This is a genomic window from Flavobacterium sp. LAR06 (genome assembly GCF_041946075.1).
Classification (GTDB): domain Bacteria; phylum Bacteroidota; class Bacteroidia; order Flavobacteriales; family Flavobacteriaceae; genus Flavobacterium.
The window spans coordinates 173,014-230,684 of the sequence record NZ_JAUTYT010000005.1; the positions used below are offsets into that span (position 1 = coordinate 173,014).

Sequence of the window (57,671 nt, forward strand, 5' to 3'; positions counted from 1 at the left end):
AAACAATTTAATTTTATAAATCCGGAAAATATAGTCTGGAATTCATTTCCAGCTTTTCCTGAAAAAGTAAAACTGGCAATTTTAGTGGGTAATCCAACTAAAGCAGAACCCTTTATTGTTCGGGTAAAAGTACCCAACGGCGAAAAGATAATGCCACATCTACATCCGGAAGACAGGATTTATACGGTAGTTTCAGGTATTTTTTATATTGGAATAGGCGACAAGTATGATGAAAATAATTTAAAAGCCTATCCGCCTGGTTCAGTAGTGGTATTACCGGGAAATACTCCTCATTATCATCTTGCTAAATCGGGCGAATATATTACTCAGGTATATGCCATAGGTCCTCTTGGTTTAGACTATCTGGATAAGCAATTTGACCCGAGAATAAAATCTAAATAGTATATTTAAGTGATGTAGATCACGTAGTCTTCTCGCTGTTTCTTTTGAAATTTGTAGTGTAATTATAAACTTTAAAATCATGAAACTGCAAAAATCAAAATTGTTAGTATCAAAAGTAATTTTAGTAATCACCTTAGTGCTCTATAGTGTACAGAGTATAAAAGCACAAAACAATAACACAATGAAAAATCATAATTCAGACACAGAAGCCATTACAGATGCAATAGAAAATTATTATTTTAAAGGCATTTACGAAGGAGATGCCATACTGTTGGAAAGTATTTTTTATCCTGGAACATTAGTTTATGGAGATGTAAACGGACAGCCATACTTTAAAACAGCGGACCTTTACTTAAATGGCGTAAAAAACAGACAAAGTCCGAAAGATTCAGGCAAACCTTATAAAGGCGAAATTCTGAATATCAAAGTCGTAAATTCAATTGCGATGGCAGAGATTAATTTAAAAATGTACGAGTTTAATTATCGGGATTTTTTATCTTTCCATAAGATTAATGGCAAATGGTTTATTGTCAATAAAATGCTGACCAATGTAAGTGAATAACTTTAAAAAGTAAAGTCATGTGGTACAATACAAAAGCAACAGAATTACTTGGAATTCAATATCCAATATTACAAGGACCATTTGGAGGTAACTTATCCTCCGTAGCCCTGACCGCAGCGGTTTCAAACGCGGGCGGACTTGGTGGCTACGGCGCTTATACAATGACACCTCATGAAATTTTTGAAGTTGATAAACAAATAAAAGCAGCAACTGATAAACCGTACAATATTAATCTGTGGGTTTCTGATCATGATGTTCCAGAAGCTGGTTTATCAGATGAACAATTCAATAAAGCAGCAGCATTATTTAAACCTTATTTTGATGAAGTTGGAATCCCGTTACCGGAGAAACCAGCTTCCTTTCAATCCAGATTCGAAAATCAGTTGGACGTTATTTTAGGTGTTCGTCCAAAAGTATTCAGCTTTATGTTTGGTGCATTACCGGCTGATGTTTTAGAAGAAGCCCGAAAATTACGAATTGTAACGGTTGGGGCAGCAACAACTTTAGACGAAGCTATTTTTTTAGAAAATTCAGGTGTAGATATGATTATCGCTTCCGGTTTTGAGGCTGGTGGACACCGACCTTCCTTTTTAGCTTCGGCCGAATCATCAGTAACAGGAACTTTTGTTTTATTACAGTTGATTAAGGAAAAAGTGAAAATTCCGGTTATAGCAGCTGGTGGAATCGCTAACGGAAAAGGAGTTGCAGCGGCATTAGCTTTAGGAGCAAGTGCAGCTCAAATCGGAACTGCCTTTTTAGCCGTCGATGAATCAAATGCATTACCTATTCATAAGGAGATGTTATTCTCAGATGCCGCAAAATATACCACATTATCACGCGCTTATACAGGAAGATTGGGCCGTGGAATAACCAGTAGAATTGCAAAAGAAATTATAGGGAAAGAAGCGAGTGTTTTGCCATTCCCATTGCAAACGACTTTCATGTCACCCTTGCGTAAAGCAGCCCTGGATCAGGAAAAATGGGATATGATTTTATTTTGGGGAGGACAAATTGCACCTATTTTAAAACATACAAAAGCCACTGAATTAATGCATTCTTTAATTGAAGAAACCACGGCTTATTTTGATGACTTAAAAGGGTAACATTATTTTTTTCAAAAATTAAAGTTAAATTAATTGTGAAATAAAGACCGTTCGGTCTATATTTGCAACATAGAATTTGGAAATCATGAGTAAAGCAGAAAGAACCAGACAATTTATAATTGAAACGTCGGCGCCTCTTATTAATAAGAAAGGCATGGCCGGTACGTCTTTGAGTGATATTATGGAGGCTACAAAACTGGCTAAAGGGGGTATCTATGGTAATTTTGAGAATAAAGAAGAGATCTGTATTGAGTCTTTCTTATATTTAAGATTACAATTAGCTTCCAAATTAGATGTAGCAGCTTCCAAAGGCAAATCCGCTAGAGAAAAACTATTTAATTTACTGGATGTTTATAGCAATGCTAAAAATATGACAGAAGGTTGTCCGATTTTGAATTTTGGAACAGAAGCGGATGACACAAATCCGGTCATGAGAGAACACGTAAAAAAAGCCATTCTTTCTGCCCAGAAAAGATTTTTTACTATAGTGGAAGACGGAATTCAGAATAAAGAATTATCAGCAGAACTAAATCCGGAACATTTTAGTGTCAGAACTTTTGCTATGATAGAAGGCGCTATTTTGTGCAGAAAAGTATTTGGGAATGACAATCAAATGAATATTGTTCTGGACAGCATCAAAAATGAACTTGAAAAGTATGTATTATGACATATTTTTTTTAAACAATTTTAGACCGATTGGTCTATTTTTTAATTAATTATAATTTTACAAAATGAGAAATTTAGAAGAAAACCATAAAGGTTTTAGCACCCTTTTAGCCCTGGCACTTATACCGTTATCGGGGTTTGCAACAGATATTTATTTACCATCACTTCCCGCCATGGCAAAAGATTTAAATGTAACAGCCGGCGTTATTCAGCTTTCATTAGTCTTTTTTATGTTCAGTTTGGGAGTAAGCCAGATTTTTATAGGCAGTATATTGGATAGTTTTGGGCGTTTTAAAATTAGTATTGCGTCATTAGCTGTCTTTTCAGTGACAAGTTTTGTTATCGCTTTTGTACCTAATATCTATGTCATATATGCCATGCGTGTCATTCAGGGAATTGCAATTGCATTTATTGTGGTCTCAAAACGGGCCTATTTTGTTGATCTCTACTCAGGAGACAAATTAAAAAGCTATATCAGTTTATTTTCTATCATTTGGGCCTGCGCACCAATTATGGCCCCCTTTTTGGGAGGTTATTTGCAAAGTCTGTTTGGTTGGAGATCCAACTTTTATTTCCTTGGCGGATTATCATTACTTTTTTTGGTTTTGGAACTACTATACAGTGGAGAATCGTTAAAATATTTCCATCCCTTTAAATTGAAGTCTATAGCACAAACCTATTCTGGTATGTTAAAAACAGCTGACTTTACATTAGGAATTGTAATTCTGGGTATCTGTTTTGGATTGGTGGTAATTTATAATTTGGTTAGCCCTTTTATCATAGAACGTGTATTTGGGTATTCAGCCATTACAACAGGCTATAGCTCTTTATTATCTGGTTTAGCTGTGATGACCGGTGGTATCATTGCCAAATCTCTTATTCATAAACCCTTAGCAAAAAAGGTGTCAATTGCTGTTTCAGTACAACTTGCGTTAGTATTACTCATGATTTTTACCGCACAATTTGGAAGTAATATTTATACCGTAATTGGTTTTACAATGGGACTAAATCTCTGTGGAGGTTTTATATTTAATGTTATTTATGGCTATTGTTTAAGTCGTTTTTCAAAAAATGCTGGTATAGCAAGCGGTCTTACAGGAGGCGCTACATATATGGTGAGTTCTGTGTTCAGCTATGGATTTGTTAATTTATATGCTGTTAAAAGTCAGCTATTACTTGGAGCAGCAAACATTTCGTTACTATTTATTATGGGATTTATTTTTATAGTTTTTAATAGATATAGATCGAGAAGTGTTATGGCAGCTACTATTAGAGCATAAAAAAGGAAAGAGTTTGTTCAGGCAGGCTCTTTTATAGACTAATTGTGAAACATAAAAAGGGATTAATTCATTTATAAAAAAATAATCCCTTTTACTTTTAAATGCAACAACAATCTGATTTTTAGCTTTAATTACTACAAGATATTTTCTTTAAGTTTCCAATTGTGCTTTTTGCCGAAGCTTACAAGTCATCTGTCGAATTTTTAATTTTTTAGCACATGTATTATATAATTTTATGCTAATAAATTAAGACAACACACAAATGATTAAAGAAAGTATAAATTTTAAAGAAGCTGGAAAGTTTGAAGAAACGCGTTTTGAAAAGATTCATAATGTGATTTTTGATTCGTCTCAGGAAGCTTCCATTTTAGTTGCTCAGGAAATCGCGAACATCATTCAAAGAAAAGAAGAGTTGAACGAACCTTGTGTGTTAGGATTGGCAACCGGATCTTCTCCTGTAAAAGTATACGAAGAATTAGTGCGACTTCATAAAGAAGAAGGTTTGAGTTTTGCGAATGTCGTGACCTTCAATTTAGATGAATATTATCCGATGGATAAAAACAATATTCAGAGTTACTGGCACTTTATGCACGAACACCTTTTTGATCACGTAGATATATTACCTCAAAACATTAATATCCCTGACGGAAATGTCAGCAGTGAAGATCTTCAGCAATATTGTATTGACTATGAAATGAAGATTAAAGATTACGGAGGATTAGACTTTCAGCTTTTAGGAATTGGAAGAACCGGTCATATCGGATTCAATGAACCGGGATCGCACGTAAACTCAGGAACCAGAAGTATTACACTTGATCACTTAACCCGAGTTGATGCTGCTTCTTCGTTTTTAGGTATTGATAATGTACCCAGAAAAGCCATAACAATGGGAATTGGCACGGTAAAACATGCTAAAAGAATTGTATTGTTAGGATGGGGAATCAGCAAAGCAGAAATTATTAAAAAAACAATTGAAGGAGAAATTTCTTCGAGAGTACCAGCTACTTATCTACAACAACACAACAACACTACATTTGTTTTAGATACAGAAGCTTCATCAGAATTAACCAGAGTTAAAACACCCTGGTTAGTGAAATCTGTTATCTGGACAGAAGAATTAAAATTGAAAGCCGTAGCATGGTTGAGCGAATTGACTCAAAAGCCTTTCCTAAAACTTACAGACAAAGATTATAACGATAACGGAATGTCAAGTGTTTTGACCGAAGAAGGAACTGCTTACCATTTAAACATAAAAATGTTTAACAAAATGCAGCAAACAATCACTGGCTGGCCAGGTGGAAAACCAAATGCAGATGATACCTACAGACCAGAACGTGCGACTCCGGAGAGAAAACGAATTATCATTTTCAGTCCACATCCGGATGATGATGTTATTTCAATGGGTGGAACTTTTGACCGATTGGTAGAGCAGGGGCATGATGTTCATATTGCTTATCAGACTTCGGGGAATATTGCAGTTTCTAATGAAGAAGCTTTAAAATTTGCAGAGATTTCAAAAGCATTAAATGCTAATTCAGTTGAATCTGCAAATATTATCAACTTCCTTAGAAATAAAAAAAGCAATGATATTGATTCATTAGAAGTGCGAAAATTAAAAGGTTTGATTAGAAGAAGTGAATCTTTAGCCGCAACACGTTATTTAGGATTACCGGATTCAAATGTGAATTTCCTTGATCTTCCTTTTTATGAAACCGGAACAGTTAAGAAAAATAATCTTGGCGAAGCGGATATCAAAATTATGTGTGATATAATCGAAAGAATTAAACCACATCAAATTTACGCAGCAGGAGATTTAGCAGATCCGCATGGAACACACAAAGTGTGTCTGGATAGTTTGTTTGAAGCTTTAAAAAGATTGAAACACAATAGTTATATGGATGATTGTTGGGTTTGGTTATACAGAGGAGCGTGGCATGAATGGGAGTCGTACCAAATTGAAATGGCGGTTCCAATGAGTCCGGATCAGGTGCTTAAAAAGCGTCATGCAATTTTCTATCACCAATCTCAAAAAGACGGCGTTATGTTTCAGGGAGATGATAGCAGGGAATTCTGGGTAAGGGTAGAAGACAGAAACAGATTAACAGCAGAAAAATATCACGCTTTAGGATTAGCAGATTATTCCGCTATTGAAGCTTTTAAACGTTATTATTTCTAGATTGATTTAAAATATAATAAGCTATTTTCATGTAGTTTATTTTGGTTAGTTACCAACTTTGAAAATGCAGCCCTGGTTAGGCTGCATTTTTTTATGTGTTGCGAATTTAACCGCAAAGTTCGCAAAGTTTATTTTTTTATTTTTGTTAGTAAAGTAAAAGAACGCAAAGCTGTACCCCATAGTAAAACGCGAAAAATACCCACAATCCTGTAATGAAAATGGGTGTATTTTCTAAATTGAAGAATTCAAAATCCTTTGTTTTACATGCTCCATGTACGATCTTCCAATTACGTATCTAAGGCCTTCAATCTCAATGCTGTTTCCTTCAACGGCATCGATTTTATCAATGGCAATCGTGTACGATCTGTGGATTCTTAAAAAGTTTCTTTCAGGAAGTAAATCGGTGAAATCTTGTAATGTACTATGAATAATGTATTTGCCCGTAAGAGTATTTATTTTTAAATAATCCTTCAAACTTTCTATGACTAAAATCTCATTAAAGAAAATCTTCTTCATTCTTTTCTTGTCAATTTTTACAAAAATAAAAGGACTTTCTGTGTTGACTTCTAGTGGGTTACTGTTTTTGTTTTCAAGCCTTTTACTTACTTTATTTAAAGCTTTCATTAATCTTGGAAATTCGATTGGTTTTACCAGATAATCCAATACATCTAATTCATAAGTCTCGATTGCAAATTGGCTATAAGCACTGGTAATGATAAGTAAAGGAGGGTTTTCAAGACTTTTTATAAAATTGATACCATCAAGAACTGGCATGTTAATGTCTAAAAAAATGACATCAACATTATTGTTTTTTAAAAAGTTTAAACCTTCTATTGGGTTGCTAAAAGTGTTTATTACCTCAAAATTTTCGATTGGCTCTAAATAATTTTTAATGACATTAATAGCCAATGGTTCATCATCTATGATTAAACAACTTATTTTCATCTTTATAAATATTATTTTTTGAGCGAAATAATTTTAGTGGTATTTTTAAACCAGGCCGTTTTCAGCGACTTTAATTTTAAGCTTTACGACAAAAATATTCTTTTTATTTTTAAAAGAAAGTTTGTACTCATTTTTATTATAACCTAATTCGAGTCTTTTTTTAACATTTTCAATTCCTATACCACTTGACTGGTTAAAATTATCTGTATGCTGTGTAATTTCTGGCATTGGATTAGAGATTGTAAAATGCAGATAATCACCTTTTACTGTAAAGTTAATATTAATTACAACTTTCCCGGTGTTTCTGTTTACGCCATGTTTAAAAGAGTTTTCAATAAAGGTCAATAATATGATGGGAGCAATTTCCTTATCATGAATATCTCCGGAAATTGACATATTTACCTCTAACCGATCATCATTTCTAATTCTTTCAAGATCCAGATAATTTTGGATACAGAGTATTTCATTTTCTAAAGTTTGTCTTTTGCTCTTGGTGTCATACAGCATATAACGCATTAACTCAGATAGTTTTATAACGACTTTTGGCGTTTTGTTCGATTTTTCAACCGATAAAGAATAAATATTGTTCAACGTATTAAAAAAGAAATGTGGGGAAATTTGCGATTTCAAAAAAAGCAATTCAGTTTCTAATTGCGATTTTTCAAGATCCGTAACCCGCTTTTGCTCGTTCAGGAAATCGAAAGTTATTTTAATTGCAGTCACAAAAGTGATTACATACAATTCTCCCATCATCATCTCAATGGTGTAATTGAGTGTCAGTTTGGTGATGACTTCGGGACCTTCAGGCCAAACATTATGTGCGATTAATAAGTAGGTAAGATTGAATTTTAGAATTACCATTAAAAAAATAGAGGGCAGAATCGCAAGTACATACAGTATGTACTTTTTTCTATAAATGAGGTAAGGCATAAAAATCAAAATATTCAAATAACATAGCGTCATGTGAATTGGAAAACCAAGTAAATTTGTTTTTAACGAATACCAGTAATCATTGAAATAACTTCCCCATCGAAAAGTGTTAAATAAAAAGTAAGTAAGCCAAAAAAGGACGTGATAACGCAGCGGTATCCTAGAAAGTTTGCCGGAAGTGAAATTCATAATAAGAGTGTTTTTTGTGACTTTTTTTGATGTTTATCTTCGTTTATATGTCGTCCGTCTAAAATAGTTTTACTGAAAATCAAATTTGTTTAGATTTAGAGTTAAATTAAGACTGTTTTTATCTGAAGAAATTGATCTTTTGTTTTACTGCCTAATTCTGATTGCAAGTTGTAAAATAAAAGTGTACAAAAATAAAAGTCGGTGATTTTTTTTTAAACCGTGTTTTCTTCACTAAATCGATTTATATATAAAATAAAATAATCATGTTAACTAAGAAACAATATCGCATCATCAACAAGTTTTTCCTGAGGTTTCTAAAATCAATCTAGAGTTAACTTATTCCTGAGATTTACAAAAAAATAACCAATCAGACAAAAGGCTGAAACAACAATAAAAATTAACTAACCAAAAATAAATAATAAAATTAATGGATATCATTGACGTATCGATCATCGTAGCCTATATTCTGCTTTCAGTAGGAATAGGAATTTGGATTTCAAGAAAAGCATCAAAAGGATTAGATGATTATTTCCTTGGCGGAAAAACAATCAAATGGTATTTTTTAGGATTAAGTAACGGATCAGGAATGTTTGATGTTTCAGGAACTTCCTGGATGATTGGCGTTCTGTTTTTATATGGCGTAAAAAGTTTCATGTTTATGTGGCTTTGGCCTATTTGGAATCAGATTTTTGTGATGATGTTCCTCGCAGTCTGGATCAGAAGATCAAAGGTAATGACAGGTTCTGAATGGATTTTAACCCGATTTGGAAACGACAGAGCCGGAAAAGCATCTCATATTATTGTAGCTATTTTTGCTATCATTTCAACCATTGGTTTTATTGCTTATTTCTTTGAAGGAATCGGGAAATTTATTACCATTATTCTTCCTTGGGATCTAACGCTTCAATATGGAGATTTAATTCTATTGACATCAGAGCGCTCTTATGCTTTGATAATTATCTTCTTAACAACAATTTACACGGTTAAAGGAGGTATGTTTTCTGTAGTAGCTACAGAAGTAGTGCAATATCTAATTATGATTATTGCCAGTGTTTTGATTGCAGGTTATGCTTTTGTAAATTATACCGATATTCAGATTAACGCTGTAATTAGCCAAGAATGGAAAAATGTTTTCTTCGGATGGCAGTTTGAAACCCAATGGAGCGAAAAATTCCAGACTTTCAATAATTTAATTGATTCTGAAGGATATAAAATGTTTGGCGCTTTTATCGGAATGACATTATTCAAAGGCTTTTTTGCCAGTGTTGCCGGACCAACGCCAAGTTATGACTTACAAAGGATTCTGTCTACAAAATCAGTAAAAGAAGCGGCTTATATGAGTGGTTTTACAAACTTGATTTTGTTCATTCCAAGATACTTATTAATCACCGGAATTGTGGTAATTGCTTTGATAAACCTGGCACCGGAATTAAATGCAAATACAGGTTTAACAGGTGCCGATTTAGAATTATTAATGCCCAAAGTGGTTAATTTATATTTGCCTGTCGGAATAAAAGGGCTTTTACTTGCTGGTTTATTGGCGGCATTTATGTCTGGATTCTCTGCTTTTGTAAATGCAGGACCAGCTTATATTGTAAATGATATTTATAAAAAATACTTCAAACCCGTTGCAACCAATGCACACTATATTAAAGTAAGCCAAATTTCTTCTTTTATAGTGGTTGGTTTAGGAGTTTTCATGGGATTCTTTGCAGATTCTATTAATTCTCTGACCTTATGGATTACCAGCGCCTTGTATGGCGGTTATGTGGCAGCCAATTTCTTAAAATGGATTTGGTGGCGCTTTAACGGCTGGGGTTATTTCTGGGGAATGTTTGCTGGCTTAATTGTAGCTTCTTTACAATTTGTTTTAGGACAGTATAAAGGAACTTTTACAGAAGGATCATTTTTGTATGATTTGTCAGAAGTACAGGCGATTTACTTATTTCCCGTAATATTTGGTTTCTCCATTTTAGGTTGTCTCTTAGGAACTTTCTTTAGCAAACCAACCGACATGGATGTGTTGCGATCTTTTTACACCAATGTTAGGCCTTGGGGATGGTGGAGTCCAGTGTATAAAACATTAAAATCAGAAGATCAGACTTTCGAAAAGAATAATGATTTCTGGAAAGACATGCTGAATTGTGTTATCGGAATCGTATGGCAGTCAAGCATGATTTTACTTCCGATATACTTCGTTATCAGAGATTATCCAAAAGCCATTGCGGCATTGGTTGTATTTTTAGTGACGACAACAATTCTGAAATTTACCTGGCTGGATAAAGTTCGAAAAATAGCGGATTAATTAGAATATAGGAAAATATTAAACACATAGAAAAATAGGTTTTAATTCGTAAAAGGATATTAAAAGAAACTAGTTTCTCACACATAGCTATGTTTCTTTAAGTTGATGAAAGGCCTTTTTTAGGTTTCAAAAGCTATTTTTCTATGTGTTTAAAAGCTAAAAAATAAAATATTAAACGCATAGGACATAGAACTTCAATTGTGAAAAAGAAACAAGTTTCCCACACATAGCTATGTTTATTTTGAGCATCTATGTTTCTATGTGTTTTTAAAGAAAACAAAAACAACAAAACAATATAAAAAGATGAGTACTATTCCTTGGCAAGACAGACCCGAAAACAGCAATGATGTAATGTGGAGATATTCTGAAAATCCTATTATTGACAGATATGCTATACCATCGTCAAACAGTATTTTTAACAGTGCTGTTGTTCCATTTGGCGATGGGTTTGCGGGTGTTTTCAGATGTGATAATAAAGCAGTTCAAATGAATATTTTTGCTGGTTTCAGTAAAAACGGAATCGATTGGGACATAAATCATGAGCCAATTGTAATGCAGTCTGGTAATACTGAAATGATCGAATCGGCATACAAATATGATCCTCGTGTTGTTTTTATCGAAGATCGTTACTGGATTACCTGGTGTAATGGCTACAACGGACCAACAATCGGAATTGGATATACTTTTGACTTTAAAGAGTTTTTTCAATGTGAAAATGCCTTTTTGCCTTTCAACAGAAATGGGGTTTTGTTTCCACAAAAAATTAACGGAAAATACGCCATGTTAAGCCGTCCGAGTGATAATGGTCATACGCCTTTTGGAGATATTTGGATCAGCTACAGCCCGGATATGAAATATTGGGGAGAACATCGTTTGGTGATGAAACCAACTCCTTTTGAAGACAGTGCGTGGCAGTGTACAAAAGTAGGAGCAGGGCCAATCCCAATTCTTACTAGCGAAGGCTGGTTAATGATTTATCATGGCGTTATCAATACCTGCAACGGTTTCCGTTATGCAATGGGATCAGCACTTTTAGAGGTCAATTCTCCGGATAAAGTAAAATATAGAACACAACCTTACTTATTAGGACCGGCGGAACTATATGAAATGGTTGGCGATGTACCAAATGTGGTATTTCCTTGTGCTGCTTTGCATGATACTGAAGAAGATAAATTGGCTGTTTATTATGGTGCTGCTGATACAGTAGTGGCTATCGCATTTGGTAAATTAAGCGAAGTGGTACAGTTTACAAAAGATAACAGTTTATAGAAAAAATATGGTTTTAAAATCAAAATGTTTAATAGTTGCTTTAGGGATTCTTTCGATAAGTGGTTATTCACAATCGAAAAAAGCCGTTGTGCCAAAAACGTATATAGCTGCTAAAACTTCAACTGCAATTGCAATTGATGGGGAGGAAAATGATGCTTCGTGGAATAAAGTAGAGTGGACTGCTCTTTTTGAAGATATCTCAACTGATGTAAAACCAAAATATGCAACCAAAGTAAAAATGCTTTGGGACGAAACCAACTTTTACATACTGGCAAAAATGGAGGAACCACATGTTTGGGCTAATCTAAAACAACGTGATACCATTATTTTTTATAATAATGATTTTGAAGTTTTTATAGATCCCGACAGCGATACTTTTAACTATTATGAATTAGAGATAAATGCTTTAAATACCACTTGGGATCTATTTTTGACAAAACCATACAGAGAAGATGATAAGGTCGTTCTAAACGATTGGAACATTCCGGGTTTAAAATCGGCTGTAAAAATCAACGGTACGTTAAATAATCCAAATGATACTGATGAAGGCTGGGTATTGGAAATGGCGATTCCGTGGGCTTCTTACAAGACAACTTTCTTTGATCAAAATGTTCCTGTAGATAAATTCTGGAGGGTTAATTTTTCGAGAGTAAACTGGCAGCATGATATCAAAAATGGCAGTTACGAACGCAAGAAAGATGCTGAAGGAAAATTTCTTCCGGAGTACAATTGGGTTTGGTCACCAATGGGTGTGATCAACATGCATGAACCTGAAAAATGGGGTTATGTTTATTTTTCTTCAAAAGAAGGAAAAGACAGTTTTGAAATTCCGCAGGATGAAAAAGTAAAATGGGAATTGTACACGCTTTACCGCGCTCAGAAAGAATATCATAGCAAAAACAAAACCTGGGCACAATCCCTAACAGATCTTACTAAGAAACCAATTACTGTTGATGGAAAAGTATTAAAACCAGTACTTGAAAATCATACAACCGGATTTAATATAGCTGTAAAAAGTCCATTCTCGAATAAAACATTAATTATAGAAGAAGACGGCAAAATAATATCGAAATAAACCACTATGAAACTACCAAAACTATTACTTTTTTTATTGGCACTTAGTATTTTTTCATGTGCAAAGAAAGAAGAACCAACCACTTTTAAATTTGGAGTCTGGACAACGGCAGATGCTAAAAAATCTGATGCAGATTATAGAAAAGAATTCAAAAAATACAAAGAAGGCGGACTTGACGAAGTATTAATTAATACAGGAACTGATCCAAAACTTTTAACTAGAATAGCACCTTTAGCAGCAAAAGAAGGTTTGAAAGTACACGCCTGGATTATGGCGATGAACAGACCCGGAGATTCAATTGCTTTACAACACCCTGACTGGTATCAGGTAAGTAAAGAAGGAAAATCTTGCTTTGATAACCGTCCGTATGTAGATTATTATCAATGGTTATGTCCAACCAGAAAAGAATCAAGAGAACACGTTTTGCATTTAGTTGAAGAATTAGCAAAAGTAGAAGGTATTGAAAGTGTTCACTTGGATTACATTCGTTTCCCGGACATCTTTTTACCAATCAGTTTATTACCAAAATATAACCTAGTTCAGGACGTAGAATTACCTCAGTTTGATTTTTGTTATTGTGATGAATGTGTAAAAGCATTTGAAAAAATACATCATAAAAATCCTAAAACAAGTCACAACACTTCTATCGATATGGAGTGGAAAAACTTCAGGCTTAATGCGATACAAGCTGTAGTTAATGACGCTTACAAAATTGTACACAAACACAATAAAAAACTAACAGCAGCAGTATTTCCTTATCCAGAAATGGCAGATCATATGGTGCGTCAGCGTTGGGATAAATGGGATATTGATGAAGTTTATCCAATGATTTATCATAGCTTTTATGATGAAGAAATTGACTGGGTTGGTTATGCAACAAAACAAGGTGTAGCCGATTTACAAGGTAAACAAACGAAAGTTAATACCGGAATTTATATTCCAGGATTAAAATCGGACAAAGAATTAAAGGAAGCCATTTTACTAGCTAAAGAAAATGGTGCCGTAGGAGTTTCTTTTTTTGATGGTGGCGCTTTATCTGAAAGCAATCTGAAAACAATTAAGGAAACAAAAGCAAGTTTAAATAATTAGTGGTTTTTTTCTTAAATCCGGATATCTGCTGAGTTGGTTAGTGCAGATATTCGGATTTTAATTAAAAGTAACTTTATATATTTATATCCTGAACCATAATAACAATTATGGTTCTGTTTGTTTTATTATAGTATGTATTTTTATTTCATAAGAAGGAATGTTTTATTATTTTTCTAATGAAATAAATTTTAAGAATTTACAAGAATAAAAATCAAATAATGAAAAAAACTGTATTCATTGCCGCACTCATCATAGTTTCTCTATTTTCTGTTCAGGCACAGGAAAGTACTCCTTTTTGGCAAAATGAAAAAATCAATGAAGAGAATAGAGAACCAATGCACGCGGCCTACTATGTTTTTGAGAATGAAAAATTAGCAGCGAGTAACGACTGGAGATCATCAAAAAACTATTTGGATATAAACGGAGCCTGGAAATTTAAATATTTTGACAGTCCCGCGGATCTTCCGGCAGCATTTGAAAAAAGTAATTTTAACGATCAATCGTGGGATAATTTTAAAATTCCGGCTAGCTGGGATGTAAATGGTTACGGTTTTCCGGTTTATACTAATACCACTTATGATTTTGCAAAATACATAAAAGTAAATCCGCCTTTTGTTCCTACAAATTACAACCCAACCGGAGTTTACAGACGCGAAATCACGATCGATAAATCCTGGGAAGGAAAAGATATTTTTCTTCATGTTGGAACTGCAAAATCAAATCTAACGGTTTGGGTAAATGGTATTTATGTAGGTTATGGCGAAGACGGAAAATTACCATCTGAATTTAACCTGAATAAATATGTGAAAACCGGTAAAAACACTATCGTTTTAAAAGTAATGAAATGGAGCGACGGTTCGTATTTAGAATGTCAGGATTTCTGGAGATTTAGCGGTATTACCAGAGATTCTTATTTGGTTGCCCGAAATAAAACGCATTTAAAAGATTATGAAATCGTTCCGGATTTAGATGCGTCTTATGTAAACGGAAGTTTAAAAATCTCTACTGAATTTTCAGTCCTAAATAAAAAAGATAATTATAGTTTAGAGGTTCAATTGAAAGATGGTGAAAAAATCATTACTTCAAAAGTTATTTCCGCTTTAAGCGAAAAACAAATCTTCGACTTTGCTGTAAATAATCCGAAGAAATGGAGTGCAGAAATTCCGAATTTATATCAGGTTAGTTTTCTTCTGAAAGATAAAAAAGGAAGTGTTATTGAAGTTATTCATCAAAATATTGGTTTTAGAAAAGTAGAAATTAAAGGCGGACAGCTTTTAGTAAACGGAAAAGCAATCTACATAAAAGGCGTGAATCGTCATGAAACAGATCCGGTTACGGGACAAACGGTTTCAAGAGAACGCATGGAAGAAGATATTAAATTAATGAAAGAGTTTAATATCAATGCGGTGAGAATGTCTCATTATCCAAACGATGAATATTTCTATGAATTATGCGATAAATACGGAATCTATGTTGTGGATGAAGCGAATATCGAATCGCACGGAATGGGTTATGATCTTACCAAAACTTTAGGTAATAAACCTAGTTGGGAGCTGGCGCATTTACAGCGTATGCAGCGTATGGTGGAGCGTGATAAAAACTTTGCTTCCATTATTATTTGGAGTATGGGGAATGAGGCTGGGAATGGTTATAATTTTTACCGAGGTTATTTGTGGATAAAAGATCGTGATAAATCAAGACCAATTCAGTACGAAAGAGCGACCGCCGGAGCATGGGACGGGAAGGATTTAAAATACGAATGGAATTCAGATATTATCGACCCCATGTACAGTTCGCCGGATAAAATGGAAGAATATATTCTGGCAAATCCCCATCCGGACAGACCTTATATTCAATGTGAATATGCTCATGCCATGGGAAATTCAATGGGAAATTTTAAGGATTATTGGGATATAATAAGAAAGTATCCAAATTTTCAGGGCGGTTTTATATGGGACATGATTGACCAGTCGGTTTATAAAACACAACCAGACGGAACGCTAGTATTAGCTTACGGAGGAGATTTTGGACCTAAGGATACACCAAGTGATAATAACTTCCTGGACAATGGCGTTTTCAGCCCGGAAAGAAAACCAAATCCACATGCCTTTGAAATGCGAAATGTATATCAAAATATCCTGACTTCGTGGGAAAATAAAGAAACGGCGACTATAAAAGTCTACAACGAGTTTTCATTTAAAGATTTAAGCAATGTGAGTTTGCATTGGAAATTAATCCTGGATGGAAAAGAGACTGAAAGCGGTGTTATTGATGATTTAGAAATAAAATCTAATGAATCGAAATCGTATAAATTACCAGTTAATTTAGACGGAAAACAGTTTCAGGAAGCTTTTATAAATGTGAGCTATCATATCAAACAAGACGAACCGTTTTTACCAAAAGGTTTCCAGATTGCTACTGACCAATTAGCACTTAAAGGAAGCTGGAAAAACGATATTAAAATAGAAGGTACTTCAAAAATAGCGGTAGAGAAAAAGGAAAATAGGACCGTATTTAAAAGCGATAAAATGGAAATTGCTTTTGATAAAAAAACAGGATTCATAAATGGTTATTTCTTCCAAAATCAGCCAATTATAAAAGAAGGGTATCAATTGCGTCCTAATTTATGGAGAGCGCCAAATGACAATGATTTTGGAGCTTATCTTCAGGAAAAATTAAAACCATGGAAAGACGCAACAGAGAATCCTACTCTTATCAATTGGTCTTATGTAGCGAAAGACAATAAAATTATTGTTACAGCAACATATGATTTACCTCAGGTTGTTTCAAAATTAGTTTTGAATTACGAACTTAGCGCCAACGGAGAATTAAGCGTGAAAGAAGAATTAAACATTGAGAAAATAAAAGAACAACCAATGCTGCCAAGATTTGGTATGGAAATAATTGTTCCGAAAGATTTTAGCAACATGATTTATTACGGAAGAGGACCACACGAAAACTACATTGACAGAAATTACAGTTCACAAGTAGGGCTTTATACCCAAACAGTTTCAGAACAGTATTATCCTTATATTCGCCCACAGGAAACGGGAAATAAAACGGATATTCGTTGGGTTGAATTATCAAACGATAAATTAAAATTAACTGTAAAATCAGATGATTTGTTGTCAATAACAGCTTTGCATTATTTAAATGAAGATTTAGATGACGGATTGAAAAAAGATCAAAGGCACGCCGCCGAATTGAAAGAAAGAGATTTAACCAGTTTAAAAATTGATTACAAACAAATGGGTGTTGGAGGTATTGATAGCTGGCAGGCATGGCCAATGGACAAATATCTTTTAAGAAACAAAAGTTATCAGTATCAATTTAAAATTACACCATCTTTAAAATAAATTTATGAGAACATTAAAACCATTATTTGTCTTAATCTTCTTAGCCGTTTTAACTGCGGGTTATAGTCAAAAAGTGTACACGGAAAAAGATATTAAAATCATTCCGAAACCAACACAGTTAATAATTAATAAAGGCATATTTGAATTTTCTAAAAACACAAAATTTATTGCTGTAACTGATTTTCAAAAAGAAATTTCCAATGTGCTTATCAGCAAGTTTGAAAAAGCTGCCGGGTTTCGTCCTGAAGTATCGACCGCGATTCCGAATAGCAATTATGTGCAATTTAAAGTAGACGAAACGTTAGAGAAAGAAGCCTATATATTAGATGTAAATTCAAAATTTATCACCATTACTGCTAAAGGACAAGCTGGTTTTATTTATGGATTGGAAAGTATCCGACAATTGCTTCCGGTTGTAATTGAAAGTAAAAATGTTATTCCGAAACAAAAATGGCAAATTCCGAATTTGGTTATCAATGATAAACCTCGTTTTCAATGGAGAGGTTTAATGTTGGATTTGTCACGTCATTTCTTCGATAAAAATTATATTTTGGCCACGATTGATCGTTTGGCCATGCACAAAATGAACGTTTTGCATTTGCATTTAGTAGACGATCAGGGATGGAGAATTGAAATTAAAAAATATCCAAAATTAACTGAAGTTGGAGCGTGGAGAGTTGATCAGGAGAATTTATCATGGAATGCCAGGCTTACCACAAATCCGGATGAAAAAGGAACTTATGGTGGATTTTTAACTCAGGATGAATTAAAAGAAATCGTAAAATATGGAGCATCAAAAAATGTCGAAATTATTCCTGAAATCGAAATGCCGGCGCACATAAGCAGTGCTATTGCCGCATATCCGGAACTGGCTTGTTTTGATCAGCGAATTGGAGTTCCGTCAGGAGGTTTATGGCCCATTACAGATATTTATTGTGCCGGAAAAGAAACAACATTTGAGTTCCTTCAGAATGTAATCGATGAAGTGGTTAACATTTTTCCTTCAAAATACATTCATATTGGAGGTGATGAAGCGACTAAATCCAATTGGGATAAATGCCCGAATTGTCAAAAAAGAATGCAGGAGAACGGTTTAAAAAACAGCCATGAACTGCAAAGTTATTTTGTAAAAAGAATGGAGAAATACATCAATTCTAAAGGCAAAAAGCTAATTGGCTGGGATGAAATATTAGAAGGAGGTTTAGCTCCGGAAGCCACTGTAATGAGCTGGAGAGGAACTAAAGGTGGTGTTGAAGCTGCTGAACAAGGTCACGATGTTATTATGACTCCGGAATCACCTTGTTATTTTAATTTTTATCAGGGACCTCAAAATGAAGAACCTTTAGCTTTTGATGCATATAATCCATTAAATAAAGTGTACGAATTTGATCCTGTGGTTTCCACTATGACACCAGATCAGGCAAAGCATGTATTAGGTGGACAAGCGAATTTATGGGCAGAATTTCTTTCGACTCCAAGTACTTCAGAATATATGATTTTCCCAAGATTGGCTGCTTTATCTGAGACTCTATGGAGTCCGAAAGAAAGCCGCAATTGGAATGATTTCACCACAAGATTATCCTCATTATTTCAGCGTTATAATTATTTGGGTATCAATTATGCAAAAAGTGCTTATTTGGTAACGGCTTCTTCAACAGCAGATTTAGCTCAAAAACAGATTAATGTTACATTGAAAAATGAATTTCCAAATCCGGATATTCGTTATGTTTTGGGTAATAAACCATTAGATCAACAGGCTTTAAAATACACAAATCCAATTTCGTTTAACGAAACAACCATCCTAAAAGCGTCCTTATTTCAAAATGACAGGGCAGTTGGAAAAACATTTACAGACACTATCGTATTTCATAAAGGTGCAGGACATAAAGTAAGTTATCTAACACCATACAGCAACAATTACAAAGGTGACGGGCCTTTTGGAATGGTGAATACAATTCGCGGTTCTAAAAACTTTCATGATGGTCAATGGCAGGCATGGTTAGTAAATGATATGGAAATTGTGATTGATCTTGAACAAAAGCAAAATATACAACAGGTAATAGTTGGAACTTTAGAAAGCCAGGGAGCGGGAATAAATTTTCCCGTACAAGTAAAAGTCTTAGTTTCAAACGATAGCATCAATTACAAAGAAGTAGGAAAGGTGAATCGCACCTATGCATCAAATCCTGTATCGGAATTAAAAGATTTTATAATTACTTTTGACAAGCAAAATACCAGATTTATAAAGATCATAGCAGTTAACTTAAGAAAGAGTCCAAAAGGAGACAGTTCTTGGTTATTTGTAGATGAAATTGTAGTCAATTAAAATAGCTTAAGTAATAATAGCTAAAAAAGAAATGAGAAATACAACAATCCAAACAGCATGCTTTTTTTGCATGCTGTTTTTTAGCATAAACACATTTGGACAAGAGCCTGCAGATCTTGTGAATCCGTTGATCGGAACTTCAAATTACGGCGCTGCTTTCCCGGGACCAATTGCGCCAAGAGGAATGGCAAGTATTAGTCCCTTTAACGTAGCCGGTCCTCAAAACCGACCGTTAGAAAAAGACAGTCAGTGGCTGTCTAATCCTTATGTAAATGAAAATACTTTTCTGACTGGATTTAGTCAGGTGAATTTAAGTGGTGTAGGCTGTCCTGATTTAGGTGTGTTGTTGCTAATGCCGACGACTGGAGCGGTTGAAACGAATCATTTGAAATACGGTTCTACTTATTCTAAGGAGGTTGCTAAAACAGCTTATTACAGCGTAGATATTGATAAGTATAAAATTAAAGGGGAATTTACAGCGTCGAAAAGAGTAGGTGTAAGCAAATTCACTTTCCCGAAAGGACAATCCAATATCTTACTGAATTTAGGTTTAGGATTGACAAATGAAGAAGGCGCCATGTTAAAAGTGGTTTCATCAACAGAAATTGAAGGAATGCGTACTGTAGGTTCGTTTTGTTATAATAGTCCTGAAGATGCTTATCCGGTTTATTTTGTGGCCAAATTTTCAAAACCGGCAAATCACTTTGGAGTTTGGAAAAAAACGCCAAAGTATGAAGGTACAGAAGCACAATGGATGGGTTACAACGGTAAAACCCGAATGATGAAAAACACCATTAAAACGGTTGTTGGAGATAGCATCGGAACTTATTTTACCTATGAATTTGATAAAAAAGAAACGGTTGAAGTTAAAATTGGAGTTTCTTATGTAAGTATTGAAAATGCCCGTGAAAATTTAGAAAGGGAAACCGGTGGTAAATCATTTGATGCTGTTTATAAAGAAACGTATGATGAATGGAACAAAGAGCTTTCTAAAATTTTAGTTGAAGGTGGTTCCTATCAGGATAGGGTTATTTTTTATACCGCATTGTATCATACTTTAATTCATCCAAATACTTTAAATGATATTAATGGGGAATATCCTCAAATAAAACGGACCAAGATTGGAAGAACCACAGACACACGTTATACGGTATTTTCTTTGTGGGATACCTATCGAAATATGCATCCGTTAACCTCTCTGGTTTATCCGAAGCAACAATCCGATATGATTAAAAGCATGTTGGAAATGTACGATGAAAACGGCTGGCTGCCCAAATGGGAATTAAATTCAACCGAGACATTTACAATGGTTGGAGACCCGGCCAGTATCGTTATCGTGGACGCTTGTTTAAGAGGAATTCAGGATTTTGATATTTACAAAGCCTACCATGCCATGTTAAAAGGGGCAGACCAAATTGAAGAGAATCCATTGCGTCCAGGCCTTAAAGAATATTTGGATAAAGGATATTTATCAACCAATTATCCTGGGCCAGTTTCTACAACACTTGAATATAATACTTCGGACTATGCGATTTCACTTTTAGCGAAAGCATTAGGTGAAAAAGAAGATTATAAACGTTTTACTAAACGCTCATTATCCTATCGAAAACTATATGACAAAGATTTAAAATTGCTTCGACCAAGAACGGCTACAGACAATTGGTACGAACCTTTTGATCCTATTGCAGGGGCTAATTTTCAGGCAAATGTTGGATTCATTGAAGGCAACGCCTGGCAATATGCTTTTATGGTGCCGCATGATATCAGAGGATTGATAAAATTAATGGGAGGTGATAAACCTTTCTCTGATCAATTGCAAAAAGTTTTTGATATCAAACAATTTGATATGGCAAACGAGCCGGATATTGCTTATCCTTATTTGTTCAATTATGTAAAAGGCGAGGAGTGGAAGAGCCAGGAAATGGTGAGGAAGTTAGTAAGAGAGCATTTCAAGAATGAGCCAAAAGGATTACCTGGAAATGATGATACAGGAACGATGTCGGCATGGCTGGTGTATTCCATGATGGGATTCTATCCAATATCACCGGGAGATCCGATTTATACACTTACAACGCCAATGTTTGATAAAATAACGATTCAATTAGATCCAAGGTATTACAAGAAAGAGAACATCGTAATTCAGCGTGAAATTAATAGTGACGGAAAAATAAAAGACATTCAGTTAAATGGGAAAAGTTTAAATAGTTTCTTTATTTCGCATGATGATTTTGTAAACGGAACGACGCTGAAAGTGATTCAGGAATAATATATCTTTAGTTGAAAAAGGCTGTTTTCTAACTCTGGTTAGCAGTGGAAAAGGGTTATAATAATGTATTTATAATCAAGTTATGAGTTACGAAAAAATCAAAGAGGAATTTATTAAAGATGCGGAAGAATACATAAACGCAAAGCGACAGCCGTTCGAGAAATTATCTGGTCCCGAACTAGACTTTGCAAAGTATCAATATCTGGAAAATTTTCAAGACTATATCAACCATCTTAATTTTCGAATAAACGCCCTACTTGACGATTATTTAATTTCTTTTCATAGTCTCGACGAAGCAAATGCTTTCCAGGACTATATGAAACCAACATTTGATATGCTTTCAAGAAAATATACGGAGGGCATTATGGAGTAATTGCAAAATCCTTTATGAATACAAAAAAGTCCATTCACCGTAGCGAATGGACTTTTTTTATATTATCGAATCTCTGTAAAAGAGAATAGGATTATTGTGTTTTTATACCAATTTCAGCAATAGAAATATATCTTCCGTCTACACTGGTTTTTCCAATAAACTTAATGTATCTGGCTTTTACCGATGTTTTTAAAGTGATGTTTTGCTCCACCGGATTGCTTTTGATATTAGCAAATTCACCTTCTGCAACAGTTCTCCAGTTTATACCGTCTGTGCTTATTTCCCATTGGTAATTTTTCACAATTCCACCCGTTCCGTTATGACGTGGCAAATACGATAAGGTTGTGAATTCCATTTCCTGTCCCATATCAATAACTATGAATTGTGGTAAAGGCGTTAATGATGTGTTATCAGCTGTACTCCAGAAAGTTTCGGCATTTTCGTCAATAACGTTTAATGCTGATTCTTTTTCCTCATTTTCAAAAGAGACAGTAACTATTTTCCAGTCTTTCTTGTAAACGTTGAAGGATTGAATGGCAGTTTCACCAGATTTCATATCTGTACCAAAAGATTTGGCTTTCACATCACCCGAGGTTAAAAATGGAAATGGGCTTAGAAAAATGGGAGATTGTGCAGTAGGTTCTGTTCCGTCAATGGTGTAACGAATTTGATTTACACTTGTCTCGGTAGTGATCGAAACATTCCCGTCTTTGTCTCTTTTAATTCTTGGAAGAGGCAATAGTTCTGGCTCTCTAAAAACACCAATATCACTTAAAGCGATACAAACAGGAGATTCTTTAATAGTAATTCTCAATTTTGTAGTTGTGATATAATTTGAGAAACGTACTAATCGGTTGGCACCAATACTCGTAGCTTCGCCTACTTTTTTCCAAATTCCACCAATAAAAGCATCAATTTCCACTTTCTCAATACGCTGACCTAATTTGATATTTTCTCTTAAATGAATGATATTAAACGTTTGTTCTTTATGCCACTCTAAAGTTACAGTGGCCTTTTTTACTTCATCACTTGTTGCCCAATAGGAGTAACGATCATTATCCGTAAGATTTTTGGTTCCGTAAAAGATCTGATTTTCACCGCGAACTTCCGAAGCCGTAATCACAGCAGATTGAGCAAGATTATCCGCGAACAATTTTTTTAAAAAAACACCAAAATCTTTCAAACTCTTAACATCATTTTGATGTAATAAACCTTCTGTATTTGGTGCAATTCCGATATCCATACCAGCACCTCTTCCAACTGATTTCAAGTAAATTTCGAATAACTCCGAAACAGATTTTACATTGTTATCTTCATTGGCATGATAAAACCAGCCATTTCTAAGCGGAACATCACATTCAGCCGGTTTCCAGTATTTACCGTTTCGTGTCCCGCCCTGAGCTTTATCAGAATCCGTTTCTCCGGGAACGGCTACTGTTTTACCTGCTATAGGTTCTGGTGTAAAAGTAGCCCAGGATGTTTCATTTGCAAAACCTCTTTCATTTCCAACCCAGCGCACATCGCCATTATCAGCAAAAATAACCGCTCCGGGTTGTAATTCACGGGATATGCCCCATGTTTTATCCCAGCCGTAATAAGTTGCTCTGTCAATATTTCTTTTTTCATTTTTACCGCCATAATACCCGTCTCCACCATTGGCACCATCAAACCAGGTAATGAATAGATTACCATAATTCGTGTACAATTCTCTCAACTGATTTCTGTATTTTTCTACATATTCAGGTTTTCCGTAATCTTCATTATTTCGATCCCAAGGTGAACAATAAAGACCGAATTTCATTCCGGCTTTACGCGCAGCCACTTCAAATTCTTTTACCATGTCGCCTTTTCCATCACGGAAAGGGCTTGCACTAATGTTGTAAGCTGTTGTTTTGGTCGGCCACAAACAAAATCCATCGTGATGTTTGGCAACAAAAATAACGCCTTTAAAACCGCCATCTTTGGCAGCATTCACAATCTGACTCGCATCAAATTTTGAGGGATTAAAGATTTTAGGATCTGCATCGCCATAACCCCATTCTTTATTCTGAAAAGTGGTTGGAGTAAAATGCACCAAAACATATTGTTCCAGTTCCTGCCAACGCAATTGCGGTTCAGTTGGCAATGCTCCATAAGGAGCTGGCGGGCCAATTTTCTGGGCTGTCATTGACAAAAAGGCAAAACAGACTAAGAAAGTTACTACTAGTTTTTTCATTTGATTTTATCTCACTTATTGCGTTACTTTAATTACCACCGCTTCCTGACTGGCTAATGAAGTTCTTAATTCTTTCGGGATTGTAACAACTATTCCGCCATCGACTTTTTTACTGGTCAGTTTTTGTTTGTTGTTTAGTAAAGAAGCTTTTAGATTGCCTTTAATATCCGTTTTGATGCTGATTTCCGCAGGTAATTCTTTTTCGTCTTTAGCAGGCATGTAAATGCCGTAAATTGACTTGCCTTTCTGTGTGTAACCTACTTTTCCGTCTAAATAAGGCGCAACAGGTTTAGTATCATAAATAGCTTCACCATTTACTGATAACCATTTTCCAACGTTAGCTAAAGTGGTTTCAATTTTAGGATCAAATTCTCCTTTGGCATCCGGTCCAACACCTAATAATAGATTTCCACCTTTTACTACGATACTCGTCATCAATTGAATTACTTCTTTTGAAGATTTATAATGATCATTTGGCACCCATCCCCAGGCTCCGCCAAGAGTTATACAACTTTCCCAAGGCACACTTAATGGTTTCTCAGGCGTTTTTTGCTCAGGTGTTAGATAATTCTCATATTCGCTCGGAACCCAGCGATCTACAACCAACATTCCGGGTTGTTTTTTACGAGCCGTTTCTGAAACCAGTTTCATGTTGATATCCATATCATAAGGATATTTACAGAACTCTTCTACTTTTTTATTGATGGTTGACAACGGACGAACCCAACAGCCGTCAAGCCAAAGAATATCCACTTTTCCGTAGTTTGTAGTCAATTCGTTCAACTGATTTTGGGTGTATTGTACATAACTTTGCCATCTTTCCGGAAATTTTTTGATGTCGTAAGTTGGGTTTCTGTCTTTTGGAGGATAATAAGACCACCAGAAATTTTCTGTTGTCCAGTCTGGTTTAGAGAAATAAACACCAACAGCCAAACCTTCTTTTCTTGAGGCATCCAAGACATCTTTTAATACATCGGCTTTTGGATTTTTGGCATACGGCAATTCTGGATTTGTGATCTTGAAATCGGTATATTTTGAATCATACATACAGAATCCATCATGATGTTTCGAGGTGAAAATCATATATTTTGCTCCAGCGTTTTTGAACATTTTAGCCCATTTTTCAGAGTTTAAATTCGTGGGATTTAATTTGAATTTGGTATTTCTGTAGTCCGTAGCATATTTGTAATAATCGTCGTATCCGTCTCTGCTAACCCAATCTTCCGGAGCTAATCCCCATGATTCTACGATTCCCAGCTGTGAATAAAGTCCCATATGAATTAAAACCCCAAATTTGTAACCCTGCCATTTGTCCAAATTAGCTTTCACTAAGGGATCTTTTGTCATAACATAGCCTTCTTCTTCGGTTTTGTCAGCTTTCATACTGAAGTCACCCTGCGCATGCAGTGAAAGCGCACTAGCGCAGACAAATGCTGTATATAATGATTTGAATTTCTTTTTCATTTTATGGTTTTTTGGTAAGTAGTTATTGTATTACTTTAAGTAAAACTCAGGATTAATTAATTTGTTCCCGGTGTCATCATAAACAGCGTAGTTAAAACCACTCTGAACACAATAGGAACCATAATCCCCTTTTTTGTTCAGGGCAATAAAACCAACCTGAATATCTTTTAAATCTTTGTTTCTGTTTTTCATCAGTTTCACTACTCTCAAAACAGCTTCCTCACAAGCTTTTTGTGGAGATTTTCCCTGACGCATCAATTCAACAACCAAATGACTTCCTGAAATTCTGATAACTTCTTCGCCATGACCCGTTGCAGTTGCAGCACCAATTTCGTTATCAACATACAAACCTGCGCCAATAATTGGAGAATCACCTAAACGACCGTGCATTTTAAATGCCATTCCGCTTGTTGTACAGGCTCCGGAAAGATTTCCATCAGCATCCAAAGCAATCATTCCGATAGTATCGTGATTTTCAATATTAGCAATTGGTTTGTATTCCGAAGTTTTTAACCATTCTTTCCATTCTCTTTCAGAATCCGGAACCAATAGGTTTTCTTTTGGAAAACCTTGTGCCAATGCAAATTGAAGCGCTCCGTCACCAACCAACATTACGTGTGGTGTTTTTTCCATTACGGCACGTGCAACAGAAATGGGATGTTTAATAAATTCCAGACAACCTACAGAACCAATATTAGACATTTCGTCCATGATACAGGCGTCTAATGTTACGCGTCCGTCTCTGTCCGGTCTTCCACCATAACCAACACTTCTTTCTGTTGGATCACCTTCCGGAATTTTCACTCCTGCTTCTACAGCATCAAGGGCACGTCCACCTTTTTTCAATACTTCCCAGGCGGCTTCATTGGCTTTCAAACCAAAATTCCAGGTAGAAAGTACGATAGGTTTTCTTATTTTTCCATCAGAAAGGTTATTATCACGCTCTTCATTCTCTTCTGGTTTCCCAGTGAAAGAACTTAGCGCTACAGCAGCCGAAGCCATTGCAGCTGTTTTTAGAAAATTTCTACGATTGTTCATATGTTGTGTCTTTTTATTTGCTTTGGTTGCTAAAAATAAGGGTTTTTATTTAATTCCTAAATCGTATTAGTAAATAATTTTTATGTGCTGTTTTTTTAACTACAAAATCAGTTTTTTGTCTTTGTATACTTTTTCATTTACTGTAGATTTTTGAATCTACATTTCTTTTTCTATTATTTTTTTTATGTTACTCAATAGCATACCAGGTATAATTTTCAGGCTCAATTGTAAAAGTTAGTTCAATGTCATAATTACGGTTGATTTTGTAATTTTTTATAGAAGTTTCTTTTTCACGCACCATTGCTTTTTCGCTTAAACCTGTATAATACAATGGTATATTTATAGTTCTGGTTATTTTTTCTTTGGTTGGGTTATATAGCATGATAAATCCCTTTTGTTTTAGCTGTGGATTTACGTGTATAAAACCGTCCCAATCTCTACCGTCTGCGCGTCGTAACTGAATCATAGCAGAATTCAGAATCTCCCGATATTTTTTGTACCAATTAATTGTTGTTTTAACCAGTTCCTTTGTTGTATCAGTATCATACAAGCGAGGACCACGATAACATGCCTGAACTCCCGCTCCGTAATATTGCACCATCAACTGTTCGTAATCTTTAAGATGTTCACTTAATGGCTCTAAAACAGCTGATGCATCGCCGCCCTGATAAACGGTTAAAGGCACAAATCCCCATGACATTGAAGCTGATTTTTCAATTGTTCCATCATGTATATTTTGACGATTTAAAATACGTTGTTGTTCTCTTGAGCGAGAGAAATTTGTTTCCCGGTAGCCTAAAGCAATTTTATGTGTTCCATCAAGAAAATACCAATCTGGGGCATTGATGTAGACTCCTTTTTCGTTCAACCAACGGTATAGATCTTTTTGAATATTCATTTGTCTCCATTGTGAATCATCTAGATTCTTGTGTCCCGGATGTGTCGTCGAAGCACAGACATCGCCAGGATATGGCCCATCATTTTCCCAAATATCAAAGTTTGTTGCTGTGAAAAAGTTTTTGATGCGATCTCTGTAAGACAGACCCCATTTACTTCCAAAACAAGGTGCGTTTCCAAAAAAAGCGCCACCAGGTTTTCCAGTTTTAGGATCGATTACGTCATCATCATCACTGATGCGGCGGCTGCTAAATAATGAATAACCCCCTATTTTAATGCCTTTACTATGAGCATAATCTGCCAACGTTTTCCATTTTTGATGATTTTCAGGTGTATCCAATTCCATATTCAGATGACTTCCAAAACTCAAAATAAGAGCTTCATAACCTGTAAGTGCACATTGATCAATTGCTGCACGTACCTGCTCGTCATTTTGACTTACCAAATGCATGAAAATCGGATTTTCTGTTGTCCATGGTGCAATAGTGCTGTACATTCTTTTAATCATCAGTCCACGACGCTGGCGGTCATAAGTATCGATTAATAATTCATTAGTACGAACAGAATTAAAAACCTCACCCGGTTTTAAATCTATTCCGGGAGCTTTATCGGGATAAACTTCCAGTAAACAAGGTGTTTTGTATTGGTAATGCACTTGCGAAGTGTAAATGGAATCTTTTTCCCAATGTGTAGTTTGGTCGCTCAACTCATAATTCATTGCATTATTGAAAGCATAATTGGTTTCGATATAGAATCCATGTTGACTTCTCATTTTATCTGGATTTCCTTCCACGGCACTTTGTTCTTCCACCATTGCTATATTTTCGCTTATAACCCTGTCTAGTTTAATTTTTCGTTGTCCTGTGTTTTCAATTGTGATTGATTTAGTTATCAATGGCAATCCATCGTACAACTCATAATTTACTTTTACTTTCAAACCTTTTAATTCGGGTAATGAAGAAGTGAATTCAAAAACAAGCAATTTTCCAGTAGCCTGTTTTTTATTCATCGCCCAATTATTCGGTTTCCAGTTGATATAGGGTTTTAGGTCTGAAACAGAATAGTTAGAAAAAACAAAATCTTCTTTTCCAACTTCCATTTTATCAACCCATTCTGGTAATAAATAAGCATTTTCTTTTTGGCCTGTCAGTCCTCCAACAGAATATTCTTTTCCGTCAAGCGTAATTTTAGCTTCCGGTTTTATAGCTCTTATTAATTGCTGATTATTAGTTAGATTGGTAAGATCCGTACAGGCAATATTTGGTAAAATTCGAAAGGATCTTCTAATTAGTCCATTGTACAAAATGATCGATTTTTTATCCTGGCTTGCATATACATTTGCATTGGCACTGATGGATGTAATTAACCAATCACTTATTGTTGCAGCTTCTGATCTATTATTCAAAACAGGAAGATTCGACAGATCAACAGACTTTTTGTTTTTTTCCTGTGCATGTGTCGATAAACCAATCACAAAGATTATCAATCCAAATATTACGTTTGTTATTTTCATGTTTTTTTAATTGAAAAACTCCAGCGTTTTGGCTGACCAGTCATTATCCAAGAAGCCGCTTACTTTCATAGCTGGTAATCCATTCAGAAGTAAATCTGCTTTAAATATCATTACATCTGGAAATCCGGTAATTCCCGAAATATAATTGTTTGCCCAGGTTGCTTTCATCCCTTTCTCAGAAGTTCCTCCCACAACACCTACTATTGCTGTTTTACTGTCATTTCTTGGTACGACAAAATAGGCAGCCAGATCATCTCCTTTTAGGATTTTGTCACCAACTTTTATTTGTTGATTGTCTATTTGAATGGGAGCATTTTTCAAAAGTAATTTCCATGCGCTATTGTTAGAAGCATTTCCATAAACCACCACATTTCTGTCTTTGTATTTTTCTAATGAAAACTCTTTGTCTGAAATCACGTCAATGCTTCCATTTCCTCTATAATAGAAAGTCTCTGAGTCAAAACGGGCTCTGTTTAAATACCATTCACGATCTGATTCAGAACCGCCTGTTGCATACACAAAAACGACATTATTATCAAATGCAAATTTGAATCCGCCCTGACGTTCTGCATACTTCTCGGCTGTGTTGATTTCGTTTATCAAAGCCCATTTTCCATCTTTCAAATTCAGAATAGCTTTTTTATCCGAAGTTGTTTTTACCAGTTGACCATCAATATTTAAGGTGACTTCTCCTTCTAAAGCTAATGAAGCCAAATCAAGTTCCATTATAGAAACATTTACCGTTTTGATGTTAATTTGCTGTTTGTCAATTTTTGCATTGATATTGGAGAAATCAAAAGGTTTTATTTGCTGTTGTAATTTTATCCAATAATCAGTTGAAGAAACTGCCGGAGTTGCGGTGTGAAAATCAATTTCTTTGACTTCTTTGTTTGTTGGAATTGTTTGACGTTTGAAGAATTCAAAAATCGGAAACCAGTCTACAGAATGATCGCCATACCAATGCTCGCCGCCAGGATATTCGTAATAACAAAAGTTAGGATGGAAAGTACCTAAAATCTGGCGCATTTCACGTACTTGCGAAATTGGCACGGTCGAATCGGCATCGCCATGCAGCATATAAACTCCTCCTTGTTTCAGGTTTTGTACAATACTTTTAACGCGACCAGAATTGGCAGAACGTTTGATTGGTTCAAATGCTTTGAACATATCATGCATTTCATCGCCTTTGTCAAATCCGTACATCGAAATATCAGGGTAGGAGGCACAAGGCGCAATGGCTGCAAATTTTCCCGGATAAGTTGTTCCTAAAAACCAGGTGCCGTGGCCGCCCATAGAGTGACCGGTTAAGTACGTTTGAGCCGGAATAGTGTTGAATACTTTTTTGGCTTCAGCCAAAACTTCCAGGGCATCAATTCTTCCCCAATCTTCCCAGTTAAAACCAAAAGGACGTCGATTCGTAGCTGCAACAATATGAACCCAGTCTTTTTGTTTGTAGGCTCTTGCCTGATTTCTGGCCTCAACAGAGGCGCCGTGAACAGAAAGAACCAATCCTTTTGGTCCACTTCCCAATGCCGGAGCGATACTGTAATATTGAACGCTGTTGTCTACTTTACTCACAAAAGTTCGTTCATGATGAATGGTCGCCGAGCGTTGTTGGATGGTAATTTCTGTTTTGTCGATTATTTTTCCGCTTTTGTCAGCAAGCGTTAGTTCCATTTTTAATTCTCCTGTAAAATCAGTTTTGGCAGCCGGAACTTTAAACTTTACTTTTCTGACAAACATAGGCATGATTGCATCTGTTGCATAAGTGGCTTTTTCTCCGCTTGATAAAGTAGCTGTGATGATAAGATTTTTTAGTTCTTTTTCAGTGGCGTTGATGACGCGAACAGAAGCCCATTTCTCGTCTTTTTCGCCATTAATAACATCAGGAAGTGTCATATCACGTTTGGTAAACTGAATGCTTTTTGAAGGCACAATGATTTTTGATTTTACACGTCCAAAACGACCTTTGGTATAAACAAATTCGTTGACACCTTTTCCAAGTTTAAATGGAATCAAAGTATAACCAAAATCATAATGATCGCCTTCGTGTGGCTGACCGTTTATATAAGTGCGGGTACCTCCTGTAGTTTCTAAAAGGACAATTTGTTCTTTTGAAGCATTATATTGTGTATAAAGAAAAGCGGATCGCATAGGCTTTCCGCTGAAAACTTTTGCTGAATCGACCTTGATTTCCTGCCAATCTCCTTTTTGTTTAGTCGGATTCACAAATTTCCCTACCGCATATTGCCACGCTATTGGGTCTTGTCCGTTAAAAAGTGTACCTGTTCTGCTTTCGGTTTGGAGGGTATAGCCATTTATAAAATGATACAATACATTTCCCTCGGCAGTGGTAACAATTTTTTCTTTACCAAAATATTCAACTACATTTCCGGTTGTTTTTGTCTGTGCAATCGAATTTATGCACAACAGAATGGAGAAAATTAAGAGTTTTTTTTTCATTTTTCGGGGTTTATTTTTTCTAATTTATTCCAACTTTTCAGACTTTTACTAAATCGATTTAATAAAAAAACAGCAAAACTGATGATTTAACAATTTATTTCCGATAATTTTACGTTTTTTTAAATTTGTTAACCAGATTTAGGACTGTCGTAAAGATTTTTTGCTATTTTTGTTTTTTAGGGAATATAAAATTATATCTAAAATAATTTAGTAAATACTCCAATTTTATCCTTATTTAGTTATTAATTATCATTGTTATTCTAAAAAATGAAAATTGTTAAAACAAATATCGCTTCCTATACTAATACGTCGCTATCTGTGTTTTCTCGCGAGGAATCTTTTTTTCAATCGCCTTTTCATTCACACCCGGAATTTGAGTTGGTTTATATCTTAGAAAGCCACGGAAAACGCATTATCGGAAATTCTGTAGAATCTTTCCAATCTGGGGATATGGTTTTTCTTGGAGATGATATTCCGCATGTTTGGCTTAACGATGAAATTTTTTATAAAGGAATAAATAGCTTAAAGGCTAGGGCCATGGTGATTTACTTTAGCAGAGATCTTTTTGGAAACTCTTTTTATGAGTTGCCGGAAGCTCAGGAGGTTAAAAAATTTCTTTCTCAGGGTGTAAAGGGAGTTTCAATTACGGGACAAACCAATGCAATCATTGCTAAAAAGATGGAAAAATTACTAAAAAAGAAAGGTTTTGAAGTTGTCATGGGACTTATTGAAATTTTGTTTCTTTTATCAAAAAGTAAAGATCTCAGATATATTAATGACGATTCTTATGTTTCGGTTAGTGATGAAAATAAAAATGATCGACTTGCAGCTGTTTTTCAGTATGTAAAAACAAATTATAAAGAAGAAATATCACTGGATGAAATTTCTAAAATCGCCAATCTGACACCTACATCGTTTTGCAGAATGTTTAAATCTAAAACCAAAAAAGCATTTGTAGAATACCTAAACGAAATCAGAGTTTCAAATGCTTGTAAATATTTAATTGAAACCGATTTGGGAATTTCTGAAATTGCCTATGAATGTGGTTATAAAACAGCTTCAAACTTCAATAAGCTCTTCAAGAAATTAATTGGAACAACTCCAAAGGAATATAGAAGAAATGCTCTGGTTCAGGCTTTTTAAACTTCTTCTTTATTAATCTATAAGATTATTTCTGTCTTGTTTTATAAAGAATAATAAGTACGGCTTTACTTTTAATAAATCCGGATTGCTTTAGTGCAAATTGCAGGGGTGCTTATTTGCGTTTTTATCCCATAAATGATATATTTTTTTTCAATCAATAATTTATTCCTGAAATGTGCAGCTTTTTACGGCTTTTTTGTGAAATTAATTATAAAGATAATAAATGCTTAATTAATGATAATTTTGAGTTAAAATAAAACTTAATAATGCAATAATTTTATTTTTTTGAGATTGTATCAAAATACTGTATTCCAAAACATAAAACGTTTTAGTGAATAAACTTGGTTTTCAGGTTACTTCTTAAGTGATAATCGTTTAAAGAATAATAAAATATAATATGAGAAGCAGAATCAAATTAGTTTTCACAGCTTGCTGTTTTGCGATAGGAGCTTTATCTCACGCACAAGGCGATATTATGGCGGAAAATGAAAAAATACCTGGTGATACTTATATTGGTCCAAAAGATCAGGCGGTAAAAGATAATCTGGCTAAGTGGCAGGATTATAAATTTGGTGTCCTGATTCATATGGGATTATACAGTCAATTAGGAATCTGTGAATCTTGGGGACTAGCGCCTGAAGACTGGGTAACACGCAACGGTTATGATGATTATGATTCTTTTGCTTCCGATTATCGCGGTGCAAGATTTAGTCTGAATCCAACAAATCTTGATTCGGAAAAATGGGCAAAAATGTTCAAAAACGCCGGAGTGAAATATTTGATTTTTACTTCAAAACATCATGATGGATTCTGTATGTACGATTCCAAATTTACCGATTTCAAAATTACAAATCCGAATTTGCCAAACGCTAAAAATCCAAAACCGGATGTATTGAAAAACGTTCTGGATGCTTCAAGAAAAGAAGGATTATCAGTTGGAATCTACTTCTCAAAACCGGACTGGACTTCACAGGATTTTTGGTGGAAGTACTATCCTCCAAAAGACAGAAATCCAAACTACGATATTAAAACGTATCCTGAAAGATGGCAAAACTTTGTAAAATACACTCAAAATCAGTTGGATGAATTGACAACTAATTATGGAAAAGTAGATGTTTTATGGCTTGATGGAGGATGGGTTCGTCCTTCAGAAAAAAAAGGACGCCAGAATCTGGATATTAATATGAAACAAATTGCAGAAACGGCGCGTAAAAAGCAGCCGGGTCTTATAGTTGTGGATCGTTGGGTTCCGGGCGAATACGAAGATTATCTTACGCCCGAGCGTAAAGTGTTGGAAAAACCAATTCCGGTGCCATGGGAAAGCTGTGTGACACTTGGAAATGATTGGGGATGGGTGCCAAATGATAAATACAAATCAGGAACAGAAGTGATTCAGTTATTAACCGGAATTGTAGCCAAAGGCGGAAATTTACTGCTTGGTGTTGGCCCTGATGGTAAAGGAAATTTTGAACCGAAAATTGAGCAGGCTTTAGCCGAAGTTGGAAAATGGCTTGATATTAATGGAGAAGCGATTTATGCTACAAAACCAATTGTTCCTTACTCGGAAGGTAATTTGTATTACACTTCAAAAGGAGATAAAACGGTTTTCGGAATTTATCTTCCAAAAGCAAATGAAAAAGAAATACCGGCTGAAATCATTATTAAAAATAATTTAAAAGGAAAACTAAATGTTATGCTTTTAGATGGTAAAACAAAATTAAGCTACAAAAATGTTGCTGGAGGAATTGCTGTCACAATACCTAAATCTTTAAGAGCAGAGCTGGCAAAAAAAGCTGGAGTGGTTATTAAAGTGGTCAGTTAATAATTCGATCTTTAGCTTGAATGATTTTGTAAATGATAATGTCTAATTTTAGGTTTCTAACCTTCAATTTTAAATATATAATATGATAACTCAAAAATATTGTCTCGCATTAGATTTAAATGATGATCCCGTTTTAATTGCGGAATATAAAAAATATCATGAAAAAATCTGGCCTGAAATAACAGAAAGTATTGTTAGTGCAGGCATTGAAAATCTTGATATTTATTGCGTTGGCAATAGATTGTTCATGATTATTGAGGCCAATGAAACTTTTACTTTTGAAAGAAAAGGGGAGATGGATGCCAGTAATGCTGTGGTGCAAAAATGGGAAGAATTGATGTGGAAATATCAAAAAGCATTACCAGGAGCAAAAGAAGGTGAAAAATGGATGATGATGGAAAAAATATTCGACTTGCATGAAAATAGATAGCCACCAACATTTTTGGAAATATAATCCTGTAAAAGACGCCTGGATCAACGAAGAAATGGAAGTGATCAGGAAGGATTTTTTACCTGCTGATTTAAAGCCTTTGCTGTTTGAAAATCAGTTTGCGGGCTGCGTGGCGGTTCAGGCTGATCAGAGTGAAGAGGAAACTCGTTTTCTTTTAGATTTATCAAAAGAAAATGATTTTATAAAAGGCGTTGTCGGCTGGGTTGATTTGCGTGCAGAAAATATTGAAGCGCATTTGAATGAATACAGTAAATATGAAAAACTGAAAGGATTCAGACATATCGTTCAGGCAGAAGCAGACATTGATTTTATGCTGCAGGAAAGTTTTCAAAATGGAATTTCGAAATTGGTAAAATACAATTTCACATATGACATTTTGATTTTTCCAAAACATTTGGAAAATGCGGCCAAATTGGTTGCAAAATTTCCAGAGCAAAAATTCGTTATTGATCATTTGGCAAAACCGGATTTTAAAAATAAAGAATTTACAGAATGGGAAAAAGGTATTAGAGCTATTGCAAAATTTCAAAATGTGATGTGCAAGATTTCAGGTTTAGTAACCGAAGCAGACTGGAACAATTGGAATGAAACAGACTTTATCTACTGCTTAGATGTCATTACAGAAGTTTTTGGAATTGATCGCCTGATGTTTGGCAGTGACTGGCCCGTTTGCTTGCTTGCTGCTTCGTATTCAGAATCTTGCGATATTACAGAGTACTATTTTTCGAAATTTCCGAAAGCAGATCAGGATAAATTCTGGAGCAGTAATGCTATACAATTTTATCAATTGGAATAAGTTACTTTCCAATAAAAAATACTAACTATTCAACCAAAATAATAAACAAATGAATCTTAATCTTACTGACAAAATAATTATCGTAACCGGTGGCGCAAAAGGTATTGGACTTGGTATTTGTAAAGTTTTGGCTGCTGAAGGTGCTATTCCTGTAATAATAGGAAGAGCTGAGGCAGATAATCAAATCGCTGTAAAAGAAATTGAAACTGGAGGAGGAAAGGCCTTGTCTGTTGTGGCCGAGTTAACAAATCCGGAAGCTTGCAAAAGTGCAGTCGATCAGGTAGTGGAGCTCTGCGGTCGCATTGATGGATTAATCAACAATGCCGGTGTAAATGATGGTGTAGGTTTAGAAAGCGGCAATTACGAAAAATTTGTTGCGTCGATTCATAAAAATTTGGTGCACTATTATTTGATGGCGCAACATGCTTTGCCAGAGTTAAAAAAAACTAAAGGTGCAATTGTAAATATTGGTTCAAAAACTGCTGATACGGGACAAGGAAATACGTCAGCTTATGCAGCATCAAACGGTGGACGTAATGCTTTAACACGGGAATGGGCAGTAGAATTATTGAAATACGGAATACGTGTAAATTCAGTTATTGTGGCTGAATGTTATACCCCATTATACGAAACCTGGATTAATACACTTGAAAATCCACAGCAAAAATTAAAAGAAATCACAGCTAAAATTCCATTAGAAAACAGAATGACAACTGCTGAAGAAATCGCCAATATGGCCGTATTCTTATTGTCTGATAAATCAAGCCATACTACAGGCCAATTGATTTATGTGGATGGTGGTTACACACATTTAGATCGTTCCTTGTAACTTATAATAAATTGCTATTTGAATACTTCGGTTTTTATGGAAAATTAAAAGTATTCAAATAGCATAAAAGCCATTTGAATTGGGAAACCCGGCAAATTTATTTTTAAGGAATACCAATAACCGTCAGAATACTTCTCTACCAAAAAATATCAAATAAAACTAATCAAGCCAAAATTGGATATGATAATATAGCGCTATGCGATAAAGTTTGTCAAAACTGAAATTTATAATAAAAGTGTTTTTTGTGATTTTTTTTGATGTTTATCTTCGTTTATATGTCGTCCGTCTAAAATAGTTTTAAGAAAAATCAAATTTGTTTAGATTTAGCGTTAAATAATGCTTGTTTTTATTTTAAGAAATATGTCTTCCTGTATTAATGTCAATTTTACCAAAAACAAGATATTCTAATACCAGCTGAAAACCGATAAATTAAAACGAATATAAAGATTTGAATTTGAATAAATAAAACGGCTCATTTTACTAGAAACCGAACCAAAATTATTAAACCTAACCAAAATGAATAAAAAGATATTTTCACTAAACAAGAGCCTTTTGCTACTACTCTGTTTGATGATGGGATTATCTGTTTTTTCGCAGCATACTACAATTAAAAGAATGGGTTCTACCGATACTCAGTCCTTTGATGATAATTGGCTTTTTTCCCGATTTGGATCTCAGGCTGACGGATTGGTTAAAGAAGAGCCTAAAAATTTAGAAGCCGTTTCAACAAACGAAGCCAATTGGGAGAAATTAAATGTACCGCACGATTGGGCGATCAAAGGGCCTTTTAGAATTGAATTGAGAGGAGAAACGGGAAAATTACCATGGAAAGGAATTGGTTGGTATAGAAAACATTTTACGGTTTCGTCTTCAGATTCAGGAAAACAAATTTTTATTGACTTTGACGGAGCGATGGCAAATGCCAAAATTTATTTAAATGGGAAATATGTGGGAACCTGGCCTTACGGATATAATTCTTTCCGCATGAATTTGACTCCCTTTTTAAAATTCGGGCAAGAAAATATTTTAGCCGTTCGTTTAGATACAGAGAACTGGGATTCACGTTGGTATCCTGGAGCAGGAATCTACCGTCATGTTTGGTTGGTAAAAACGAATCCGGTTCATGTTGGACATTGGGGGACTTATATAACCACTCCAAATATCAGAAAAGATGCTGCCGATATCAGAGTAATGGTTAAGGTTGATAATGCAACAGATAAATCAGTAAAAGCAGTTGTTACAACTGACTTATACGAAATGGATATTAATGATACACCAAAAGTAAAAGTAGGTTCGTTAATTACTTCAACACTGGAAATCAAGGCAAATGGAACTGAAGAAGCAGAAATGCATTCGGTTTTAAACAATCCTAAATTATGGGATTTAAAAACGCCTAATCGTTATGTAGCACAAACTAAAGTAAGTGTTGACGGAAAAGTGGTTGACACTTATAATACTCCTTTTGGTGTTCGTACAATTGAATTTACGCCAAGAAAGGGTTTTCTTTTGAATGGAAAAAGAGTTGAAATCTTCGGAACTTGTAATCATCACGATTTAGGTGCTTTGGGAGCAGCAATCAATACTTCGGCCTTGAAAAGACAATTGGTTATGTTGAAAGAAATGGGGTGTAACTCTTTGCGTACTTCTCATAATCCTCCGGCTCCTGAATTATTGGAACTGGCTGATAAAATGGGCTTTTTAGTTTGGGATGAAGCTTTTGATGCGTGGAAAATAGGAAAGAAAAAATCAGACTATAATTTGATTTTTGACGAATGGCACGAAAAAGATTTGATTGCCTTAACACACAGAGACAGAAACAATCCTTCCGTATTTATCTGGTCCATTGGAAATGAAGTTCCGGATCAGCAAAATGTGAAATTGACAAAAGAATTAGCCGATATAATGCGCAGGGAAGACCCAACACGCCCGGTTTCAAACGGATATAATGATCCTGATGGAGGAAGAAGTTCAGGAGCTGTTGTTGCCCTGGATCTTATGGGAGTAAACTATTTCTTTGACCAACAGCCAAAATGGGATGTTGATCCAAGATATGAGAAAAAGCCAACAATTGGAAGTGAAACGGCTTCAACCGTAAGTTCACGTGGAGAATATTTCTTTGATGATAAATACAACAAAACGAGCTGGCAAATTTCCTCTTATGATGATGCATTTCCGGGCTGGGGCTGTTCGCCGGATACACAATTTCGTACCAATGCAAAATACCCACATTTATTGGGAGAATATGTTTGGACCGGTTTTGATTATTTAGGTGAACCAACTCCCTACAATTCAGATGAAACCAATTTATTAAATTTTAGAACTGATCCTTCAAAACAAGCAGAATTAGAGGCGAAATTGGCGGAGCTACAAAAAAGTAATCCACCTTCTAGAAGCAGTTATTTCGGAATTATCGATTTGGCTGGTTTTCCAAAAGATCGTTATTACAGTTATAAATCACATTGGAGACCAGATGTTCCAACAGCTCATATTCTTCCACATTGGAATTGGAGCGAACGTGTTGGAAAAGTGGTTCCTGTACATGTTTATACTTCGGGAGATGAAGGAGAATTATTCCTTAACGGAAAAAGCCTTGGAAGAAAGAAAATGGAAGCAGGAAAAGATTTCCGTTTGATGTGGGAAGATGTAGTTTATACTCCTGGCGAATTGAAAGTAGTTTGTTATAAAAATGGAAAAAAATGGGCAACTGATGTTGTTAAAACTACCGGAGATGCTACAAAACTAAAAATGACAGCTGACAGAGCAGAAGTATTTGCAGACGATGTTGATTTGGTTTTTCTAACCGTTGATATTGCAGATAATGAAGGGTTTATGGTTCCCCGTTCTAATCCTTTAGTTAAATTTTCAATTGAAGGAGCAGGAGAAATCGTAGCAACAGATAATGGAGATGCGACAAGTTTTGTACCCTTTCAAAGTACGGAAAGACCAGCTTATAACGGAAAAGTATTAGTAATTGTTAAGGCTAAAAAAGATCAAAAAGGAGAGTTTATAGTGAAAGCAGAAAGCGCAGGATTGCAAGCTGCTGCCACAACAATCAGAGTTAAATAAATAAAAAAAATAAAATGATTAAAAAAATAATCTTAACTGCTTTAGTTGTCGGAACAACTATTACCGTAACAGCCCAGAACAAAATTGCTGCAGCGGATATTGCTCCAAAAATGAAATGGTTTGAAGACGCAAAACTAGGAATCTTTATTCACGCCGGAATTTATTCCGTTGCCGATGTTTCTGAATCCTGGAGTTTTCACAATGGAAAAATTTCTGTTGAAGATTATATGAAACAACAAAAAAGTTACACTTTAAGTAATTACGATCCTGTTGCCTGGGCAGAAATGATCAAAGATTCCGGTGCAAAATATGCCGTAATTACAACGAAACATCATGATGGTGTGGCGATGTACGATACCAAATTGGGAAAACTGAGTTCGGTAAAAACCACTCCGGCTAAAAAAGATATGGTTAAGCCTTTTTTCGAAGAATTACGAAAAAGAGATATTAAATGTGGTGCTTATTTCTCCTTAATCGATTGGACACACAATGATTATCCGGGCTTTTTGAAAGACAAAGCACGTTATGATATTAAAAAAGAACCAGCACGTTGGGAACGTTTTCAAAAATTCTTCCAGGGACAAATCAAAGAAATATCAGATTGGTATAATCCTGATTTATGGTGGTTTGATGGAGACTGGGAGCACAGTGCTGAAGAATGGCAAGCAGAGAAAACACGCAAAATGATGTTAGACAGAAATCCGAATACGATTATCAACGGACGTTTGCAGGGATATGGAGATTATGATACTCCCGAACAAAATTTCCCGGTAGTTCGTCCCGCTTATAAATGGTGGGAATTGTGTATGACGATGAATGAAAACTGGGGTTACCGTGTGAGCGATACCAACTGGAAAACACCTTATGAAATCATTACGATTTTTGTTGATGCGGTTTCAAACGGAGGAAATTTATTATTAGACATCGGGCCAAAACCTGATGGAACTTATCCGGAAACAGTTGTTTCTACATTGAAAGAATTGGGTGATTGGAACAGAAGAAATGGTGAAGGGATTTTTGGAACTATTCCCGGAATTCCATTAGGACATTTCTACGGACCAACTACACTTTCTAAAGATTCTAAAACACTTTATTTATTTGTTCACGGAAAAACTTCAGGACAATTGATGTTGAAGGGACTGGATAATAAAATTCAGGATATTACAGTTTTGGGATCAAATGTAAAATTGACTCACAAAGTGGTGGGTAAAATTTCATGGAGTGCCGTTCCGGGATTAGTTTACATTGATTTGCCGGAAACTGCTGATGATAAATATGTGACTTGTATCAAAGTTACTTTAGATGCGCCAATTAAATTATACAGAGGTCATGGTGGTTTTTTAACTAACTAATATTCATTAAAATAACAAATTATAATTCATGCCTTAGAGGTATTTTCAATAATGCAATTATGAACAAAAAAGCACTTTTAATAGCTTTGTTTTTTGGAGTTCAAGCCTTGTTTTCTCAAAGCACTCCAAAATATAAAAACCCAAAATTACCTGTTGAAGATCGCGTTCAGGATTTGTTGTCCCGAATGACGGTTGAGGAAAAATTTTGGCAAATGTTCATGATTCCAGGTGATTTATCTGATGGGGCAGAAAATTATAAAAATGGCATTTTTGGTTTTCAGGTAAGTGCCAAAGGAAGTACTGATGCGAGTAACCAAATTTTAGATTACAGTGCAGCAAGTAATGCAAAGGAAACTGTAAAACTGATCAATAAAATTCAGAAGTATTTTGTGGAGAAAACGCGTCTTGGTATTCCGATTATTGCTTTTGATGAGGCTTTGCACGGATTAGTACGAGATGGAGCAACCGCTTTTCCTCAGTCTATTTCATTGGCAGCAACATTTGATCCGGCTTTGGTTAAAAGAGTTTCAACTGCTATTGCGATGGAATCTAAAAGCCGTGGAATTCGCCAGATTTTATCGCCGGTTGTCAATCTTGCTTCTGATGTTCGTTGGGGAAGAGTAGAAGAAACTTATGGCGAAGATCCTTTTCTTTCTTCAAAAATGGGAGTCGCCTATGTGTCTTCTTTTGAGGAAAGAGGTGTGATTACAACGCCAAAACATTTCCTTGCAAACAGTGGAGACGGTGGACGTGATAGTTACCCAATTGATTACAACGAACGTTATTTAGAAGAATATCAACTTCCGCCTTTTCGTGCCTGTTTTGGAGAAGGGGGAAGCAGAAGTGTGATGACTTCCTATAATTCTTTAAACGGAAGTCCCTGTACAGCCAATGATTGGTTGTTGAATAAAAAACTGAAAGGAGAAATGAATTTTAAAGGATTCATTATTTCTGATGCGAATGCTGTTGGCGGCGGAAATGTACTGCATTATACAGCAAAAGATTATCCTGAATCAAGTGCCAACGCCATAAATAATGGGTTAGATGTGATTTTTCAAACGGCTTTTGACCATTATAAATTATTTCAACCGCCATTTTTGGACGGAAGAATTGATATGAAAAATATCGATGAATCTGTAGCAAGAGTTTTGAGATTGAAATTCGAATTGGGATTGTTTGAAAATCCATATGCCGACGAAAAAGAGACAAACAAATGGAATGGAAATCCGCTTCATAAATTACTATCAAGAGAAGCGGCTGAAAAAGGAATGGTTTTATTGAAAAATGAAAACAATGTTTTGCCTCTTAAAAAATCAATTCAATCAATTGCCTTAATAGGAAATGATATTACCGAAGCACGTTTAGGTGGTTACAGCGGTCCCGGCAACGGAAAAGTAAGTATGTTGGAGGGTATAAAAACGAAGTTAGGAAAATCGATTGCGATTAACCTTGCTGAAGGTTGTGCGAGAAAAAGTACAGATTATGTTATTGTACCATCAGCTAATTTATTTAGCATTGAAAACGGAAAATCAGTAAATGGATTAACAGGTGAATATTTTAATAATGTACAACTAAGTGGAAGTCCTGTTGTAACAAGATTAGACAATGCCATTAATTTTGACTGGACATTATATTCTCCGGATCAGGCAAAAATCAACTACGATTTTTATTCAGCTAAGTGGAACGGAAAAATCAAATCTCCAGTTACGGGAACTTATAAAATTGGTTTTGAAGGGAATGACGGTTATCGCTTGTATTTGAATGGAAAACTAATTATTGATAACTGGAAAAGCCAAACTTATTCAACAAAATTAGTCAATTTCAATTTTGAGAAAGACAAAGAATACGATATCAAAGTGGAATTTTTCGAATCGCAGGGTTATGCTAAATTCAAGTTGGTTTGGAATGTTGGCGTAAATAACGATTGGCAACATAAGATTGATGAAGCAGTAGCTGCTGCAAAAAAATCAGATGTGGCTGTAATTGCGGCAGGAATCGAAGAAGGGGAATTTAATGACCGAGCTTATTTAGGTTTGTTAGGACATCAGGAAGAATTAATAAATGCTGTTGCCGCAACAGGAAAACCGATTGTAGTGATTTTGGTTGGAGGAAGTGCCATTACCATGGACAAATGGATTAACAATGTATCATCGATTTTAGATGTTTGGTATCCTGGAGAAGATGGAGGTAATGCGGTGGCGAATATTTTGTTCGGAGATAAAAATCCTGCAGGCCGTTTACCAATTACTTTCCCTGTTTTTGAAGGACAATTACCATTGGTTTACAATCACAAACCAACGGGTCGTTCAGATGATTATACCAACCTAAACGGTGCGCCCTTATTTCCTTTTGGATACGGACTAAGTTATTCAACTTTTGAATATGGCAATTTAAGATTTGACAAAAAACAAATAGGAAAATCAGAAACAACAAAAGTGTATTGTACGATAAAAAACACCAGTAATATTGATGGAGACGAAGTAGTTCAGTTTTACGTTAGAGATGTTTTGGCATCAATTGCTCAGCCAATCAAGCAGTTGAAAGGTTTTCGGAGAATTTCACTTAAAGCGGGAGAATCAAAAGAAATAGCATTTGACATTAACAAAGAAACGTTGCAAATGCTAAATCAGGATATGAAATGGGTAGTTGAACCGGGTGATTTTAGAATTATGATTGGCGCTTCGTCAAGGGATATTCGATTGAGAGAAGTTCTTACGGTGACAGAATAAGCGTTTAATAATGGGTGAATTAATTTTAAGATAACAGATTATCTGTTTTGTGCTTTTTTAAAGAATTACGGGGAAATTAAATATAAGAAAATACCTTGTTTTTAAGTACTGCTAAAAAAGATAAAATAAGAGAAAAAAAGGGTTAATGAGGTTAGATTCTTTAGTTAGAAAACGAGAATATTTTTAGTTAAAAAAAAATAAAATGGGCTCTTTTTAGTATGTTGTAAGATTTTTTTAACAAAACAAAATTTATGTTAAATATATCATAATTTTAACAGTTTTGTTCTGTACTTATTATAGGTCTGATAAATATTCAACTATGTGTTATCGTTGTTTATTTAATAAGAAAATTTGGTAAGTTGAAAAAATATATATGATTCATTTACAAACTGTTGACTGTATTTAATTCAAATGCTTGTTTAAAATGTTAAAATTAAAAAAAGGATTAAAAAAATCACTAAAACGTTTTTGTTAATTGATTTATTAGATATATATTTGTTAAGGATAATTAACGAATGTTTAAGAAAAAGTTAACGTTTTTTAAAAGTATTTACTATCAAAAATAGCTATTAGACAACAAATGAATTAGTCAATCGTTTTCATTCATTCTGAACGATAAAGTAGAAGAAGTTTTTTAAATTATTGACTAGAAAAAAACAATTAAAAAGTCAGAAAAAGTAGTGTAAATTATTAGATAATCGTCTTTAATAATCCAGGAAATCTTTTTTTAAAACTAAAAAACTAAAACGTTATAGTTGCAAGCGTTAAAAAATAAATTCAAAAAATGACTAAGAAAACGGAAACAAATTATTAAACAAACAAGAAGCTTATGATGTAAAAAAAAACAGAGTATTAATCAAGGGAATTATTACCAAATTCTGATAAGGAGAAATCGGTAATTTGAAATTAAAGGTTTTAGTATTCAATATTTTTTAGAAATCGGAAATCTTTCAATTTAAACAAAATTTAAAAACCAAACCAAACTAATATTAATTATGAGAAAACTGTTATATGAATCGCTGTTAGTTTTTCTAATGGTATTGTGCTTTCAAAATGCAAAAGCGCAAAACACAACAATCTCTGGGGTAATTACAGACAATACTAATGCACCCGTTCCATCAGCGATTGTTAGAGAAAAAGGGACGAAAGTAGAAACAATTACAGACGAGAACGGAGCATTTTCAATCTCTGTAAGAGAAGGTGCTACTCTTATTGTAAGTTCAATAGGGTACAAAACAGCAGAATTAAAAGCTGCTGATGGAATGAAAGTCAGATTAGCAAGTGGTACCAATGAACTTGATGGTGTTACAGTTACCGCTTTGGGGCAATCTAAAAAGAACAAATCTATTGGTTATGCTACGAGTGTAATTAAAGCAGATGCGATTGTTAAAACAGCATCTCCTACAATCGCCAACTCTTTATACGGTAAAGCACCAGGTGTACGTATTACGGCAACTCCGGGTGGAGCAGGAGCAATTAATATCCAGATTCGTGGAATTAATTCTATTACAGGTAGAAACCAGCCACTTATTGTTATGGATGGTGTGCCTATTCGTAATGGTGAGGTTTCTAACAGTGATTACTGGAATCAGCCTCGTATTAAAAGCAACGGTTTAGCAGATATCAACCCTGAAGATGTTGAAAATATTTCGATCTTAAAAGGAGCTTCTGCAGCTGCTTTATATGGTTCTGAAGCTGTAAATGGGGTGGTATTGATTACTACTAAATCAGGAAAAGGAAAAAAAGGTTTAGGTATCGATTTTAGCACTAGTTACTCAGGAAATCAAATTGCTTATTTGCCAAGATTTCAGTACGAAAGAGGTCAAGGTTATTCTAATGGTAATTTTAATCCAAACTGGGCTGGACCAGATGGTTTTGTGCAATATGATACAAATGGCGATGGAGTTAATGATATGAGAGGAGTTGCGAACAGTTCTGTAAACTTTGGTCCTTGGTTTGATGGAAAACCAATTATGACATGGGATGGTGTAGTGCGTCCGTACTCTGCACAAAGAGATGGCTACAAGAACATGTTCCAAAACGCATGGGATGCAACTACAAACTTTGCTCTTACAAACAATACTGATAACAGCAGTATTCGTTTCTCTTATACTCATATCGAATCTGAAGGTTTGAGTATGAATAATAATAACAAAAAGAATAACTTCAACTTAAATGCATCATTCAAGACAGGTAAGTTGAAAACAGATGTTGTTGTTAGTTATTTGAATCAGAACATACGTAATCGTTCATTTGCTTTAGATCGTTTAGTAAATAACTTTACGGGTATGCTTAGCCCTTTTGATAATGGCGATTGGTACAGAGCAAAATACAAAACAAGTTTAGGTTATAAATATGTTACAGGAGTAAATGGACAAAGTTTAACTCCGGATGAAAATATTATTCGTAATGGTTTCAAAGCTGATATTGGTGATTTCTTTTGGAATACAAATGCAAATCAGCAAGAGGAGATTACAAATCGTATTATAGCTAGTGTTACTGAAACACTTTCAATTACAAACGATTTGTCTGTACGTGGCCGTGTTTCGACTGATTTAACCGCTATAAACACAGAAACGAAAAATCCATTAGAAAAACCTTTAATTTACGGTTTTGGAACAGGATCTTATCAAATGGAAGGTCAGGACTATAATGTTCTTTATGGTGAATTAATAGCGACATACAACAAAAAATTAAATGATGATTTCACTGTTGGTGCATTATTTGGTTATTCTGGAACACAGGAAACATCTAAATATTTGTCTCGTTCTACTAATGGTGGTTTAAGTGTGGAAGGTTGGTATGATGTAAATTCTTCTGTTGGATTAGCTAATAGTGGCTCTAAACAATTTACAATACTTAAAGATGCACTTTTTGGAACTGTAAGTGGAAGTTATAAAAACTTTTTGTTCCTTGAAGGTACTTTAAGAAGAGACCGTACTTCAACAATGAACCCAAATAATAATGCTTTTACGTATCCTTCTGTAAACTCTAGTTTCATTTTATCAGAAGCTGTTACATTACCGGATTTCTTTAATTATGCAAAAATGCGTGGTTCTTGGGGTATCGTAGGATCTTATCCAGGAGCATTTCTTGCCAACGTTGCATTCGATCAGGTTTCTTTAGGGTCACAAGGAACAACAAGTCCTGTATTGACAACGACTTCACAAGCTGCATATGGAAATGAAGGAATTAAACCTGAAATGAAGCATGAAATAGAACTTGGTTTTGAAACTAAATTCTTAGACAGAAGATTAGGATTGGATTTCTCTTTCTATACAGCAAAAATTAAGGATCAGATTATTGGATTGACTTTACCAGCTTCTTCAGGAGCGACTTCTATTTTAACGAATGTGGGTGAATTAAGTAACAAAGGATTCGAGGTTGCTTTGACAGGTACACCTGTTAGATCAGATAGTTTTTCTTGGGATGTAACTTTAAACTGGTCTAAAAACATTAATAAAGTGATTTCATTATCAGATGGTTCTAACGAGATTTTGCATGCTGACTATGATGGATCTGCTGCTCAATTAAAATCGGTAGTAGGAGAAGAGATGGGAGGAATTTATGCACACCCTATCAAAACAGATGCTAACGGTAATAAAGTGGTTGGTGCTGATGGATTTTATCAGCTTGATGGCGACAAATGGGAAAAATACGGATCAGCTATGGCTAAAGGTGTTGGAGGTTTGATCAACTCTTTGACTTATAAAAACTTCACATTAGATATTGGTATTGATTACTCTTATGGTGGTTCTTTGATGCCAACAGGGATGAACTGGATGACATCTAGAGGATTAACTGAAGAATCATTAAACTACAGTACAAATGAGCGCGGTGGTTTAACATATTACATGGACAATGGAAAAGGTGTTCAGGTGCCAAACAGTGCAACTGCAGGACCAGCAGGCCAACCATTATTCCGCGATGGTATGTTAATGGATGGTGTGAATGTTGATGGAACTCCAAATACAAACGTAGTTTCTCAGGCAGGTTATTATGTTGTGACTTACAACTGGGGAGGTCCTCAATATGATAGTGTTTCTCGTTATGAGTTGTATATTCAAAAGAACGACTATGTTAAATTAAGAGAGTTATCACTTATGTATAATGTACCTTCTTCTTTTGCTAGTAAAATTGGAGCGACTAAGTTAAGTCTTTCTTTCTTTGGACGTAATTTGTTTTACTTCTACAGAACGATTAAAGATATGGATTCAGAGGCAACAACTTCAGGAACACAGTGGGCTCAAAACGTGAACAACTCAGGAATAACTCCTTCTACTAGAAGTTATGGAGTAGTATTGAGAGCATCTTTCTAATAGGATAAATTATAATTAAAATAGACAACATGAGAAAATTATTATATATATCATTAGCTTCAGTCGCAATTTCTTTGAGCTCTTGTTCGAAAGATGATTTTGCAGAAGCATATAGAGATCCGTCAAAGGTAACAACTACAACAGTGCCTAAACAATTTGCCGGATTTATGAAAGTTAACTATGAGGATGTAATTCCATCATATTGGAATTATTTTACTGTAATAAGAACAACTTCATTGACTTATACTCAAGGACACGGATTTACTAATGTGTCTAACCGTTATGTTCCGGGAGCAGCAGTAACTAACAGATGGGATAGATATTACAGATTCATTACTCAATACAGAGAGTTGGAAAAAGTAATGGCTTCCTTATCTGCTGAAGATCAAAAAGATAGTAGAATCTATACAATTACGTCTACGATCTATTTGTATGATCATACTGCAAAAATGATTGATAACTTTGGTGATATCCCTTTCTCTGAAGCAGGAAAAATTAGTTCAACTGGAGGTGCTTATGCACTTGCATTGGCTAAGTACGATAATCAGACGGAGCTTTACACGATGATGTTAGATAATTTGAAAGCTTTTTCTACAGAATTGAATACTATTACTTTGTCTGATAAAACAAATTTAGAGTTTAAAAATCAGGATTTGATCAACAAAGGTAGTCTTGTAGCTTGGAAGAATTATTGTAACTCTTTGCGTTTGAAGTTGTTAAATAGAGTTTCTGCTGTTCCGACTTTTTCGGGAAGAGCAAATACAGAAATCGCTGAAATTATTGCTGAAGGAAAAATTGTGGATGAAAGTTCAGAAGATATTGCTTTCAGAGTATATACTCAGGATACAGATTTAGATACTTCAGGTTTCTGGGATGCTTTGGAAGGTTGGAATAATAACCTTGCTCCAAAACCTATGATTGATCACATGAATGCCAACAGTGATCCTCGTCAGGCATGGTTGTTTGAAAAAGGTGCAAACGCAACAGATTACGTAGGAGTAGATCCATTAGCGACTTCTGCAGTTCAAGATAAAGAAATAGCTGATGGTGAAATTGCTATCTACAATAGATCAGTAATCAGTCAAAACGATTGGTTACCAGGTACATTGATAAATTCTGCAGAAGTAAACCTTATTCTTGCGGAATACTATTCAAGAAGTGGAAATGCAGCTTCAGCTAAAACACATTTCGAAAAAGCAATCAGACAATCTATTCAATATTATGTAAGATTAGGTGATAAGGCAGATTTATTAACTTATAAACCTGCTACAGAACCAACTGCTGCTGAAATTGATGCTTATATTGCTAATGTTAATTTTGCAGGTGCTACAACTCCAGCTGCTCAATTACAATTGATCGCTTTTCAAAAGTATATTCATTATAACATTATGCAGGCTGACGAATCTTGGTCTGAGCAAAGAAGGTTGAAACTTCCAGCGCTTAATTTCGCGCAAGATGAAACAAGCCCTCAAAAAACACCTCCAACGCGTTGGACATACCCAAGCTCTGAAAGTGTTTATAATACAAATAACTATAATACAGTTAAAGACAAAGATAATTTAAGTACCAAAATTTTCTGGGACGTAAAATAAGCTCCTTATAGATTAATATTTTGTTATTAGTAAGAAACCCCAAAGTCAGGAAATTCCAGACGATGGGGTTTCTTTGTTAGTGGTAAATATCAATGTAAATTTCAATGTCAAACATCAATGGTAATGTAAATATCAATGACAATTGGTGGTCGGACAAACATCGAAACCTTATTTGATATTAATAATATATTTTCTAAATATTGAAAACTATATTGCATGAAAAAATCGACGAATTTGCTGTTTGTTTCACTGCAGTTCGCCGATTTGTTGTTTTAAAGATTCTGTGCTGTTTTTTGTTGACGATTGCTCCAGAGAGCTAAGAATGGCTTTTATCCAAAATTATATCTTTTTAATTTTGCTTGATAAAAGTTAGCGGTTGATCGTAATTAGCAATTGCCGTTAATGCATTGTAAATGTATTTGCTCACTAAAATGCCTCCTTCGCTGTTAATTAAAGCAGTGTCATCTTCAGGTGTATGATACTGGGGATGCCCTCCTGTGTGTAATCCTATAGCTGAAATGTCATTTTTATAAAAAGTAACGTGATCAGAACCGCCTACATCTCCGGCAAAAACAATCGGATTTAATCCGCTGCCTTCACCTAGTTTTTTCATCAGTTCTACGCCGCCCGGAAAAGTACCGGCACCACCCATATACAACTCCTTTTTATCGTTTAGACGACCCACCATATCCATGTTGATCATTACTTTTACCGCATTTTTATCCACAGGAAGGTGGTTAACAAAATACTTAGATCCTAATAAACCTTCTTCTTCGGCACTAAAGGAAATAAAAATAATACTTCTTTTAGGTGCTGTTTTATTGTGATGAAACTCTTCTAAAATAGATAAAAGAGCCGAAACTCCCGAAGCATTATCATCTGCTCCATTATGAATGGCAAGTGTATCTTTTTTCTTGCTGCCGGAACCTTTTCCGCCCCAGCCCCAATGATCATAATGTGCTCCAATTACGATATACTCTTTTTTAAGATTTTCATCAGAACCTTCGATATATCCTACGACGTTCTGAGTCGACACACTATCCGATTTCATTTTGTTAATATCGGGTTTTATGAAGATTTTAAAAGGCTGATAATAGTTGTCGTTAAATTTTTTCAAGCCATATTTTTTAAAATATTTTTTGATGTACGCTGCAGCCTCATTATTGCCTTTTGTTCCGGCAAGACGCCCTTCTAATTTATCTGAAGCGAGATAGGTATTGTGTTTAAGAAACTTTTCGGATGAAAATGTTGATTGCGCGGTTCCCCTTTCAGTGGCAATAAAGGTTATAACAGAGAGGAAAAGAGTTTTTTTAAACATGTAATTAATCATTAATTTATTGAAATAAAATAGAAACCCATAAGGTTTGGAATCTTATGGGCTGTTAAATTTATTGTATTTGCATTTCGATTATCGTATCGATTGCATCTATTTTGGTGTCATCCAGGTATACAAAAGTTCCTTCGGGTTGTTGTTTGAATTTCAGTTCTTTTTTACTGTCCATCAAATAACATTTTTTAATTTTTTGTTTCATCTCCGGAATAAAAATATATTCGGCCTGTTTTGGTGTTTTTATAATGTGTGCAAACAGGGTTTTGTCTTTAGCAGTAAATACGCCCCAATCTTGCTGTGGCATCACATTGCCTCTCGTTCGGTAAATACTTTTTCCGTTTTTGTCCATCCAAACTCCCATTTCTTTCAATGTTGCAACAAATTCAGGCTGAATTGAACCATCTGCCATTGGACCAACATTCAAAAGAAAATTAGCATTCAGACTTGCAGCATTAATCATATAATGCAGGAGATCTTTAGTCGATTTGTATTTTCTGTCGTTGATATCAAACCCCCATGAATTGTTCATGGTTTCGCAGGTTTCCAAAGGCAATTGAGAAACCGATTGTCCTCCAAATCCAGTTGTGTTTCCTCCTGGTAAATCTTTTTCAAAGGCTTGGAAATCTTCTCCTTGTATCGGTAAAAGATGATGATTGTTTGAAATCAGGCACTTAGGCTGAAGAGAATGAATCAATTTGTAAATTTCATCATAATGCCAGTTTACTTTAGAGGATAATGTTTTATCTGTATCGTTATCCAGTTGATCCCAATGTCCATCAAACCAAATTCCGCTAATTTCTCCGTAATTGGTAAGTATTTCGGTTAATTGTCCTTTCATAAAACGAATGTAACTTTCCCAGTCACTTTTTGCAGTTCTGCCTGTTCCTTTTCCTGTTTTACCTGTTTCGTATTGATAATCGGTTCGTGTCCAGTCTAAAAGTGAATAATAACAGAATAATTTGATTCCTTCTTTATGGCATTCGTCAGCCAACTCTTTTAATAGATCTCTTTTGAAATGTGTATTTGTGATTTTCCAATCGGATAATTTGGTGTCAAAATTACTGAAACCGTCATGGTGACGTGTGGTAAAAGTGATGTATTTCATTCCGGCCGCTTTAGCAGTGCTAACCCATTTTTTGGCATCAAAATCCTGAGGGTTAAAAACATTAATCAGTCTTCCGTATTGTGTTACTTTGATATTTTCATTGTTCATGACCCATTCTCCATGGCCAAGAACACTATAAGGGCCAAAATGAATGAACATCCCGAATTTATCATCCTGAAATTCCTTTCTGTTTTTCAGGTTTCCTTCAGTAGGGGTGTAGGTTTGTGCTAACATTGTGAGGCAACTCATCGAGAAGAATAGCAGAAAAAGTGTGGTTTTTTTCATGTTTTTTTAAAGTTAGGTGGTTTGATAGTAACGTTTTAATCGTTTTTGAAATTTAAAAATATAAAGTCTTAAATACTAAGTCGATATTATCTAAATTTAATTATCAATTACCTTTCTCCAATCAAAAATCCGGATACATTCCAGGCGCTGCTACTAGTTCCTTCTGGTTTTCCAAGTGGAATTGATACGCGAATCGTATGTTTTCCTGGTGCAAGTTTACCTAATTCAATCAGATTTGGGTTTGTCGTTGTTCCCGGGCACCAGTTCGAACGACTTAAATCGGATGAAGATAATCCGCTGCCAAAATTCCCCGAAGCCGGATTACTCAATCGGTACGAACCACAATCTGTACGCCAGGGAGTGAATCCAAATACTTCTTTTCCGTCGATAAGAATAGTATTTTTTTTCTGTAGAAATTCATCGCCATTTTCCCAGCCTCCGTGACCGGTTGTAGTGTAACTTAATTTAAAGTTTTTATAACCTTCCGGTACTTCAAAAATCACTTCTAATCCTTTTTCGTTATCAAACATAGTGGCATAATCTTGTCCTGCCATTTCCATAACATTGAGCGTGTTGAAAAGAGGTAAAATAAAATCACCTTTAGGATTGTTGTCCTCACCTTGGTGAATCGAAATATTCAAACTGGCTTTGTGCCCGCCTGCATCATAATTTCCAATAAACATTCCGATATACACTTCCTGATTACTCAATTTTGGCTGTAATATTGAAATGTCCTGACGATAGAAAACACTATCCTGCCAAACCTTATTTTTCAATTGCAAGTAGTTAAAATGCTTCACCCCAAAAGGAGTAAAGAAACGCATCAATTCGAGCAAAGGCGTATAATCGTTTGTTGCTACAACGCCTTGGTATTTTTTACCATTTCCATTTTCATAAACAGGCAATGTGTTGACTCCGTTTTTTAACCCGTCCAAAAACGAACTTTTCTTATCCATCGGAATCATAAAAACCGAACCGGTTCTGTCGTACGCATCGCCATTCGATTGTTGGGTTACATCAACATAAACAGAACTTCCTTTTTTAATTTCCGGGAATTTTACTTTTCGAACAATTACGGTCCCGCTAGCATATCTAAAAATACTGTCATTTGATTTTGCATCAGATACAAAATGAATTTGTTCTTTATTAAAAACCGGAATATTCACAAAACGGCTTTTCCATAACAAATCTTTATAAGTCAATTGATCAACGGCTTGAACCGTTGGTATTGCTAGAATAGAAGGTACAGTTTTTAAATTCTCAATTTTTGTAGCAGTCAAAGCACTGTTCCCGTTGCGAATGGTTTCCAAAACCAAACCTAAATCCTGGCCCAGAATACTTGGTCCGCCCTTTAGTCCCAATTCATTGGTATACCAAATCTCAATTTTATTGGAGTTTACGGTAGTTATTGCTTTTTTGCAGGTGAAGTTCAGGATTTTTTTTGTTTCATCTGTGAATTCAAATTTTTGTTTCCCTAACGCTTCAGCGTCATGATTTAGAATTGATTTATCTTCTTTTAGGTTTGCTAATTGTGAAATAGTCTTAGAATCAAAAGCAACAAAAGTCTGCTCGAAAGGGAAATCGGCTTTTTGCTGCATAATTTTATCTGTTGTAATCAGACTCAAATCTTTAGAAGTAAATAAAAACAGTGGATCCTGATTTGGAATTATTTTTCCATTAGAACTTCTTTGATAGGTAACTTTAATTGCTTTAGGCGCTTTTTGAGCATACGATAAAGTGATGATACAAAAGGAAAAGACTGTAAATAGAATTTTTTTCATATTGTGGTATTGTTTGGTCAGCACCTCTAGTGTAATCTTGACAATGCTGACAAGGATAGTTAATTATGTAAATTAAAAAAGAGTGGGTAATTTACTAAATCGATTTTGTAAAAAACAAATATAAATAAATAACTGTGAATTTAAAAGTTTGAGAAACTAAGATAATAAGAGTTTTTTTTGAAGTACAATAGGAACATACTAAAGTTTTTTAGTCAGTAGAACATCTTTTATTATTTCATTGTCTGATAATCAGCTAATTTGCTATGTCGTTTTAGTAATAAATGTTATTTACTAAAAATATTTAGTAATCAGTATGTTACATTTTTTTTGAAATAATTTTGTTCGTAAAAAAAAACGACTACATTTGTCATATGTATGAACATATGAACAAAATACCGTTATTAGATCACGACAGTAAAATTCCGTTGCATAAACAAGTGGAGGAATTATTACGTGAACTAATCAAACATCCCGATTTTAAGGATGGGGAGTTATTTCCGAAAGAAGTTGATTTGGCGAAACGTTGGGGGATCTCCCGTAACACACTGCGTCAGGCAATTGCTATTTTGGTAAATGAAAAACTATTAGTCAGAAAAAAAGGTTCCGGAACAAGAGTTTCTCAAAGCAGAATTACCACCAATCTGAACAACTGGATGAGTTTTACGCACGAGATGGAAGATATGGGGCTGGAATTTAAGAATCTTTCATTGCAGGTGGAAATGGTTCCGGCTACCGCCAAAGTCGCCAAACATTTGCAAATTAACGAAGGAGATGAAGTGCTGCTTTTACAGCGTACCAGAAGTATAGACGACAGTCCGATGGTTTATTTTGAATCTTATTTTCATCCACGAATAGGTCTTTCTATCGATGAAAATTTTGAGGCTCCTTTATATGAAATCCTAGGTAATAAATACAATGTGGTTCCGGTATATTCTCAAGAAGAGCTTAAAGCTATTGCTGCCAGTAAACGAATTGCAGGTGTTTTGAAGATCGAAAAAGACCAACCCGTTCTGGAAAGAAAAAGGGTAGTGCTTGATACGGCAAGAAAACCAATTGAATATAACATTTGTTATTACAGAAACGACTGGTTTACGTATACGATAGAAATTAAACGCACCATCTAAAAAATGAAAAAAATAGGGATTGATGTGGGCGGAAGTCATGTTACGGTAAGTGTTATCGAAAGTAATACTGTTAAAGAACAACCGCATCTGGTCACTAGAAAAGAAATCAATTCTGAAGAAAAACCAACTGTAATTGTTGCGGCTATTTCGAGTTGTATAAACGAAATATTGAAAGAAGGTGATGTTGTAGATTCGGTTGGAATTGCTTTTCCAGGACCATTTAATTATGAAAAAGGAGTCAGCGAAATCTTTGGAGTTGGTGGGAAATTTGAAACTACTTTTGGTCTTCATATGCAACAAGCGTTGAAGAATTTTACAGGTTTAAAAGATGTTCCTTTCGTTTTTGCTAACGATGCAGATTGCTTTGCAGAAGGCGCCTATTTCCGTCACAAATTAAATAGCAAAAGAACCGTTTTCCTGACTTTGGGAACCGGATTTGGATCGGCATTTATGGTAGATGGAGATTTAGTAAAACGTCATTTGGATATTCCGGAAACGGGTGTTTTCTACAACCAGCCTTTTTTGGATACCATTGCCGATGCGTGTTTTTCGACCCGTTGGCTTTTAGCAGAATATAAACGTATTTCAGGAGAAAGTATCCAATCAGTAAAAGCAATTGCTGATTTAAACAACGAGATATCGAATGGCGTTTTTATCAATTTTGGAACTAATATGGCAACGTTTCTTTTTCCCTGGTTAGAAAAATTTGGTTGTGAAGAATTGGTAATCGGAGGAAATATTTCAAGAGCCAAAGCTTTATTTATGCCGGCTCTGACAGAGAAATTAAATTCATTAAAAATAAAATTAAATATTGTTTTCTGTGAGAATGCTGAACAAAGTATTTTGAAAAGAGCAACAATTATTGCAGGAAAAAAGCACAAATTACAAATGGAGAAAACAATTCAATCTAAAAGAAAAACGACACAACCTTTATTGCCTGTCAATGCAGTTGAAAAAACCAATGCAGCATATAATGTTTTTCCGTCTTTAAAGTCTAATTCTGAAATTTTCGTTGGATTTGAATCTTTTGGAAATGCTATTGCTAAACAAAAGACGATTATTATAGATGGATTTGGCGGTGTTCTTTGGGAAAATTTTAGAAATCATCTGAACTCGGTTTTAATCGGGAAAAAGTTGAATGTGCTTTGGTATGATATCGATTCTTGTTTGAAATCGACTTCAGAAATTGAGGCGATGATTAAGCCAAATCTAAACGGAGATGATCCGGTTTTTGGTAAGAGATATTTGGGTGAACTTTCGGATTTTTTCGATACTGATAAATTGAATTTACTGCAACCAGACACTACTGCTGATATTTGTATTCTCTACGGAACAGGAGCATCTTTAGCCAATTGGAAAGGAAAAGCGATTTATGTAGATGTCCCAAAAAATGAAATTCAATATAGAATGAGAGCAGGTTCGGCCAAAAATATAGGCTGTAAAGATACTCTGGTATACTCTCAAATTTATAAAAGAATGTATTTTATTGAATGGCCGGTTCTAAACGCGCACAAAGCATCTTTACTTCCAAAAATAGATTTTATTGTTGATGAACAGCGCATCGATGAAATTACCTGGATGCAGGGAAGTGATTTTAGAAGCGCATTAGATTTGATGCTTGAAGGTCCGTTGCGTGCCCGCCCTTGGTTTGAAGCCGGGGTTTGGGGTGGTCAATGGATGAAGGAGCATATTAATGATTTGAATCAGGACGAAGTAAATTATGCCTGGTCGTTTGAATTAATTACACCTGAAAACGGAATTGTCTTGGAAGGAAATAATCATTTACTCGAAGTTTCTTTTGATTTTTTGATGTTTCAGGACAACAAGAAAGTATTAGGAAAAGCAGCAGCCCGTTTTGGGAATGATTTCCCAATTCGTTTTGACTATCTGGATACTTTCGATGGAGGAAATCTTTCAGTACAATGTCACCCGAGACCTGAATATATCGAAGCGAATTTTGGTGAAAAATTTACTCAGGATGAAACTTATTATATTTTAGATTGTACTGATGATGCGGATGTTTATCTTGGGTTTACAGAGGATAT

Annotated in this window: 36 protein-coding genes (2 of these 36 only partly in view); 26 read left to right on the plus strand and 10 right to left on the minus strand. The window is 35.0% G+C overall.

The window, feature by feature from the left end; genetic code table 11:
- The 6 genes from Q7C23_RS09215 to nagB all read left to right on the plus strand — a co-directional run.
- Positions 1-402: the 3' portion of a cupin domain-containing protein gene (locus tag Q7C23_RS09215; protein WP_375032244.1), read on the plus strand. It extends 84 nt beyond the left edge of the window; only the last 402 of its 486 coding nucleotides appear in the window; the start codon falls outside the window, past its left edge; its stop codon occupies positions 400-402.
- Between the two features lie 79 nt (positions 403-481).
- A complete protein-coding gene (locus Q7C23_RS09220; protein ID WP_375032245.1) occupies positions 482-964 on the plus strand; it encodes a nuclear transport factor 2 family protein in 483 nt (160 codons plus the stop codon).
- A 17-nt stretch (positions 965-981) separates the two neighbouring features.
- Positions 982-2,067 (plus strand): NAD(P)H-dependent flavin oxidoreductase, encoded by a 1,086-nt coding sequence (locus Q7C23_RS09225; protein WP_375032246.1) that lies wholly within the window; start codon positions 982-984, stop codon positions 2,065-2,067.
- Positions 2,068-2,152: 85 nt separating this feature from the next.
- Positions 2,153-2,734, plus strand: coding sequence for a TetR/AcrR family transcriptional regulator (locus Q7C23_RS09230; RefSeq protein WP_375032247.1), 582 nt, complete (start codon positions 2,153-2,155; stop codon positions 2,732-2,734).
- A 64-nt stretch (positions 2,735-2,798) separates the two neighbouring features.
- The gene (locus Q7C23_RS09235) at positions 2,799-4,013 is read left to right on the plus strand and encodes an MFS transporter (protein WP_375032248.1); all 1,215 of its coding nucleotides are present in this window, start codon (positions 2,799-2,801) and stop codon (positions 4,011-4,013) included.
- Positions 4,014-4,275: 262 nt separating this feature from the next.
- Positions 4,276-6,189, plus strand: a complete 1,914-nt coding sequence (gene nagB / locus Q7C23_RS09240; protein ID WP_375032249.1) for a glucosamine-6-phosphate deaminase — start codon at positions 4,276-4,278, stop codon at positions 6,187-6,189.
- Between the two features lie 231 nt (positions 6,190-6,420).
- Here nagB and Q7C23_RS09245 read toward each other — a convergent pair whose 3' ends face one another.
- Positions 6,421-7,134, minus strand: a complete 714-nt coding sequence (locus Q7C23_RS09245; RefSeq protein WP_375032250.1) for a LytR/AlgR family response regulator transcription factor — start codon at positions 7,132-7,134, stop codon at positions 6,421-6,423.
- A gap of 45 nt (positions 7,135-7,179) precedes the next feature.
- Complete coding sequence (locus Q7C23_RS09250; RefSeq protein WP_375032251.1) at positions 7,180-8,253, minus strand: sensor histidine kinase; 1,074 nt, start codon at positions 8,251-8,253, stop codon at positions 7,180-7,182.
- A 427-nt stretch (positions 8,254-8,680) separates the two neighbouring features.
- Here Q7C23_RS09250 and Q7C23_RS09255 point away from each other — a divergent pair, with 427 nt between their 5' ends.
- The 8 genes from Q7C23_RS09255 (at position 8,681) to Q7C23_RS09290 (ending at position 22,312) form a co-directional block, all read left to right on the plus strand.
- On the plus strand, positions 8,681-10,558 hold the full coding sequence (locus Q7C23_RS09255; protein ID WP_375032252.1) for a sodium:solute symporter family protein: 1,878 nt from the start codon (positions 8,681-8,683) through the stop codon (positions 10,556-10,558).
- A 303-nt stretch (positions 10,559-10,861) separates the two neighbouring features.
- Positions 10,862-11,827, plus strand: coding sequence for a glycosidase (locus tag Q7C23_RS09260; RefSeq protein WP_375032253.1), 966 nt, complete (start codon positions 10,862-10,864; stop codon positions 11,825-11,827).
- Between the two features lie 7 nt (positions 11,828-11,834).
- The gene (locus Q7C23_RS09265) at positions 11,835-12,902 is read left to right on the plus strand and encodes a carbohydrate-binding family 9-like protein (RefSeq protein ID WP_375032254.1); all 1,068 of its coding nucleotides are present in this window, start codon (positions 11,835-11,837) and stop codon (positions 12,900-12,902) included.
- 6 nt (positions 12,903-12,908) lie between these two features.
- Complete coding sequence (locus tag Q7C23_RS09270; RefSeq protein WP_375032255.1) at positions 12,909-13,991, plus strand: putative glycoside hydrolase; 1,083 nt, start codon at positions 12,909-12,911, stop codon at positions 13,989-13,991.
- A 218-nt stretch (positions 13,992-14,209) separates the two neighbouring features.
- Entirely contained in the window at positions 14,210-17,347 is a 3,138-nt protein-coding gene (locus tag Q7C23_RS09275) for a glycoside hydrolase family 2 TIM barrel-domain containing protein (RefSeq protein ID WP_375032256.1), read from the plus strand.
- Positions 17,348-17,351: 4 nt separating this feature from the next.
- Positions 17,352-19,673, plus strand: coding sequence for a beta-N-acetylhexosaminidase (locus Q7C23_RS09280; RefSeq protein WP_375032257.1), 2,322 nt, complete (start codon positions 17,352-17,354; stop codon positions 19,671-19,673).
- A gap of 31 nt (positions 19,674-19,704) precedes the next feature.
- Positions 19,705-21,939, plus strand: a complete 2,235-nt coding sequence (locus Q7C23_RS09285) for a GH92 family glycosyl hydrolase (protein ID WP_375032258.1) — start codon at positions 19,705-19,707, stop codon at positions 21,937-21,939.
- 82 nt (positions 21,940-22,021) lie between these two features.
- Positions 22,022-22,312: a hypothetical protein gene (locus Q7C23_RS09290; RefSeq protein ID WP_375032259.1), complete on the plus strand. Its 291-nt coding sequence runs from the start codon at positions 22,022-22,024 to the stop codon at positions 22,310-22,312.
- A 91-nt stretch (positions 22,313-22,403) separates the two neighbouring features.
- On the opposite strand, the gene Q7C23_RS09295 is transcribed toward Q7C23_RS09290, so the two are convergent.
- The 5 genes from Q7C23_RS09295 to Q7C23_RS09315 form a co-directional block, all read right to left on the minus strand.
- A complete protein-coding gene (locus Q7C23_RS09295) occupies positions 22,404-24,527 on the minus strand; it encodes an alpha-L-fucosidase (RefSeq protein ID WP_375032260.1) in 2,124 nt (707 codons plus the stop codon).
- A 15-nt stretch (positions 24,528-24,542) separates the two neighbouring features.
- Positions 24,543-25,991: an alpha-L-fucosidase gene (locus Q7C23_RS09300; RefSeq protein ID WP_375032261.1), complete on the minus strand. Its 1,449-nt coding sequence runs from the start codon at positions 25,989-25,991 to the stop codon at positions 24,543-24,545.
- Positions 25,992-26,021: 30 nt separating this feature from the next.
- Positions 26,022-27,029: an isoaspartyl peptidase/L-asparaginase family protein gene (locus Q7C23_RS09305; protein WP_375032262.1), complete on the minus strand. Its 1,008-nt coding sequence runs from the start codon at positions 27,027-27,029 to the stop codon at positions 26,022-26,024.
- Positions 27,030-27,216: 187 nt separating this feature from the next.
- The gene (locus tag Q7C23_RS09310) at positions 27,217-29,439 is read right to left on the minus strand and encodes an alpha-galactosidase (RefSeq protein WP_375032263.1); all 2,223 of its coding nucleotides are present in this window, start codon (positions 29,437-29,439) and stop codon (positions 27,217-27,219) included.
- 6 nt (positions 29,440-29,445) lie between these two features.
- Complete coding sequence (locus Q7C23_RS09315) at positions 29,446-31,902, minus strand: alpha/beta hydrolase-fold protein (RefSeq protein WP_375032264.1); 2,457 nt, start codon at positions 31,900-31,902, stop codon at positions 29,446-29,448.
- A 267-nt stretch (positions 31,903-32,169) separates the two neighbouring features.
- Between Q7C23_RS09315 and Q7C23_RS09320 the strand changes: the two genes are divergently transcribed.
- The 10 genes from Q7C23_RS09320 (at position 32,170) to Q7C23_RS09365 (ending at position 50,001) form a co-directional block, all read left to right on the plus strand.
- Positions 32,170-33,045, plus strand: coding sequence for an AraC family transcriptional regulator (locus Q7C23_RS09320; RefSeq protein ID WP_375032265.1), 876 nt, complete (start codon positions 32,170-32,172; stop codon positions 33,043-33,045).
- 397 nt (positions 33,046-33,442) lie between these two features.
- A complete protein-coding gene (locus Q7C23_RS09325) occupies positions 33,443-34,867 on the plus strand; it encodes an alpha-L-fucosidase (protein ID WP_375032266.1) in 1,425 nt (474 codons plus the stop codon).
- A gap of 82 nt (positions 34,868-34,949) precedes the next feature.
- A complete protein-coding gene (locus tag Q7C23_RS09330; protein WP_375032267.1) occupies positions 34,950-35,297 on the plus strand; it encodes an L-rhamnose mutarotase in 348 nt (115 codons plus the stop codon).
- Entirely contained in the window at positions 35,284-36,114 is an 831-nt protein-coding gene (locus tag Q7C23_RS09335) for an amidohydrolase family protein (RefSeq protein WP_375032268.1), read from the plus strand. Before Q7C23_RS09330 ends, Q7C23_RS09335 begins: the two co-directional genes overlap by 14 nt.
- Positions 36,115-36,163: 49 nt before the next feature.
- On the plus strand, positions 36,164-36,943 hold the full coding sequence (locus Q7C23_RS09340) for an SDR family oxidoreductase (RefSeq protein WP_375032269.1): 780 nt from the start codon (positions 36,164-36,166) through the stop codon (positions 36,941-36,943).
- Positions 36,944-37,459: 516 nt separating this feature from the next.
- Complete coding sequence (gene galB / locus Q7C23_RS09345) at positions 37,460-40,009, plus strand: beta-galactosidase GalB (RefSeq protein ID WP_375032270.1); 2,550 nt, start codon at positions 37,460-37,462, stop codon at positions 40,007-40,009.
- A gap of 14 nt (positions 40,010-40,023) precedes the next feature.
- A complete protein-coding gene (locus Q7C23_RS09350) occupies positions 40,024-41,361 on the plus strand; it encodes an alpha-L-fucosidase (RefSeq protein ID WP_375032271.1) in 1,338 nt (445 codons plus the stop codon).
- A gap of 59 nt (positions 41,362-41,420) precedes the next feature.
- A complete protein-coding gene (locus tag Q7C23_RS09355) occupies positions 41,421-44,090 on the plus strand; it encodes a glycoside hydrolase family 3 C-terminal domain-containing protein (protein ID WP_375032272.1) in 2,670 nt (889 codons plus the stop codon).
- 995 nt (positions 44,091-45,085) lie between these two features.
- A complete protein-coding gene (locus Q7C23_RS09360; RefSeq protein WP_375032273.1) occupies positions 45,086-48,409 on the plus strand; it encodes a SusC/RagA family TonB-linked outer membrane protein in 3,324 nt (1,107 codons plus the stop codon).
- A gap of 29 nt (positions 48,410-48,438) precedes the next feature.
- Complete coding sequence (locus Q7C23_RS09365) at positions 48,439-50,001, plus strand: SusD/RagB family nutrient-binding outer membrane lipoprotein (RefSeq protein ID WP_375032274.1); 1,563 nt, start codon at positions 48,439-48,441, stop codon at positions 49,999-50,001.
- A gap of 349 nt (positions 50,002-50,350) precedes the next feature.
- Here Q7C23_RS09365 and Q7C23_RS09370 read toward each other — a convergent pair whose 3' ends face one another.
- The 3 genes from Q7C23_RS09370 to Q7C23_RS09380 all read right to left on the minus strand — a co-directional run bounded on the left by Q7C23_RS09370 (position 50,351) and on the right by Q7C23_RS09380 (position 54,502).
- Entirely contained in the window at positions 50,351-51,319 is a 969-nt protein-coding gene (locus tag Q7C23_RS09370) for a M20/M25/M40 family metallo-hydrolase (RefSeq protein WP_375032275.1), read from the minus strand.
- Between the two features lie 70 nt (positions 51,320-51,389).
- Positions 51,390-52,721, minus strand: coding sequence for an alpha-L-fucosidase (locus tag Q7C23_RS09375; protein ID WP_375032276.1), 1,332 nt, complete (start codon positions 52,719-52,721; stop codon positions 51,390-51,392).
- A gap of 107 nt (positions 52,722-52,828) precedes the next feature.
- Positions 52,829-54,502, minus strand: a complete 1,674-nt coding sequence (locus Q7C23_RS09380) for a GLPGLI family protein (RefSeq protein WP_375032277.1) — start codon at positions 54,500-54,502, stop codon at positions 52,829-52,831.
- Between the two features lie 383 nt (positions 54,503-54,885).
- On the opposite strand from Q7C23_RS09380, the gene Q7C23_RS09385 reads away from it, so the two are divergent.
- Both Q7C23_RS09385 and Q7C23_RS09390 read left to right on the plus strand, forming a co-directional pair.
- Entirely contained in the window at positions 54,886-55,626 is a 741-nt protein-coding gene (locus Q7C23_RS09385; RefSeq protein WP_375032278.1) for a GntR family transcriptional regulator, read from the plus strand.
- Between the two features lie 3 nt (positions 55,627-55,629).
- Positions 55,630-57,671, plus strand: the 5' portion of a protein-coding gene (locus Q7C23_RS09390) for an ROK family protein (RefSeq protein ID WP_375032279.1). 625 nt of this gene lie beyond the right edge of the window; 2,042 of the gene's 2,667 nt are visible here — the first part of the coding sequence; its start codon is at positions 55,630-55,632; the stop codon falls past the right edge of the window.

Excerpts from the sequence above, each read along its gene's own strand:
- Q7C23_RS09290 (WP_375032259.1), top strand. The coding sequence starts at position 22,022 with ATGAGTTACGAAAAAATCAAAGAGGAATTTATTAAAGATGCGGAAGAA.
- galB (WP_375032270.1), top strand. The coding sequence starts at position 37,460 with ATGAATAAAAAGATATTTTCACTAAACAAGAGCCTTTTGCTACTACTC.
- Q7C23_RS09270 (WP_375032255.1), top strand. The coding sequence starts at position 12,909 with ATGAAACTACCAAAACTATTACTTTTTTTATTGGCACTTAGTATTTTT.
- Q7C23_RS09330 (WP_375032267.1), top strand. The coding sequence starts at position 34,950 with ATGATAACTCAAAAATATTGTCTCGCATTAGATTTAAATGATGATCCC.
- Q7C23_RS09305 (WP_375032262.1), bottom strand. The coding sequence starts at position 27,029 with ATGAACAATCGTAGAAATTTTCTAAAAACAGCTGCAATGGCTTCGGCT.
- Q7C23_RS09340 (WP_375032269.1), top strand. The coding sequence starts at position 36,164 with ATGAATCTTAATCTTACTGACAAAATAATTATCGTAACCGGTGGCGCA.
- Q7C23_RS09230 (WP_375032247.1), top strand. The coding sequence starts at position 2,153 with ATGAGTAAAGCAGAAAGAACCAGACAATTTATAATTGAAACGTCGGCG.
- Q7C23_RS09235 (WP_375032248.1), top strand. The coding sequence starts at position 2,799 with ATGAGAAATTTAGAAGAAAACCATAAAGGTTTTAGCACCCTTTTAGCC.
- Q7C23_RS09260 (WP_375032253.1), top strand. The coding sequence starts at position 10,862 with ATGAGTACTATTCCTTGGCAAGACAGACCCGAAAACAGCAATGATGTA.
- Q7C23_RS09375 (WP_375032276.1), bottom strand. The coding sequence starts at position 52,721 with ATGAAAAAAACCACACTTTTTCTGCTATTCTTCTCGATGAGTTGCCTC.
- Q7C23_RS09265 (WP_375032254.1), top strand. The coding sequence starts at position 11,835 with ATGGTTTTAAAATCAAAATGTTTAATAGTTGCTTTAGGGATTCTTTCG.
- Q7C23_RS09295 (WP_375032260.1), bottom strand. The coding sequence starts at position 24,527 with ATGAAAAAACTAGTAGTAACTTTCTTAGTCTGTTTTGCCTTTTTGTCA.
- Q7C23_RS09360 (WP_375032273.1), top strand. The coding sequence starts at position 45,086 with ATGAGAAAACTGTTATATGAATCGCTGTTAGTTTTTCTAATGGTATTG.
- Q7C23_RS09280 (WP_375032257.1), top strand. The coding sequence starts at position 17,352 with ATGAGAACATTAAAACCATTATTTGTCTTAATCTTCTTAGCCGTTTTA.
- Q7C23_RS09355 (WP_375032272.1), top strand. The coding sequence starts at position 41,421 with ATGAACAAAAAAGCACTTTTAATAGCTTTGTTTTTTGGAGTTCAAGCC.
- Q7C23_RS09335 (WP_375032268.1), top strand. The coding sequence starts at position 35,284 with ATGAAAATAGATAGCCACCAACATTTTTGGAAATATAATCCTGTAAAA.
- nagB (WP_375032249.1), top strand. The coding sequence starts at position 4,276 with ATGATTAAAGAAAGTATAAATTTTAAAGAAGCTGGAAAGTTTGAAGAA.
- Q7C23_RS09250 (WP_375032251.1), bottom strand. The coding sequence starts at position 8,253 with ATGAATTTCACTTCCGGCAAACTTTCTAGGATACCGCTGCGTTATCAC.
- Q7C23_RS09310 (WP_375032263.1), bottom strand. The coding sequence starts at position 29,439 with ATGAAAATAACAAACGTAATATTTGGATTGATAATCTTTGTGATTGGT.
- Q7C23_RS09320 (WP_375032265.1), top strand. The coding sequence starts at position 32,170 with ATGAAAATTGTTAAAACAAATATCGCTTCCTATACTAATACGTCGCTA.
- Q7C23_RS09365 (WP_375032274.1), top strand. The coding sequence starts at position 48,439 with ATGAGAAAATTATTATATATATCATTAGCTTCAGTCGCAATTTCTTTG.
- Q7C23_RS09275 (WP_375032256.1), top strand. The coding sequence starts at position 14,210 with ATGAAAAAAACTGTATTCATTGCCGCACTCATCATAGTTTCTCTATTT.
- Q7C23_RS09350 (WP_375032271.1), top strand. The coding sequence starts at position 40,024 with ATGATTAAAAAAATAATCTTAACTGCTTTAGTTGTCGGAACAACTATT.
- Q7C23_RS09315 (WP_375032264.1), bottom strand. The coding sequence starts at position 31,902 with ATGAAAAAAAAACTCTTAATTTTCTCCATTCTGTTGTGCATAAATTCG.
- Q7C23_RS09385 (WP_375032278.1), top strand. The coding sequence starts at position 54,886 with ATGAACAAAATACCGTTATTAGATCACGACAGTAAAATTCCGTTGCAT.
- Q7C23_RS09370 (WP_375032275.1), bottom strand. The coding sequence starts at position 51,319 with ATGTTTAAAAAAACTCTTTTCCTCTCTGTTATAACCTTTATTGCCACT.
- Q7C23_RS09255 (WP_375032252.1), top strand. The coding sequence starts at position 8,681 with ATGGATATCATTGACGTATCGATCATCGTAGCCTATATTCTGCTTTCA.
- Q7C23_RS09325 (WP_375032266.1), top strand. The coding sequence starts at position 33,443 with ATGAGAAGCAGAATCAAATTAGTTTTCACAGCTTGCTGTTTTGCGATA.
- Q7C23_RS09285 (WP_375032258.1), top strand. The coding sequence starts at position 19,705 with ATGAGAAATACAACAATCCAAACAGCATGCTTTTTTTGCATGCTGTTT.
- Q7C23_RS09245 (WP_375032250.1), bottom strand. The coding sequence starts at position 7,134 with ATGAAAATAAGTTGTTTAATCATAGATGATGAACCATTGGCTATTAAT.
- Q7C23_RS09380 (WP_375032277.1), bottom strand. The coding sequence starts at position 54,502 with ATGAAAAAAATTCTATTTACAGTCTTTTCCTTTTGTATCATCACTTTA.
- Q7C23_RS09300 (WP_375032261.1), bottom strand. The coding sequence starts at position 25,991 with ATGAAAAAGAAATTCAAATCATTATATACAGCATTTGTCTGCGCTAGT.
- Q7C23_RS09220 (WP_375032245.1), top strand. The coding sequence starts at position 482 with ATGAAACTGCAAAAATCAAAATTGTTAGTATCAAAAGTAATTTTAGTA.
- Q7C23_RS09225 (WP_375032246.1), top strand. The coding sequence starts at position 982 with ATGTGGTACAATACAAAAGCAACAGAATTACTTGGAATTCAATATCCA.